At 74.7% G+C, this 55,795-nt stretch carries 40 protein-coding genes, 1 tRNA gene and 2 pseudogenes (1 of these 43 cut by a window edge); 18 read left to right on the forward strand and 25 right to left on the reverse strand.

Annotated features, from left to right (window positions below):
* The 3 genes from OMK64_RS00760 to OMK64_RS00770 form a co-directional block, all read left to right on the forward strand.
* Positions 1 to 272 carry the final stretch of an O-antigen ligase family protein gene (locus tag OMK64_RS00760; protein WP_272726042.1) on the forward strand. 1,093 nt of this gene lie to the left of the window's left edge, so the window shows 272 of its 1,365 coding nt (coding positions 1,094-1,365); its start codon lies off the left edge, out of view; it ends in the stop codon at positions 270 to 272.
* On the forward strand, positions 269 to 1,318 hold the full coding sequence (locus OMK64_RS00765; RefSeq protein WP_272726043.1) for a glycosyltransferase: 1,050 nt from the start codon (positions 269 to 271) through the stop codon (positions 1,316 to 1,318). The genes OMK64_RS00760 and OMK64_RS00765 overlap by 4 nt, the downstream gene beginning before the upstream one ends.
* A 166-nt stretch (positions 1,319 to 1,484) precedes the next feature.
* Positions 1,485 to 2,528 carry a glycosyltransferase family 4 protein gene (locus tag OMK64_RS00770; protein ID WP_272726044.1) on the forward strand — a complete coding sequence of 348 codons (1,044 nt, stop codon included), beginning with the start codon at positions 1,485 to 1,487 and terminating at the stop codon, positions 2,526 to 2,528.
* Positions 2,529 to 2,713: 185 nt separating this feature from the next.
* Here OMK64_RS00770 and OMK64_RS00775 read toward each other — a convergent pair whose 3' ends face one another.
* The 9 genes from OMK64_RS00775 to OMK64_RS00815 form a co-directional block, all read right to left on the reverse strand.
* Complete coding sequence (locus tag OMK64_RS00775) at positions 2,714 to 4,087, reverse strand: flippase (RefSeq protein ID WP_272726045.1); 1,374 nt, start codon at positions 4,085 to 4,087, stop codon at positions 2,714 to 2,716.
* On the reverse strand, positions 4,084 to 5,163 hold the full coding sequence (locus tag OMK64_RS00780) for a glycosyltransferase family 2 protein (protein WP_272726046.1): 1,080 nt from the start codon (positions 5,161 to 5,163) through the stop codon (positions 4,084 to 4,086). Before OMK64_RS00780 ends, OMK64_RS00775 begins: the two co-directional genes overlap by 4 nt.
* Positions 5,160 to 9,869: a PKD domain-containing protein gene (locus tag OMK64_RS00785; protein WP_272726047.1), complete on the reverse strand. Its 4,710-nt coding sequence runs from the start codon at positions 9,867 to 9,869 to the stop codon at positions 5,160 to 5,162. Before OMK64_RS00785 ends, OMK64_RS00780 begins: the two co-directional genes overlap by 4 nt.
* Positions 9,870 to 10,115: 246 nt before the next feature.
* Positions 10,116 to 13,646 (reverse strand): PKD domain-containing protein, encoded by a 3,531-nt coding sequence (locus OMK64_RS00790; protein ID WP_272726048.1) that lies wholly within the window; start codon positions 13,644 to 13,646, stop codon positions 10,116 to 10,118.
* A 210-nt stretch (positions 13,647 to 13,856) separates the two neighbouring features.
* Positions 13,857 to 14,543, reverse strand: coding sequence for a hypothetical protein (locus tag OMK64_RS00795; RefSeq protein WP_272726049.1), 687 nt, complete (start codon positions 14,541 to 14,543; stop codon positions 13,857 to 13,859).
* Complete coding sequence (locus OMK64_RS00800) at positions 14,540 to 15,340, reverse strand: CDP-alcohol phosphatidyltransferase family protein (RefSeq protein ID WP_272726050.1); 801 nt, start codon at positions 15,338 to 15,340, stop codon at positions 14,540 to 14,542. The genes OMK64_RS00795 and OMK64_RS00800 overlap by 4 nt, the downstream gene beginning before the upstream one ends.
* Positions 15,337 to 16,584, reverse strand: a complete 1,248-nt coding sequence (locus OMK64_RS00805) for a DUF1972 domain-containing protein (RefSeq protein ID WP_272726051.1) — start codon at positions 16,582 to 16,584, stop codon at positions 15,337 to 15,339. The genes OMK64_RS00800 and OMK64_RS00805 overlap by 4 nt, the downstream gene beginning before the upstream one ends.
* 165 nt (positions 16,585 to 16,749) lie before the next feature.
* Positions 16,750 to 18,282 carry a sugar transferase gene (locus tag OMK64_RS00810; protein WP_272726052.1) on the reverse strand — a complete coding sequence of 511 codons (1,533 nt, stop codon included), beginning with the start codon at positions 18,280 to 18,282 and terminating at the stop codon, positions 16,750 to 16,752.
* Positions 18,283 to 18,466: 184 nt separating this feature from the next.
* Entirely contained in the window at positions 18,467 to 19,588 is a 1,122-nt protein-coding gene (locus OMK64_RS00815; protein ID WP_272726053.1) for a glycosyltransferase family 4 protein, read from the reverse strand.
* Positions 19,589 to 19,702: 114 nt separating this feature from the next.
* Between OMK64_RS00815 and OMK64_RS00820 the strand changes: the two genes are divergently transcribed.
* The 4 genes from OMK64_RS00820 (at position 19,703) to OMK64_RS20970 (ending at position 26,552) form a co-directional block, all read left to right on the forward strand.
* Positions 19,703 to 20,632, forward strand: coding sequence for a glycosyltransferase family 2 protein (locus tag OMK64_RS00820; RefSeq protein WP_272726054.1), 930 nt, complete (start codon positions 19,703 to 19,705; stop codon positions 20,630 to 20,632).
* The gene (locus OMK64_RS00825) at positions 20,629 to 21,729 is read left to right on the forward strand and encodes a glycosyltransferase family 4 protein (RefSeq protein ID WP_272726055.1); all 1,101 of its coding nucleotides are present in this window, start codon (positions 20,629 to 20,631) and stop codon (positions 21,727 to 21,729) included. Before OMK64_RS00820 ends, OMK64_RS00825 begins: the two co-directional genes overlap by 4 nt.
* Before the next feature lie 585 nt (positions 21,730 to 22,314).
* Positions 22,315 to 23,937, forward strand: a complete 1,623-nt coding sequence (locus OMK64_RS00830) for a right-handed parallel beta-helix repeat-containing protein (protein WP_272726056.1) — start codon at positions 22,315 to 22,317, stop codon at positions 23,935 to 23,937.
* A 401-nt stretch (positions 23,938 to 24,338) separates the two neighbouring features.
* Complete coding sequence (locus OMK64_RS20970; RefSeq protein WP_272726057.1) at positions 24,339 to 26,552, forward strand: right-handed parallel beta-helix repeat-containing protein; 2,214 nt, start codon at positions 24,339 to 24,341, stop codon at positions 26,550 to 26,552.
* Positions 26,553 to 26,655: 103 nt separating this feature from the next.
* On the opposite strand, the gene pth is transcribed toward OMK64_RS20970, so the two are convergent.
* The 5 genes from pth to OMK64_RS00860 form a co-directional block, all read right to left on the reverse strand.
* Complete coding sequence (pth, locus tag OMK64_RS00840) at positions 26,656 to 27,276, reverse strand: aminoacyl-tRNA hydrolase (RefSeq protein WP_272726058.1); 621 nt, start codon at positions 27,274 to 27,276, stop codon at positions 26,656 to 26,658.
* A gap of 85 nt (positions 27,277 to 27,361) precedes the next feature.
* Entirely contained in the window at positions 27,362 to 27,991 is a 630-nt protein-coding gene (locus OMK64_RS00845; RefSeq protein ID WP_272726059.1) for a 50S ribosomal protein L25/general stress protein Ctc, read from the reverse strand.
* 423 nt (positions 27,992 to 28,414) lie between these two features.
* On the reverse strand, positions 28,415 to 29,398 hold the full coding sequence (locus tag OMK64_RS00850; RefSeq protein ID WP_272726060.1) for a ribose-phosphate diphosphokinase: 984 nt from the start codon (positions 29,396 to 29,398) through the stop codon (positions 28,415 to 28,417).
* Positions 29,395 to 31,050: a bifunctional UDP-N-acetylglucosamine diphosphorylase/glucosamine-1-phosphate N-acetyltransferase GlmU gene (gene glmU, locus OMK64_RS00855; protein ID WP_272726061.1), complete on the reverse strand. Its 1,656-nt coding sequence runs from the start codon at positions 31,048 to 31,050 to the stop codon at positions 29,395 to 29,397. The genes OMK64_RS00850 and glmU overlap by 4 nt, the downstream gene beginning before the upstream one ends.
* Positions 31,051 to 31,167: 117 nt before the next feature.
* A tRNA-Gln gene (locus tag OMK64_RS00860) sits at positions 31,168 to 31,239 on the reverse strand.
* A gap of 126 nt (positions 31,240 to 31,365) precedes the next feature.
* Between OMK64_RS00860 and OMK64_RS00865 the strand changes: the two genes are divergently transcribed.
* Genes OMK64_RS00865 through OMK64_RS00875 form a run of 3 tightly spaced genes read left to right on the forward strand, consistent with a single transcriptional unit; the run spans position 31,366 to position 33,851 of the window.
* A complete protein-coding gene (locus OMK64_RS00865) occupies positions 31,366 to 31,977 on the forward strand; it encodes a TetR/AcrR family transcriptional regulator (protein WP_272726062.1) in 612 nt (203 codons plus the stop codon).
* A gap of 53 nt (positions 31,978 to 32,030) precedes the next feature.
* Positions 32,031 to 32,555, forward strand: coding sequence for a MarR family winged helix-turn-helix transcriptional regulator (locus OMK64_RS00870; RefSeq protein WP_124344215.1), 525 nt, complete (start codon positions 32,031 to 32,033; stop codon positions 32,553 to 32,555).
* A 33-nt stretch (positions 32,556 to 32,588) separates the two neighbouring features.
* Positions 32,589 to 33,851: an MFS transporter gene (locus OMK64_RS00875; RefSeq protein ID WP_272726063.1), complete on the forward strand. Its 1,263-nt coding sequence runs from the start codon at positions 32,589 to 32,591 to the stop codon at positions 33,849 to 33,851.
* A gap of 30 nt (positions 33,852 to 33,881) precedes the next feature.
* On the opposite strand, the gene OMK64_RS00880 is transcribed toward OMK64_RS00875, so the two are convergent.
* Positions 33,882 to 34,526, reverse strand: coding sequence for a DUF6518 family protein (locus OMK64_RS00880; RefSeq protein ID WP_272726064.1), 645 nt, complete (start codon positions 34,524 to 34,526; stop codon positions 33,882 to 33,884).
* Positions 34,527 to 34,762: 236 nt separating this feature from the next.
* On the opposite strand from OMK64_RS00880, the gene aztD reads away from it, so the two are divergent.
* From aztD to OMK64_RS00920, 8 genes are all read left to right on the forward strand, one after another.
* The gene (gene aztD / locus OMK64_RS00885) at positions 34,763 to 36,037 is read left to right on the forward strand and encodes a zinc metallochaperone AztD (RefSeq protein WP_272726065.1); all 1,275 of its coding nucleotides are present in this window, start codon (positions 34,763 to 34,765) and stop codon (positions 36,035 to 36,037) included.
* A gap of 400 nt (positions 36,038 to 36,437) precedes the next feature.
* Positions 36,438 to 37,898, forward strand: coding sequence for a pyridoxal phosphate-dependent decarboxylase family protein (locus OMK64_RS00890; protein ID WP_272726066.1), 1,461 nt, complete (start codon positions 36,438 to 36,440; stop codon positions 37,896 to 37,898).
* Positions 37,895 to 39,238 (forward strand): lysine N(6)-hydroxylase/L-ornithine N(5)-oxygenase family protein, encoded by a 1,344-nt coding sequence (locus OMK64_RS00895; protein ID WP_272726067.1) that lies wholly within the window; start codon positions 37,895 to 37,897, stop codon positions 39,236 to 39,238. The genes OMK64_RS00890 and OMK64_RS00895 overlap by 4 nt, the downstream gene beginning before the upstream one ends.
* On the forward strand, positions 39,235 to 39,852 hold the full coding sequence (locus OMK64_RS00900) for a GNAT family N-acetyltransferase (protein ID WP_272726068.1): 618 nt from the start codon (positions 39,235 to 39,237) through the stop codon (positions 39,850 to 39,852). The genes OMK64_RS00895 and OMK64_RS00900 overlap by 4 nt, the downstream gene beginning before the upstream one ends.
* Positions 39,849 to 41,687: an IucA/IucC family protein gene (locus tag OMK64_RS00905; RefSeq protein WP_272726069.1), complete on the forward strand. Its 1,839-nt coding sequence runs from the start codon at positions 39,849 to 39,851 to the stop codon at positions 41,685 to 41,687. The genes OMK64_RS00900 and OMK64_RS00905 overlap by 4 nt, the downstream gene beginning before the upstream one ends.
* A 40-nt stretch (positions 41,688 to 41,727) precedes the next feature.
* Positions 41,728 to 43,962, forward strand: a complete 2,235-nt coding sequence (locus OMK64_RS00910; protein ID WP_272726070.1) for a penicillin acylase family protein — start codon at positions 41,728 to 41,730, stop codon at positions 43,960 to 43,962.
* A complete protein-coding gene (locus OMK64_RS00915) occupies positions 43,959 to 44,579 on the forward strand; it encodes a GNAT family N-acetyltransferase (protein ID WP_272726071.1) in 621 nt (206 codons plus the stop codon). Before OMK64_RS00910 ends, OMK64_RS00915 begins: the two co-directional genes overlap by 4 nt.
* A 95-nt stretch (positions 44,580 to 44,674) precedes the next feature.
* Positions 44,675 to 45,190, forward strand: coding sequence for a hypothetical protein (locus tag OMK64_RS00920; protein ID WP_272726072.1), 516 nt, complete (start codon positions 44,675 to 44,677; stop codon positions 45,188 to 45,190).
* 29 nt (positions 45,191 to 45,219) lie between these two features.
* Here the strand turns inward: OMK64_RS00920 and OMK64_RS00925 are convergent, their stop codons facing one another.
* The 10 genes and pseudogenes from OMK64_RS00925 to OMK64_RS00965 all read right to left on the reverse strand — a co-directional run.
* Positions 45,220 to 46,491, reverse strand: a complete 1,272-nt coding sequence (locus OMK64_RS00925; RefSeq protein WP_374694048.1) for an ABC-F family ATP-binding cassette domain-containing protein — start codon at positions 46,489 to 46,491, stop codon at positions 45,220 to 45,222.
* A gap of 48 nt (positions 46,492 to 46,539) precedes the next feature.
* A pseudogene (locus OMK64_RS21170) lies at positions 46,540 to 47,022 on the reverse strand (ATP-binding cassette domain-containing protein); the annotation flags it as partial.
* A gap of 85 nt (positions 47,023 to 47,107) precedes the next feature.
* Positions 47,108 to 48,052, reverse strand: a complete 945-nt coding sequence (locus tag OMK64_RS00930) for a 4-(cytidine 5'-diphospho)-2-C-methyl-D-erythritol kinase (protein WP_272726074.1) — start codon at positions 48,050 to 48,052, stop codon at positions 47,108 to 47,110.
* Positions 48,049 to 49,002, reverse strand: coding sequence for a 16S rRNA (adenine(1518)-N(6)/adenine(1519)-N(6))-dimethyltransferase RsmA (rsmA, locus tag OMK64_RS00935; protein WP_272726075.1), 954 nt, complete (start codon positions 49,000 to 49,002; stop codon positions 48,049 to 48,051). Before rsmA ends, OMK64_RS00930 begins: the two co-directional genes overlap by 4 nt.
* Before the next feature lie 104 nt (positions 49,003 to 49,106).
* Positions 49,107 to 50,396, reverse strand: a complete 1,290-nt coding sequence (locus OMK64_RS00940; protein ID WP_272726076.1) for a resuscitation-promoting factor — start codon at positions 50,394 to 50,396, stop codon at positions 49,107 to 49,109.
* A 325-nt stretch (positions 50,397 to 50,721) separates the two neighbouring features.
* Positions 50,722 to 51,912 (reverse strand): resuscitation-promoting factor, encoded by a 1,191-nt coding sequence (locus OMK64_RS00945; RefSeq protein ID WP_272726077.1) that lies wholly within the window; start codon positions 51,910 to 51,912, stop codon positions 50,722 to 50,724.
* Between the two features lie 181 nt (positions 51,913 to 52,093).
* Positions 52,094 to 53,044, reverse strand: a complete 951-nt coding sequence (locus OMK64_RS00950) for a TatD family hydrolase (protein ID WP_272726078.1) — start codon at positions 53,042 to 53,044, stop codon at positions 52,094 to 52,096.
* A gap of 1 nt (position 53,045) precedes the next feature.
* Complete coding sequence (gene metG, locus OMK64_RS00955) at positions 53,046 to 54,830, reverse strand: methionine--tRNA ligase (protein ID WP_272726079.1); 1,785 nt, start codon at positions 54,828 to 54,830, stop codon at positions 53,046 to 53,048.
* 57 nt (positions 54,831 to 54,887) lie between these two features.
* On the reverse strand, positions 54,888 to 55,274 hold the full coding sequence (locus OMK64_RS00960; RefSeq protein ID WP_272726080.1) for a hypothetical protein: 387 nt from the start codon (positions 55,272 to 55,274) through the stop codon (positions 54,888 to 54,890).
* Between the two features lie 139 nt (positions 55,275 to 55,413).
* Positions 55,414 to 55,795, reverse strand: a pseudogene (locus OMK64_RS00965) (hypothetical protein); the annotation flags it as partial.

Consider the following 55,795-nt stretch of genomic DNA (forward strand, 5'->3'; position numbering starts at 1 on the left):
GGCTCGCGCTCGGTGCGTGGATCCTCGGCCTGTCGGTATGGTCGATCGCGAGCGCCGCCGCACGCCGTGTCGCGTCCGGCCTCACGATCTACCTGACGTGCGTCATGCTCTGGAACTTCGCGTTCGGTCCCATCTACAGCTCGATGCCGATCATCGTGCTCGCGCTCGGCATGCTGCTGCTCCCCCGACCCGGCGTGGACGCCGGCGAGGCGACCCTCGACGACACCCGACCGGCCGCCGTGCCGGACCCCCTGCCGGAAGGGCGCGCATGACCGTCACGGTGCTCGAGTCGTTCCCGCGGCCGCGCCGCACGACCAACCCGTACCTCGCGCAGCTGCTCGACGAGCTGCCCGACGACGTGCACGCGCTCACGTTCGACTGGCGCACCGCGCTGCTGGGCCGTTACGACGTCTTCCACGTCCACTGGCCGGAGAAGCTCCTGCGGGGCACGTCCCGGCTCAAGACCGCGGCCCGGTTCGCGACGACGGCCGCCCTGCTCGCGCGGCTCGCGCTGACCCGCACGGCCGTCGTCCGGACCCTCCACAACGTCGAGCCGCACGAGTCGGGGAGCGCGCTCGAACGGTGGATCCTGCGTCTCGTCGACCGCCGGACGACCGTCTTCGTGCGCCTCAACGGCACGACCCCGCTGCCCGCCGACGCGCGGCCCGGGACGCCGCTCGTCACCGTCCCGCACCCGCACTACCGCGACTGGTACGCCGCGCACCCGCGCGGGGACGCGCGCCCCGGGCGTGTGCTCTTCTTCGGGCTCGTCCGGCCCTACAAGGGCGTCGAGGAGCTCATCGAGGCGTTCCGCGCGACCCCCGGCGACGACCTCGAGCTGCGCGTCGTCGGCAGCCCCGAGACCGAGGAGCTGCGCGCGACCGTCGAGACCCTCGCGGCCGCCGACCCGCGCGTCGGGCTGCGGCTCGCGTACGTCGACGACGACGTGCTGGCCGCCGAGGTGTCCGCCGCGTCGCTCGTCGTGCTCCCCTACCGCCGGCTGCACAACTCGGGGGCCGCGCTGCTCGCGCTCTCGCTCGACCGGCCCGTCCTGGTCCCGGCCGGGCCGACGTCCACCGAGCTGGCCGCCGAGGTCGGCGGCGCGTGGGTCACGACGTTCACCGGCTCCGTGACGCCCGACGACCTGCGCGCGGGCCTCGACCGTGCGACCGCGCTCGAGCTGGGCCGCGACCGCCCCGACCTGTCGGCGCGCGACTGGCCCGCCGTCGCCGCCGGGCACGCCGCCGTGTTCCGCGACGCCGTCGCGCGCGCCCACGGCCGCACCACGCGGCAGCTCGTGACTCAGGACGCGTCGTGAGCCCGCACGCGTCCGCTGCCGCCGCGGCGGCCCGACGCCCCGCTCGCGCACGCGCCGCCCGTCCGCCGCGCCCTGCCCTCGCACGCCGCGCACCCGCGCCGCGTCCCGCCACCGCTCGCGCCGTCGGCGCGCCGCGTCCCGTCGTGCCGCACCCCGAGGAGCCCCGATGACCGCGATCCCGGTCACCGCGACCCGCACCGCCGTCGAGGTGGTCTTCCGAGCCGAGCGGGACATCGCGTCGTGGGAGGCCCGGCACACGCGCGGCGAGGTGCCCGGCCGCTGGCCGTACGGGCTCGACCTGCTCGAGCGCACCGGAGCCACCGTCACGACCGCGAGCCTGCCCGAGCCGACGCGCGCCGACCGCGTGCGCGCGCTGCTGCGTTCCGCGGTGCCGCACCGCGGCCGGACCGACGTGGGCATCGCGTGGGACGAGAACCTCGCGCGCCGGATGCTCGTCCTGTCCCCGCACGCCCGCATGTTCGCGGGCACGATCTGGCTCACGGATGCCCTCGAGATCGACCCGTCGTCCGACCGCGTGCGCGGCGCGCTCGACGTGCTGCGGCGCATGGACGGCGTGTTCGTCAACAGCCGCGCCCAGGTCGAGCCGCTCCAGGCCGCGCTGGGCCGGTCGGGCCCGCCGGTGTCGTTCTTCACGTTCGGCGTCGACCACGAGTTCTTCTCCGCGCAGCCGCCCGCGCCCGCACCGCTCGTCGTGAGCGTCGGCGGCGACCGGGACCGGGACCCCACCACGCTCTTCGCCGCGCTGTCGCGCGTGCACGAGGCGCGGCCCGACGTCGAGATCGTCGTGCAGAACGCGTCCGACGTGCCCGCGCCCCCCGGCGTCACGAAGGTCCCGCGGCTCTCGCACACCGAGCTGCGGGACCTCTACGCGCGCGCGAGCGTCGTCGCGATCGCGACCCGCCCGAACCTGCACATGTCCGGGCTCACGGTCAGCCTCGAGTCGATGGCGACCGCACGTCCCGTCGTGCTCACCGCGACACCCGGCCACGAGGACTACCACCGCGACGGCGAGACCGCGCTGCTCGTCGAGCCGCAGGAGCCGACCGACCTGGCGGACCGGGTGCTGGGCCTGCTCGACGACCCGGACGCGGCGGTCGCGCTCGGTCAGCGCGCGCGGCAGGCGGTCGAGGACCGCTTCACGTCCGCGCACCTCGTCGACGGCATGGCGCGAGCGGTCGGGCTGGTCTGACTCGCGGTTCGGCTCCCACGACGCCCGGTCGGGTACCGTCGCTCGCATCCCGACAACAGGTGCCCCGGGGCGCCCGAGGCGTCAGCCGAACCGATGCGTGTAGAGGGCCGTAGGCGGGAGGGCGGCTCGCGAGTCCCACGACCGGGGACCCAGGCAGTCCGCATCGGACCCGGGCACCCCGAGCGTCAGCGACGGCGGCGGAGGCGGCGGGTGACGCCGCCGGTCAGCGAGCCCGCGTAGCCGCGCAGGATCGTCAGGTCGGTGCGGCGGACGCCGTAGAACGACAGCATCGACACGCCGAACAGCCGCTTGAGGAACCACTGGTTCAGGCCGGACGAGACGACGTAGCCGAGGAGCGTCGCCCATGCCGCGCCCATCGCCCCGTAGGTCGGGACGAGCACCACGAGCAGGCCGATGTTGAGCACGCAGGCGATCACGAGCGCGATGCTGCGCAGGCCCGGCCGCCCGCGCGCGGACAGGCCCGCACCGGCGATGGATCCGGGCGTGCTGATGACGACGGCCACGAGCAGCAGCCACGCGATGGGCACGGCGGGCGCGAACTCCTCGCCGAACAGCAGCGGGAGCCACCAGAGCATCGTGCCGCCGAGGACGAGCGCGACGACCGTGCAGATGAGCGTCGAGATGCGGGCGGCCGCGGCGAGGCGTGCGTCCTCGCTGCGGCTCGCGTCGGTCACGAACGTCACGTCGCGCACCGCCCGGTGGATCACCAACGGGAGCTCGCTCACGTTCACCGCGACGACGTACAGGCCGAGCTCGTAGGCGCTGCTCAGCGGGGTCATGATCGTCTGGTCGACGCGGGACAGCAGGATCCCGGAGATCGTGCCGATCCAGAGCCGCAGGCCGTACCCGGTGAGCGCGCGGGTCGACGCCAGGCCCTCGGTGTCGGGCTCGGCCGGCGGCAGCCGTCGGGGCAGCGTGAGGTACGCGAGCGCGCCCATGACGGGCATGACGGCGAGCACGACCGTCGCGGTGAACGGCGTGAGGTGGTCGGTGAGCCACAGCGGGACGAGCACGGCCAGCCGGAGGCCGGACGCGAGCACCTTCTCCCACGCGACCATCGCCCAGCGCTGCAGGCCGGACGCGATGCCGCGCAGGACGCCCAGCAGCAGCGTCGGCAGCACCGCGAGCGACGCGACCGCCATGAGCTTCTGGATCTCGAGGTCGCCGCCGGACAGCCACTCGCGCGCGGCGAACACCGCGCCCGTCGCGAGCAGGCCCGCGAGGACCACGATGAGCGCGCCGTTGCGCGCCGCGACCCGGACCAACCGCGGGTGCCGCGCGACCGCGTAGGACACGGCCTCCGGCACGCCGAAGGTCATGAGGGCGATCGCGAGCCCGAGCGGCGCCGTCGCGGCGGCGACCGCACCGCGCCCGTCGACGCCCAGCGACTGCGCGAGGATCGGGCCGCTCGCGAGCGCGACCACGGGCGGGAACAGGTTCCCGACCAGCGTGATCGTCATGCTGCGGGCGGTGCCGCCCTTCGCCTTCGTGCGGTCCTCCACCGCCGGCCCTCCGGTCCCCCCGGTCGTGCGGGTCACGACGCGCCCGGCACCTTCCCGGCGCGCACCGTGCGCCGCCCGTCGCGCGCGTACTCGACGTACACCGTGCCGTACGCACCCGCGATCATGCCCGTGCCGCGCGCGAACGTGCGACGGCCCTTCGCCTGGTGGACGGCCGAGCGCGTCGCGGTGCCGAGCGCCCAGCGGGCTGCGCCGCCGGCGGCCCGGACCGCGCCCTGACCCGTCACGCGCACCCGGACGAGCGCGCGGTCCAACGGGCCGTCGGCCAGCACGACGGACGTGCGGCCCCACGTGTTGCCGTTGCGGAACGCACGCGCGAGCACCCAGCGGCGCGTCACGCGGTCGGGCGGTACGACGTCGACCACGACGGCCTCGTCGCACCACACCATCCGCCCGCCGGCCTTCGCGAGCTGCCGCGTGAGGAGCTGGTCGGAGCCGCCGGACAGCCCGAACCGCTCGTCGAAGCGCAGACCGAGCTCGCGCACCCGGGCCATGTCCAGCAGCAGGTTGTTCGTGGCGGCCACGTCGGTCGTCGTGCCCGTCGGCAGGCGCCGGCGGTCGAAGAACCGGCCCGCGGTCACCCACGCGTCGGGCTGCTGCTCGAACTCGGACACCACGGGCCCGACGACGCCCTCCGGGCGGTCCACCAGGTACGTGTCGACGAGCAGGCGCAGCCACGTCGGGACGGGCCGCTCGTCGTCGTCGATGAACACCAGCAGGTCCGCGTCGGCCGACTCGTCGAACGCGCGGTTGCGGGCCGCGGCGATGCCGGGCTGCGGCTCGTGCGCGTACCGCACGACGGGTCCACCGTCGGCTGCCGAACGCGCCGCCTCGGCCTGCACGACGCCGCGCGCACCGCCCTCGGGGTCGTTGTCGACGACGAGCACCTCCGCCGGCGGGTCGAGCAGCGCGGCCTGGGCCACGAGCATCGGCAGCGCCGCCCGCAGGTCGTCGGGGCGCTTGTACGTCAGCACCCCGACGACCGTGCGCGGGTCGTCGTGACCGGCCGCGGCCGCGTCGTGCGCGGCCGCCGTCGTCGAGCCGTCCTCCATCGATCCCCCCGCCGGACGTCGCTCCCCCTGAGCGGCGATCATGGCACGACCGGGCGCGCCACCAGCTCGCTCCACCGAGCCGTGAGCGGCAGCGTCGTCGTGGTCGACGACGTGTACACCGACAGGCCGATCCCGCCCGCGGCCTGCAGCGCGGCCGTGGTGCTCGTGCCCGACAGGGTCCACGTGGTCGGCTCCGGCGAGCCCGAGGCCCACACCTTCGCGCGCAGCGTCGTCGTGCCCGTCCCGGTCACCTGGAAGCGGGCCTGCAGCGTCTGGCCGGCGGCGTAGGTGATGCCGGGGACGTTGACCTGGGCCACGGTGACCGTGGTGCCGGCGGAGATCCCGACGATCGACGCCCGCACGACACCCGTCGACAGCATCTTGAGGCGCAGGCGGTAGCCGTCCGTCGTGCCCGCGGTGCGACCCGCGAGCTCGAGGTCGGTGCCCGACCCGGTCGGCATGACGTCGAGGGCGACCTTCGCCGTGAGGTCCGTGCTGGTCGACGAGACCGGCAGGAAGGACGACAGGCGGAACCCGGCGCCGGTCACGCGCATCGCGCCCGTCCCGTTCGCGACCGAGAAGTTCGTCGCACCACCCTGGACCGTCCACGCGCCGCCGGTGTCGGCCGAGCCCCAGCCGCCCGTGACCGACCGCGCGAACGGGTCGAGCGCGAACGGGGTGTCCGCTGGCGGCGCGGCCACGGTGACCTCACGGGTCGTGGTGCCGGTGTCGCCGTCGTCGTCCGTCGTCGTGAGCGTGATCGTGTACGTGCCGTCGGCGGCGTACGTGTGGTTCGCCGTCGCGCCGGTCGCCGTCGCGCCGTCGCCGAACTGCCACGCGTACGACGTGATCTGGCCGTCCGCGTCGGTCGAGGCCGACGCGTCGACCGCCACCGCGAGGTGCGTCGGCGTCGCCGTGAAGGCCGCGACCGGGCCCTGGTTCGGGACGGGCGCCGCCACGGTGACCTCGCGGGTCGTCGTGCCGGTGTCGCCGCGGTCGTCCGTGACGGTCAGCGTGACCGTGTAGGTGCCGGCCGCCGCGTAGGTGTGCGACGCCGTCGCACCCGTGCCCGTCGCACCGTCGCCGAAGTCCCACGCGTGCGCGGTGAGGGTGCCGTCGGCGTCGGCCGACGCGGAGCCGTCGACCGCCACCGTGAGGTCCGTCGGCGTCGCGGTGAACGCCGCCACGGGTGCCTGGTTCGGCGCCACGACCGTGATCGTGCGGACCGTCTGCGCGCTGCCGCCGCGGTCGTCCGTGACGGTGAGCGTCACCTGGTAGTCGCCGCCCGCCGCGTAGGTGTGCGTCGGGGCGGGGCCGTCGCCCGTCGTGCCGTCGCCGAACGTCCACGCGTGCTGCGTGATCGTGCCGTCCGGGTCGGTGGACGTGCCGGCGTCGAACGCGACCGTCAGGTCCGTCGGCGTCGCGGTGAACGCGGCCGTCGGCAGCTGGTTCGGCGGGACGACCGTGACGTCGTGCGTGACCTGCGCGGTCGCGCCCTTGTCGTCCGTGACCGTCAGCGTGACCGGGTAGGTCCCGCCCGCCGCGTAGGTGTGCGACGGCGTCGCCCCTGTGGCGGTCGCGCCGTCCCCGAACGTCCACGCGTAGCCGGCGACCGTGCCGTCGGGGTCCGTCGAGCCGGACGCGTCGAACGCGACCGTCAGGTCGGTCGGCGTCGACGTGAACGCGCCGACCGGCAGCTGGTTCGGGAGCTGCCCCGTCTTGCCGAGCGCGTAGTGGTTGGCCACCGTCTGCGCGTCGAGCACCGAGGAGTAGACCGCGACCTCGTCGATCGTGCCCGCGAACCACGCCTGCGGGCCCCACGTCGTGTCGCCGAAGATCCGCCAGTAGCCGTTGTACGCCTGCGCGGCCGTCTGGGGGTTCGTGCCCTGCAACGCGCCGTCGACGTACAGCTTCATGCCGTCCGGGCCCTGGGTGGCGACGAGGTGGTGCCACTGGTTGTTGTTGTACGACGCGGTGGTCGTGATCGTGTTGGCCACGCCCGTCCACGTGCCGAAGGTGAGGCGCCCGTTCGTCTCCATGTAGACGTGCCGGTCGTAGCTGCCCGACACCCCGGTGTTCGTGTCGCCGAAGCCGATGAGCTTGCCGCCGTTCGTGGTCGACGTCCTGAACCACAGCTCCTGCGAGTAGACCGTCGGGTTCGAGACCTGCTGCGTGCTCGCGACGAGCGTGTTGCTCGAGCCGAGCGACCGGACCGCGGTGTTGCTCACGCCCGACAGCGCGCCCGACTGGCTGCGCAGGAGGGTGCCCCGGTAGACGCCCGGCGTCCCGTACGGGCCGGAGTCGGCCGCCGTGGTGCCCGACCCCTCCGCGAGCCGCCAGTACAGCTCGGGCCCGGCGTCGTAGACGGCCTTGCCGTACGCGTCGGCGGGTGCCGGCGGCTTGGCGACGGTGCGGCCCGAGAGCGTGTAGTGGCTCTCGACCTGCGCGACCGTGAGCGGCGCCGGGTAGACGGCGACGTCGTCGATGCTGCCCGCGAGGTAGCCGCTCGTCGGCTGGTTCGGCCACCCGCCGAGGTTGTCGCCGCCGATCCGCCAGTAGCCGGTGTAGGCCTGGCCGGTGGTCGTGTCGGCACGCTGCCCGACGCGGCGCCCGTCGACGTAGAGCTTCATGCCCTCGGTACCCATCGACGCCACGACGTGGTGCCACTGGCCGTCGTTGTACGCCGCGGAGCTCGTGACCGTCCGGGCCGAGCCCGGGTACACCCCGAACGTGATCTTGCCCGAGTTCTCCATGTAGACGTGCCGGTCGTAGCTGCCCGACGAGCCCGTCTGCAGGTTCGCGAAGCCGATGATCTTGCCGCCGCGCGTGGTGGTCGTCTTGATCCACGCCTCGACCGCGAACGAGTCGGGGCCCTGGATCGGCGTGGTCGTGGTGCCCGTCGAGCTCGCGGTGCCGTCGAACGTCGAGGCGGCGTTCGGGTCGTCGATGATCGCGCCGGCCGCGCCGCGCGTCACGGTGGACCCGAGCGCGAGGTCGGACCAGCCGACCCAGTCGAACGCCGTGGTCCCGCTGGGCTCACCGAGCCGCCACAGCGACGTCGCGCCGTCGGTGCGCACCTGCTGCGCGTACGCGCTCGTCGAGGAGTCGTCGGAGACGGTGACCTGGACCTGGTCCGTGATCGCGGAGTTGCCGAACGGGTCGACGGCCTTGATCCGGTAGGTGTACGTCGCCCCCGGCGTGAGGCCGGTGTCCATGAAGCCCATCTGCGGGCGCTTCCAGACCACCGACGGCGCGGTCACCGTGTGGATGACCTGACCGTTGCGCGACACGGTGTACGTGAGGTTCTCGTTGTCGCGGTCGTAGTTCGCCGGCCAGCTCAGGCGCACCGTGCCCGCCTGGAACGACGCGGCCGACAGCGGCCACGTGCCCGACGCGAGGCGGGGGCCCTGCTTGTTGGGCGCGGTGTCCGTGCGCGCGAACCGCGCGAGACCCTGCTGGCCCTTGTTGTTGACGATCGTGAACTCGCCGCCGTACAGCAGGTACTGGTCGTTGCCCGTGACCGTCCACGGCCCCTGGCCCTGGCCCGTGTACGAGCCCGAGTTGATGTCCGGGTACCAGTTGAGGAGCGTCGGCGTGGGCTTGCCGGCGTAGTTGTAGTAGCCGTACGGGTCGGCGGTCGCGACGCCCGTCACGGCCTTGCTGAACGCGAGCGCGCGGTAGAACGTCCACGGCTCGGTCTGCGGGAAGCCGCCGATGTTGCCGCAGTAGTGCGGGTGCCCCGCGACGTACACCGCGTCACCCGGGCCGGGCCACGCCGCGTACGTGTCGCCGTGGCAGTCCTCGACCCAGACCAGCTCGCCGGTGGCCCAGTCGCCGCGCGCGGTGCCCTCGAGGTTGCCGGTGCTGCCGAACACGTATCCGGTGACGTAGAAGCTGGTCGCGTCGCTCGTGAGGCTCGTGATCGACGCCTGCGTCGAGCCGTTGCGGATGAGCCCGTTGATCGCGAGCGGCAGCGTCGCGCCCGAGACGGCGTCGACGCGCGCCAGGCCGTAGCCCGGGTTCCCGCTGCCGTTGAACGTCGAGAAGCTGCCGCCGACGATGACCTGCGACTGGTCGGGCGAGACGACGAGCGCGCTCACCGAGCCGTCGTCCGCGCTGGGCGCCCACGGCAGGAGCGCGCCGTCGGCCGCGTTGAACGCCGCGACCTTGTTGCGGGGCGACCCGTTCGCGTTCGTGAACGAGCCGCCGACGTACACGGTGGTGTTCGTCGCGACGATCGTGCGCACCTGCGAGTCGACGCCCGGGTTGAAGGACGACACGAGCGCCCCCGTCGCCGCGTCGAACGCCGCGATCCGGTACCGCGGCTGCCCCGCGATGCTCGTGAAGTTGCCGCCCACGTACACGCGCGTCCCGTCCGGCGACACCGCGACCGTCCGCACCTGCGCGTTGGGGTTCGGCGCCCACGAGGCGTCGAGGACACCGGTCGTCAGGTCGTACGCGAGGAGGTTCGCGCGGGGCACCAGGTTGGTGCCGGCCGCCGAGCCTGCCGGGCGCGCGTTCGCGAAGTCACCACCGACGAAGACACGCGACCCGGCGATCCCCTGCTGCCAGACGACGCCGTCGATCTGCACGGTCGGCAGCGAGTCGGCGGCGACCGTGAGCGGGGTCCCCTCGAGCGGCACGGTGTCGGCGGCGGCCGGCGTCGCGAGCGTCAGGCCCGCGAACGACAGGGCGACGGCAGCGACGAGCGCGGAGGAACGGGCGACGAGTCCGCGGGAACGGGTCATGGGGCACCTCGGGGGCGACGGGGGCGCGCGGCAGGGCGAGCCACGCACGAGGATCGTATGCAGGCGAAACCGCACCGAAGGGTGAGGAACCGGGTGAACTGGACGCGCAACCGGGTGATTCGGACGAATCGTTTCGCCGGTCGGTGCCGCAGGCCGCCCACCTGCACGCGCAGGCAAGGCCTGACTCGCGGACGGCCCGGCCTGGGCGCACCGCGCGTGGGTGCACGCGACGCCGCGCGGGACGCGTCAGGCGGTGACCGGACGCGCGGTGAGCTGGCTCCAGCGGGCGGTCAGCGGCAGCGTCGTCGTGGTCGACGACGTGTACACCGACAGCCCGACCCCACCGGCCACCTGCAGCGCCGCCGTGGTGCTCGTGCCGGCGAGCGTCCACGCCGTCGGCTCGGGCGTCCCCGCCGGCCAGACCTTGAGCCGCAGGTTCGTCGTGCCCGTGCCCTCCACCTGGAAGCGCACCGACAGCGTCTGCCCGGCCGCGTAGGTGATGCCCGGCACGTTCACCTGCGCCACGGTCGCCGTCGTGCCCGCGGACACGCCGATGATGGACGCGCGCACCACGCCGGTGCTCAGCATCTTGAGCCGCGCCCGGTAGCCGTCGGTCGTGCCGACCGTGCGGCCCGCGACCTCGAGATCCGTGCCGCTGCCCGTCGGCGCCACGTCGAGCGCGACGTCCACCCGGACGTCGGAGCTCGCCGACGACACGGGCAGGAAGGACGACAGCCGGAAGCCGGCACCGGTGACGCGCATCGCGCCGACGCCCGACGCGACGGAGAAGTTCGCCGCGCCCCCCGCGACCGTCCAGGCGCCGCCCGTGTCGGCCGAGCCCCAGCCGCCCGCGACCGTCCGGGCGAACGCGTCCGCCGCGAACGGCGTGTCGGCCGGCGGGGTGGTGACCGTGACGTCCTTGGTCGTCTGCGCGGTCGCACCGTCGTCGTCCGTGACCGTGAGCGTCACCGTGTAGGTGCCGTCGGCGGCGTAGGTGTGCGACGCGGTCGCGCCTGTCGCCGTGCCGCCGTCGCCGAAGCTCCACGCGCGCTGCGCGATCGTGCCGTCCGGGTCGGACGAGCCGGCCGAGTCGACCTGCACCGTCAGACCCGCGGTCGTCGCGGTGAACGCCGGCACGGGCGGCTGGTTGGGCGGCGGCGGCGTGACGGTCACGTCGTGCGAGACCTGCGCGGTGAGGCCGTCGTCGTCCGTCACGGTGAGCGTCACGGTGTACGTGCCGCCCGCCGCGTAGGTGTGCGACGCGGTCGCGCCGGTCCCCGTGCCGCCGTCGCCGAAGCTCCAGGCGTACGAGGCGATCGTGCCGTCGGGGTCGGCCGACGCGGAGCCGTCGACGTTCACCGTCAGGCCGTTCGCCGTCGGGGTGAAGGCGGCCACCGGGGGCTGCTCCGGCGCCTCGCCCGTCACACCGAGCGTGTGGTGCGCCGCGATCGTCCCCGGCGCGAGGGCGAACGGGTACACCGCGACCTCGTCGATCGCGCCGTTGAAGTTGTTCGACGTCGGCGCGTTCGGCCAGCCGCTCAGGCTGTCGCCGCCGATCCGCCAGAAGCCGGTGAAGTTGCGGCCCGACGGGTTGTCCGTGCGCGACGCGACCAGCGCGCCGTCCACGTACAGCGCCATCCCGCGGCCGTCCATGGTGCCGACGACGTGGTGCCACTGCCCGTTGTTGATCGCCTGCGGCGAGCGGACGGTGCGGTTCTGCCCCGGGCTCGCGCCGAACTGCACACGGCCCGCGGAGTCGACGTAGAGCTGCCGGTCGCGCGTCCCGCTCGTCCCGGTGAGGCTCGTCGAGTTGCCGAACCCGACGACCCAACCGCCCTGGTTCGACGTCGTGCGGATCCACGCCTCGACGGACAGCTCGTTCATGTTCTGCTCGCGCTGCGGCGCGACGACGCGGCTGTTCGTCGTGCCCGCGAACGTGGTGGCCGTCGTCGAGTCGCCCGCGATCGCGCCGGTCGTGCCGCGGGTCAGCGCGGTGCCGGTCGTGGCGTCGTCCGTGCCCGCCGCGTCGAGCGCGTTCGTGCCGCCCGACTCGCCGAGGCGCCAGTAGTGCGACGCGCCGTCGGTCATGACGGTCTGCGCGTACGGACTCACGGGGCCCGTGCCGTCGGCGACCACCTGGACGGACGGGCTCGTCACCGTGTTGCCGAACGGGTCCGAGACCCGCACCGCGTACGTGTACGTCTGACCTGGTGTCAGCCCGGTGTCCGTGTACCCCTGCGTGGGGCGCTTCCAGATGACCGACTTCTTGACCTCGTTCGACACGGGCTGGCCGTTGCGCAGCACGCGGTAGGTGAGGTCCTCGTTGTCGAAGTCCGCGTTCGCGGTCCACGAGATGCGCACGGCACCCGTCCCGATGCCGCGGGCGGTGGGCGTGAAGTCCGCGCCCGAGAACCGCGGACCCTGGTCGTTCGGCGCGATGCTCAGGACGGCGAACCGCACGAGCCCCTGCTGGCGGCGGAAGTTCACGTTGAGGAACTCACCGCCGTAGACGATGTACCGGTCGTCGCCGGTGACGGCCCACGGGCCCTGGTTCTGGCCGGTGTACGTGCCCGTGTCCAGGTCGGGGTAGAAGTTGAGCATCTCGGGCGCGTTCGTGCCCTCGAAGTTGGTGTAGCCGAGGTGCTCGCGGCCGAGCTTGCGCATGGGCTCCTTGGTGTACGCGTCCGCGCGGTAGAACAGCCACTCGTCGTTCTGCGGCGTGCCGCCGCCGTTGCCGCAGTAGTGGTGGTGGCTCGCCGCGTAGACGACCGGCCCCTGCGCGTGCACGGCGTACGAGTCGCCGTGGCAGTCGGCGATCCAGCGGATCGACCCGGTCTCCCAGTCGGCCGCGAAGACGCCCTCGAGCGTGCCGCCCGAGCGGCCGAACGTGTAGCCGGTGCCGTACATGTTGTCGGCGTCGCCCGTCAGGCCGGTGATCGACCCCGCGGTGCCGCTGTTGCGGATCTGCGACGTCGCCGGGAACGGCAGCGGCGCACCCGTCACCGAGTCGACGCGGGCCAGCCCGTCGGGCGCCGCGGTGCTGCCGTTGAACGACGTGAAGTTGCCGCCGACGATCACGGTCGACCCGTCGGGCGACACGGTGAGCGCGCTCACCGAGCCGTCGTCCACCGTCGGGTTCCACGGCAGCAGCGCGCCGTTGGCCGCGCTGAACGCGGCGAGGCGGGTGCGCGACGAGCTGCCCGCCTGCGTGAAGATGCCGCCCGCGTACACGGTCGTGTTGGTCGCGGCGATCGCGCGGACCTGGCCGTTGGTGCCGGCGTTGAACGTCGTGATGAGTGCGCCGCTCGCCGCGTCGAACGCCGCGATCCGGTACCGCGTGGTCCCCGCGATGCTCGTGAAGTTGCCGCCGACGTAGATGCGCGACCCGTCGGGCGACCTCACGACCGCGCGCACCTGCGCGTTGGGGTTGGGGGCCCAGCCGCCGTCGAGCACGCCGGTCGTCACGTCGAACCGCAGGAGGTTGTTCCGCGTGACGGTGTTGACGCCTGCAGCGGCGCCGGCCGGACGCGCGTTCTGGAAGTCGCCGCCCGCGTAGACCTGGTTGCCGACCATCGCCTGCTGCCACACGACGCCGTTGATCTGCACCGTCGGGAGCGCGTCGGCGGCCACCGTCGGCGGAAGCTCGGGCGGCGGGGCGGTGTCGGCCTGCGCCGGCGCGGCGCCGACGACCAGCCCGACGGCGACGGTCGCCGCGGCGGTGAGAAGGCCCCATGCACGAGCGACCGGACGACGGTCGGTGACTGGACGCAGAGACATGGCGACACCCCGGGGCGCTCGGAGAGTGGGCGAACGCGCACGATCCTACGAGCGCGAAACCGCGCAAAACAGGACAGGACGGGTGAAAACCCCGGTCACGACGGGTGATACTCGGACACCCGTCCGGGCGACGCCGACGGCTCTGACCTGCACCGATGGAGGCCGACGGCCCGCGCCGACGGGCAGCTCGGGCGGTCGGGACGGGGAGGCTCAGGCGCTCGGGCCCGGCCCCTCGAACAGCACCGTGGTGACGGTCGGGTCGTAGCTCACGGTGACCTGGAGACGGTCACGCTGATCCGCGGGCACGTTGAAGACGTACACCCCCGTCGCCGTCGCGCCCGGCTGGACGCTCCCCGCGAACGGCTGACCGCCCGGCGCGCTGAGCGGCTCGGCGGGCGCGAGGTCCTGCCCCGCGTAGGCGTTGACGACGGCGCTCGTGAGCGGGACCGCCGCCGCCGTGCCGTTCGTCAGGCGGACCGTCACGCGCACCGCGGGACCCGCGACCTCACCTGGACCCTGCGCCTCGCCGGCGACGGACTCGACCTTCGTGAGCTCGGCCGTGACGCCGGTCGCGAACGTCGCGGGCTGGTCGAGCGCGACGGCCGGCTCGGTGACCGGCGTGTAGGGGGCGGCGGGATCGGGGTCGTCCGTGGCGCCGCCGCCCGGCTCGCCCGGGGCGGGCGCCGTCGGCGTCTCGACGGGCGTCTCCGAGGCGCTCGGGTCGTCGCCCGCGGACCGCGAGGACGACGGCGAGGCGGACGACGTCGGGCCGGCGTCCGCCGAGCCGGACTGCGCGACCGCGGCCCACACGACGCCGCCCAGCACGAGGACGACGAGCACGGCGACCGCGACGACCGCCCAGCGCGGGACCGGCCGGCGCGCGGGGACCTCGCTCACGCCTCACCGCCGCGGGCCTCGCCGACGGGACGGCGCAGCGTGCGCATCTCGGCGAACCACGACCGCAGCGCGAGCGCGAGGTACCCGGCGGTCGCGAGCGCGAGCAGCGCGTACACGACCCCGAAGCCGGTGGTCCAGCCGTACAGCAGGAACGACAGGCACAGCACGCCGTAGTCGGTCGGCGCGACGACGAGCGAGCGCAGCACCGACGGCCGGTCGCCGCCTGCGGTCGCGCGCATGGTCACGCCGGCCTGCCGGCGGAGCTGGTCGTTGAGGATCATCGCGAAGAACAGCACCGACCACACGGCCGAGTACGCGAGCGGGACGAGCAGCCAGGCGTCGGGCACGACGTCGGCGCGGTACAGCCCGATCAGCAGCGCGAGGTGCAGGCTCGACACCTTCACCGCGTCGATGATGTGGTCGAGCCACTCCCCCGCGATGCTGCCGCCGCCGCTCAGGCGCGCGACCTGGCCGTCGGCCGAGTCGAACGCGTACCCGACGAGCAGCAGCACGGACACGAGCACGCCCGTCCACCACGCGACGGGCGCGAGCGCGAGCAGGCCGATCGCGGCGAACGTCCACACCGCGCTGATCCCGGTGACCTGGTTGGGCGTGAGCCCGGCGCGGTAGGCCCACGCGGCGAGCACGCGCCCGGCGCGGCGGTTCACGAACCGGGAGTACGCGGGAGCGCCGCGCGCGCCCTTCTGGACCGAGCCGAGACGACCGAGCGTCTCGCCGAACGTCTCCGAGACCTGGGTGGTCACCGGCTCCTCCTGGTGCAGCGGCGTGGTCGTCATGCGGCACCGTCCGGGCTGGCCGGGACGGTGTCCGAGGGGACGCGCACGGGTGCGGGGTCAGGCGACGGTACCGCCGTCGCGTCGGACGCGGGACGCCGGCGACCGGACGGCCGGCGCCGTCCGCGGAATTCACCCGCGGCCAGCCGGCGGCACAGCCGCTCGTAGCCGTCGGCGACGTCGTCCCAGTCGTAGTCCTCGGCACGCCGTCGGGCGGCCGCGCCGCGCGCGAGGGCGCCTGCGGGGTCGGCCTCGGCGTCCTCGACGAGCCGCGCGACGTCGTCGGGGGTCGCGAACCAGCGGCCCGCGTCGCGCAGCACCTCGCGGTTGAACGAGACGTCGTAGGCGACCGTCGGGGCGCCCGCGCCGATCGCGCGCAGCAGCGACGGGTTCGTGCCGCCGACGCTGTGCCCGTGCAGGTACGTGAGCGCGTGCGCGTACAGCTGGTCGAGCAGGTCCTGGTCCCAGACGCCCCCGAGGAAGCGCACGCGGTCGTCCGCCGCGGCGTGCACGCGGCGCGTGTACTCGTCGGCGTAGGGCGCGGAGCCCACGACGACGAGCGGCCGCCGTGCGCCCGACCGGCGGTAGCCCTCGACGACGAGCTCGACGTGGTTCTCCGGCTCGAACCGTGCGACGACGAGGTGGTACCCGCGCGCCTCGAGCCCGACGTCGGCGAGCTTGTCGGTGCCGAGCCCGTCGAGCAGCGGCGCGCCGTACGCGATCTGCTCGGTCGGCGCCCCGAACTCGTGCGTGTAGTAGTCCGCGATGCCCGCGGCGTCGGCGATCAGCGCGTCGGACCAGCGCACGGCGAGCGCCTCGGCGGCCCGGTAGTAGCGGCGGCCCGCGCCGCCCCACTTGGCCCGGCGCCACTCGAGACCGTCGACGTGCGTGGCGACGGGGATGCGCGCCGCCCGCAGCGCCGGCAGGAAGACCGCGTTCGCCGCGTTGAAGACGACGGCCGCGTCGTGCCGGTGGGCGACCTGGTGGCCGACGGAGAGCGCGGTGTGGCTGAGCGTCTCGAGCGAGCGGCGGCGCAGCGCGGGCAGGTGGACGAGCCGCATGCCCCGGTAGGCGGGCACGCGGTCCGCGGGCTCGGGCGTCCGGCAGTAGACGAGCACGTCGTGCCCGCGCTCCGCGAGCCGGCCGCCGACCTCGTCGACCGCGGTCTCGAAGCCGCCGTAGCGCGCCGGGACGCCGCGCGTGCCGATGAGGGCGATGCGCAGCGGCCCGTCCTGCGAGCGCGTCATGGGGGTCCTTCCGTCGTCCCGCACGCGGGAGTGGGCCCGGTCCGTGGTGGGACGTCGAGCATCCCGCGCCGCGGGCGCGGCGGGTACCGCCGTCCGGGTCGTCCGTCTGTGTCCGTTCCGGCCGTGACCGGACCGGGAGGTCGCCGCGGTGCGGGCGGCGCTGCGTCAGTACGCGCCCGCGCCGGTCACCACGGCACGGAACGTCTTCCACAGGATCATGAGGTCCATCGTCACGGACCAGTTGTCCACGTAGCGCAGGTCGAGCCGGATCGACTCGTCCCACGGCAGGTCGGCGCGGCCGCTGACCTGCCACAGCCCCGTGATGCCCGGCTTGACGCGCAGCCGCTGGTGCACCGCGTCGTGGTAGCCCAGCACCTCCTCGCGCAGCGGCGGGCGCGGCCCGACGAGCGACATGTCGCCGCGGACCACGTTGTAGAACTGGGGCAGCTCGTCGAGCGAGAAGCGGCGCAGGACGCGCCCGACGGGCGTGATCCGCGGGTCGCGCGTCATCTTGAACATGAGCCCGTCGCGGTCGCTGCGCTCGAGCAGCTCGGCGCGGCGCCGGTCGGCGTCGCGGTACATGCTCCGCAGCTTCCAGATCGTGAACTCGCGGCCGTCGACGCCGACGCGCGTCTGCGTGTAGAAGGCACGGCCGGGCGACGTGAGCCGCACGGCGACGGCCCCGACGAGGATGACCGGCGCGACGAGCGTGAGCGCGACGAGCCCGAGCACCCGGTCCATGACGGCCTTCGCGACGAGCCGCCGGCGCGGGGGCTCGATCTCGAGCCGCAGCAGGGAGAGCCCGGCGGTCGGGTGCACGCTCACGCGCTCCTGCGCGACCTCGACGAGCCCGGGCGCGACGACGAGCTCGGCGCCCGCGCGGCGCAGCGCCCACGAGAGCCGGCGCAGCGCCTGGCCGCTCAGCGCGTTGCCTGCGACCACGACGACCGAGACGGCGTAGTCGGAGACGATCTGCGGGATGTCGGCGAGCGCCCCCAGCGTGGGCACGGGGATCTCGGTCTCGGGCTCGACGTCCGACAGGCACGTCCCGATGACGAGGTAGCCGTGGTACGGAGCGAGGCTGAGGTCGTCGATCACGTCCGCGACGGCCGCGGTGTCGCCGACCACCACGGTCCGCATCATGGCCTGCCCGCGGTTGCGGCGGGCGTGCAGGAAGCGGCGGTGCACGTAGCGGGCGGTGCACGCGGCGGCGGCCGCGACGGGCACGCCGACGAGGACGACCTCGCGCGGGACGGGCAGCGTCGTGAGGTACGCGATGGCCATGACGAGGGCCGCGAGCAGCACGGACGAGCGCAGCAGCACCTGGAACTCGCCGGGCCCGTCACCCATGTTGTGCCGCTCGTACCCGCGCATCGCCGCGACCGTGACGGGGAGCGCGACGGCGGCCACCGCGCCGAGCAGCGCGGCCGACGTCACCGCCGACCCACCGAGCGCGGCCGCCGCGGTGACGCCGGCGCCCGCCGCGATCGCGTCGATCGCGACCGTGGCGCGCTGGTAGGCGGTCGCGCTGCGGACCCACGGGAGCGCGCCGAGCGCGTCCTCCCCCGAGTTGTGCTCGGTCGCACGGCGCACGAACGGCTCGGGCGACGCCCACGAGCGGCGGGGGAACTTGGCGGGTCGACGCCGTTCGAGCCACGCCTCGGTCCGTTCGGACCCGTGCCCGGCTGTCAGCGTCATGAACACCCACCCCCCTCGTGCGAGAACTGTGGATGAACGTAATACGCGGTGTATGTCTGATTCATCCGCCTAGGCCGGTTTTCACCCGTGCGCCCGACTGTGCCCTGACTCACACCCGATCGGGTTCACCCGGTGCTGGGCGCGCCGGGCAGCGCTCTCCGTCCGCGGAGGGTGACGCTCCAGGTCAGCGCGGGCGGAGCAGCCAGGCGTCCGCGGCGAGCCGGCCGTCGACGTCCGGCAGGTCGGCCAGGACCGACGCGGCCGGGCGCCGCGCGTCGAGCAGGGTGACGACCGCGGCCGCCACCTCGGCCGGGGACGCGTCGGGCGCCAGGACCGCGTGCCCGTGGTCCGCGAGCCATGCGGCGAGCCCCGTCTCGGTGGTGGCGAGCACGGCGCAGCCGTGCGCGAGCCCCTCGACGACCGGCAGGCCGACCTGCTCGCGCCACGTGCGGGTCCGCTGCGACAGCAGCACCGCGACGGCGGCGCGCCGCTGGTGCGCGTGCACGTCGGCGCGCGGCGGGTCGACGACGACCGTCACCTCGGGCCGGTCGACCGCGAAGGCGCGGACCTCGCCGAGCAAGGGCCCCTTGCCGACGAGCGTGAGCCGCGCGGCGGGACGCGCCTCGACGACCGCCGGCCAGGCCGCGAGCAGCTCGCGCACGCCCTTGCGCTCCTCGAAGGCGCCCACGAACAGGACCAGGTCGGGGTCCTTGTCGGCGGGCTCGCCGGGTTCGCCGCACGCGCACGCCGTCGGCAGCGCGGGCAGCAGCACGTGCTCCGCGCGGCGCAGGGCCGGCACGCGCGCGGCGTACAGCTCCTCGGCGGCCGGGGTGCCGAACACGACGCGGTCGACACGCCCGGCGACGTGCGCGATCAGGCGGGCGTCGAGCAGGCGCCGCGCACGCCCGGCCGGACCGGGGCGCGCGGGCGGGCGGAAGGGGTCGTCGTTCGCGATCGCGTAGGCGACCACGCGCGCACGGGGCCGGCGGCGCACGAACCGCGCGACGTCCACGGCGGCGAGGGCGAGCGCGGACCGCCGCAGGCTCGACACCATGAGCGGCTCGTTGATCTCGAGCTCGCGGACGTCCGAGCGGGCGAGCACCCACGCCGCCCGGGCCGGGCCGGCCTCGACGAGGTCGAGCCCGTGCGCGAGCGCGTCGTCGAAGTCGTAGCGCCGGCGCCGGTAGACGATCGACGCGGGCGCGAGCTCGTGCGCGCGCTCCAGGTGGGCGGTCCGCAGCGTCTCGTACAGCCGGACGCGCGGCAGCGCGGTGCGGCCGGCGCGCGGCGCGCTCGCTGTCGTCACAGGGCTTCTCCTCGTCGTCCGGGTGCCCCCCGGTCGGTCGCGCGGCCGTCCGGCCTGCGGTCTCACCCGCTCCGGGCCGCCGTCGCGGGGTGTGCGACAAGATAGCGTTCGACCGTGCTCGGGATCGTCGTCGTGAGCTACGGCTCCGCCTCGCTGCTGCGCGCGAACCTCGCCGACGTCGACGTCACCGCCCTCCGCCGACCGGCGACCGTGGTGGTCGTCGACAACTACAAGGGGGCGCGCGAGCGCGCCGCCGTGCGCGCCGTCACCGCCGAGCAGGGCTGGGAGCTCGTCGAGAACTCCACGAACGCGGGGTTCGGTGCGGCGGTCGACACCGGCGTCGCACGCGCTGCGGCGCTCGGTGCGACGGCCGTCGTCGTCGTGAACCCCGACGCCCGCGTCGCGGTCGATGTGCTGGACGCGCTCGCGGACGCGGTCGCGGCGTCCCCGCGCACGCTCGTGTCGCCCCGCGTCGAGCGTCCGGACGGGCGGCCGTGGTTCACGGGCGGCGCGCTCGACGTCGCGGGCGGGCGGACGCGCAACGTCGAGGCGCCGCCGACGCCGCTGGCGACCGGGTGGCTGTCGGGCGCGTGCCTGGCCGCCGACGTCGGCGAGTGGGCGCGCGTCGGCGGCTTCGACGACGACTACTTCCTCTACTGGGAGGACGTCGACCTGTCGGTGCGCTGGACGGCGGCGGGCGGCACGCTGCAGGTGCGGCACGACCTCGTCGCGGTGCACGACGTGGGCGGGACGCAGGAGACGGCCGGGTCGGCCGCGAAGTCGCCGACGTACTACCGCTACAACTGCCGCAACCGGCTCGTGTTCGCGGCGAAGAACCTGCCGGCGCGGGACGTGCGCCGCTGGCTGTGGCGTACACCCGCCTACGCGTGGCAGGTGCTGCTGCGCGGCGGCCGGCGCCAGCTGCTGCGGCCCGTGCGCCCGGTCTGGGCGGTGGTCCGCGGCTCGGTCGAGGGCGTCGGCTGGGCGGTCCGCGCGCTCGTGCGCCCGGCGTCGCGGCCGGTCCGGACGGAGGTGGCCGCGTGACGCGGGTCGGCGTGGACGCGCACGTGCTCGACGGCAAGTTCCAGGGGTCGCGGACGTGGGTGCTGGAGACCCTGCGACGCGCGCCGCTGCTCGCGCCCGAGCTGACGTTCGTCGTCTACTCGGGCGACCCGGCGCGCACGGCGTCGCTGCTGGGCGACGTCCCGGTCGAGCACCGCGTGCTCCCGCCGGGCGGCCCCGTCGGGCGCAACCTGCGGTTCTGGCCGCGGGCCGTGCGGCAGGACCGGCTCGACGTGCTCGTCACGCAGTACTTCAGCCCGCCGCGGTACCCGGACCGCCAGCTCGTCGTCGTGCACGACGTGCTCTTCGAGACGCACCCCGAGTTCTTCGGGCGCGGCACCCGGTGGCGCAACAAGGTGCTCGTCGGGTGGTCGGCGCGGCGGGCCGGCACCGTCGCCACGGTGTCCGAGTACTCGCGGTCGCAGATCGCGCGCGTGTACGGGCGGCCGGCCGACGACATCCTGCTCGTCCACAACGGCGTCGAGGCCACCGTGCCGTCGGGCGGTGCGCTGCCCGCGCCGGTGCCGGACGGGACGCGGTTCGCGCTCATGGTCGGGCGCCTCGAGCCGCGCAAGAACCTCGCGCTCGCGCTCGACGCGTTCGCGCGCGTCGACGACCCTGACGCACGGCTCGTCGTGGTCGGGCGCGACGACTTCGAGGACGCGGACACGCTCGCGCGGCTCGCGGCCGAGCCCCGCGCCGTCCACCTGAGCGACGTGCCGCAGGACGCCCTGTGGGCGTTGTACCGGCACGCGACGGTGTTCCTCTTCCCGAGCCGCGGCGAGGGCTGGGGCATCCCGGTGCTCGAGGCGCTCGCCGCGGGCACCCCGGTGCTCGCGTCGGACGCGACGGCGATCCCCGAGGCCGGCGGTGCGGCGTGCACCTACGTCGACGTCGCCGCGCCCGACGCGGCGGCCTCGCTGGCCGCGCACCTCGCGGACGCGTTCGCGGGCCGGCTGGCGTTCGACGCCGACGCCGCGCGCCGCCACGTCGAGGCCTTCGGGTGGGACCGGTCCGCCGCCGAGCTGGTCGCCGCGCTGCGCCGCTCGGTCGCCGCGCAGGAGACCGCCCGGCGCTGAGCGTCGGGGTCCGGTGGGCGGGACGCGTGTCCGTCACCCGGACGCGTGATGTGGCGTTCACCCGTCCGGCCGTCCCGTCCGGCGCGCCGGACGCTTTTCACCCGCCCATGCGGCGCTAGCAGAAGCGTCCGCCGCGGGTGCGCCGGCTCCCCCGGGTGGCGGAGCGGGCAGGCCCGGCGGGCGGCCTCGCGAGGCGCGGCGGGACGTGCACGGCAGGTTCGACTGGGCCGTTCGGGGGACGACCTCGATAACGATTTCGTCCGGTTCGTGCCGTCCCGGGCGATACGCGACGCGCGTGTGACATAACTCACCCGGAGAACTTGTCACCCCGGGCAATCCGGACATTCTCCGGCGAAGGCACAGGTCAGGGAATGTCCGGAGTTACCGCACGGGCATCTCGGGACATAACGCGTGACATAAAGTTGGGACCCGCGGCCCAAGTCCGGCGGTTTTCCGCCGATAAGTTGATTGGCGTCGCGCACCGCGGGCCAGGCAGCCCGCAGGTTCTCCCAGGGCTCCGGCCCCGGCCACGACCCGACCCGGTCGAGGGCCCCAGCGACTCTCACACCCCGAGGAGTTCTTCGCATGTCTTCCGCACGCCTGCACGTCCCCGCACCGGTCCGCCGCGCCGCCCTCGCGACGCTCACCGGTGCGCTCACCGTGGGCCTCGTGAGCCTCGCGCTCCCGGCCTCGGCGACCACCGCCGACTACACCAGCAGCGCGCAGTCGCTCGCCGCCACCACCGCCACCCCCACGACCGTCGCCGTCGACGCGTTCGGGCGCACGGTGTCCGGCGGCTGGGGCACCGCGACCACGGGCGGCGCCTGGGCCGCGGCCGGCGGCGACGCCGCCGACTACACCGTCGCGAACGGGACGGCGAAGATGGCCGTGCGCAAGGCCGGCTGGCAGCTCACGTCGTCGCTGCCGAACGTGAAGTCGAGCGACACCGACCTGCGGGCGGTCGTGAGCCTCGACAAGGCGCCCGTCGGCGGCGCCGTCGACGCCGACGTCACCGGCCGGAGCGTCTCGGCGACCGCGGGCTACCGCCTGCGCGCGAAGGTCCTCGCCGACGGCAACGTCCGCGCCTCGCTCATCAGCGTCAACGGCTCGACCGTGACGACGCTCGCCTCGCAGACCCTCATGGGCCTCGGCACGACCGGCAAGCAGCTGCAGGTCCGCCTGGTCGTCACCGGCACCGCGCCCACCACCCTCCAGGCGAAGCTCTGGTCGACCACCGCCACCGAGCCCGCCGAGTGGCAGCTCACCGCGACCGACGCGACCGCCGCCCTGCAGGCGCCCGGCGGCATCGCGTTCAGCGGCTACACCGGCTCGACCGTGACCAACGCCCCCATCGCGGTGCGCGTGTCCGACGTGCGCGCGACCTCGACCGAGGCAGCCGTCCCGGCGCCCGTCGTGCCGGGCGTCGTCGGGACCTACGTGCCCGACGCCACGACCACCGGCGTCCCGAACGGCACCAAGCTCACCGTCCACAACGGCGACCTCACCATCAGCACCGCCAACACCGTGATCGACGGCCTCGACGTGCGGGGCTTCGTGAAGGTCACCGCGCCCAACGTCACGATCAAGAACTCGATCATCCGCGGCCGTGCGACGTCCGCGCAGACGGCCCTCGTCACGAGCGCGTCCTCGACCGCCTCCGTCACCGTCATCGACTCCGAGCTCTACAACTCGGCACCCGGTCCCTGGGTCGACGGCGTGCGCGGCTACAACTTCAAGCTCCAGCGCGTGAACCTGCACGACGTCATCGACATGGCGCACATCTACGGCGACAACGTCACCATCGAGGCGTCCTACCTGCACGACAACCTGCACTACGAGGTCGACCCCGCCCAGAACAACACCCCGAGCCACGACGACAGCATCCAGATCCAGAAGGGGAACAACATGCGGATCGTCGGCAACAACATCTCGGGCGCGTTCAACACCGGCATCCAGTTCACCCAGGACCAGGGCACCGTCTCCAACGTCACCATCGACAAGAACATGCTCGACGGCGGCGGCTGCACCGTGAACCTCGCCGAGAAGGGCAAGGGGCCCTTCCAGGGCATCACCGTCAAGGACAACAAGTTCGGGCGCACGACGAAGAACTACAACTGCGCGATCATCGCCCCGACCACCACGGTGGTGACCACCTCGAACAACTACTTCACCGACGGCGTGGTCGCGACCGTCCGCAAGGGCAGCTGACCAGCCCTTCCACCGCGCGACGGCAGCCGGGCCGACCGGCCCGCGCCGGCGCGGCCCACGGAGCCCGTCCCGGACACCCGGGGCGGGCTCCGTCCGTCGCGGCTCACGAACGGCGGGTGAAGACGTCCCACATGCCGAGATTCGTTGCCCCGCGGTCCCGACGCAGGTCACGAACAGGTCACGGCCTCCGGGACGCGTGTCCGAGAAGCCGTGATTCCGCCGAATGGGTGTTTCTCCTATAGTCGGCGTGCGCGGCGAGCCAGGGCCCCGTACGCGACGAAGTCGCAGGCCCGGGCTCCTCGCGGGCTCGGCAGGACCCTCCAGTCACGGGTGCTCCCACCCGTGACGGACCCTGTCGGATCGCCGCTCGACGACCTGGCCCCGACCCTCGGAGACCGCCCGTGCGAGGACGACACAGCGAGACGCAGCACCCGCCGACCCACCGCCGCGCAGCGCGACCACGCACCGTCGCGCCCTCGCGGCGGCTCGTCACCACGGTCGCCTCCGCTGCAGCGCTCGCCGTCGCCCTCGTCGTCGCGATCATCGCCCCCGCCGAGTCCGCGCCCATCGGCGTCTACCGTCCCGTCGCCCCGAACCGCGTCCTGTCCGGCACGACGCTCGCCCCCGGCGGCACCGTCACCGTCACGCTCCCCGCGGTCCCCGCGGGTGCCACGTCCGCGACCCTCCAGGTCACGGCCGCGCGCACGACCGCGGCGACCACGCGGGTGTCCGTCTGCCCGGGCACCGCCGTGACCGACGCCTGCACCGCCGCCCCGGCGCTCGTCGTCACCGCCGAGGAGCCCGCGTCCGCGACGGTCTCGGTCCCCGTGAGCGCCGCGCGGCCGACCGTCACGATCCAGGCGAGCGCCGACACGCGCGTGTTCGCCGACCTGCACGGCTTCGGGGTCGACGCCTCCCAGGGGTCCGTCGCCGAGGACTCGCTCTACGTGCCCGTCGACCCGCACCGCGTGCTCGAGACCACGGTCTCCGGCCGGGGCACGACCAGCGTCGCCGTGCCCGAGGCGCCGAAGGGCGCGACCGCCGTCGCGCTGCGCCTGACGTCGACCGCCAGCACCGAGACGTCCTACGTCGCGGTGTGCCCCGAGGGCCAGACCGCCGCGACGTGCGCCGCGACGTCGGTGCTCAACCCGATCCCGGAGCGCGCACGGCAGGCGTCGCTCGTCGTCCGGCTCGGCGCCGGCGGGACGCTGCAGCTCTTCAACCAGCAGGGCGACCACACCATCGCGGTCGACGTCGACGGCTGGTACGTCGCGCGGTCCGTCAGCAGCACCGGCGGCAACCTCCAGACGCTCGACGAGCCGGACACGCTCGGCGCGACGGTCGTGAGGTCGGGCGCGAGCACGTCGCTCCGGCTCGAGGACGTCCCCGCCAACGCGACCGCCGTCCAGGTCCGCCTGACCGCCAAGGGCGCGTGGCGCCCGACCACGGTGAGCGCGTGCCCGGGCACCGCGGCGTCCGACGAGTGCCGCGAGACGTCCTTCCTCGTCGCGTCGCCCGACGCGCCCGCACGCAACCAGGCGCTCGTCCCGCTCGGCGGCTCGGCGCGCGACACCATCACGCTCACGTCGACCGACGCGAGCGTGCGCATCACGCCCGAGGTCGTGGGGTACGTCGTCGGCCCCGGCGGCGTGACCGTGCCGCCTCCGACGCGGACGCCGACGCCCACCGCGACGGCCACACCGACGCCCACACCGACTCCGACAGCCACCGCGACCCCGACGGCCACGCCGACCGCCACGGCGACCCCCAAGCCGACCGCGAGCCCGACGCCGACCGCGACGCCCAAGCCGCAGACGACCGCGGCGCCCGGCTCGGTCAAGCCCGGCGCGTCGAACACCGGCGTCCCCGCCGGCACGCGCCTGACGGTGCACGAGGGCGACCTCACGGTGACCACGCCCGGCGCGGTCGTCGACTCGCTCGACATCCGCGGGTTCGTCAAGATCGCGGCGCCCAACGTGACGATCAAGAACTCGATCATCCGGGGCTACGCGACGACGATCCAGCGCGCGCTCGTCACGAACAACACGAGCGGGGCGAGCGTCCTCATCCAGGACAGCGAGCTCTACGCGCAGGCGCCCTCCGCGCACATCGACGGCGTGCGCGGCTCGAACATCACCGTGCGCCGCAGCAACATCCACCACGTGATCGACGTGTTCCACCTCACCGGCGGCAACGTGACGATCGAGTCGTCCTGGCTGCACGACAACCTGCACTACGAGAACGACCCGCTGCAGAACAACACCCCGAGCCACGACGACACGGTGCAGATCCAGGCCGGCTCCAACATCACGATCGTCGGCAACACCATCGAGGACGCGACCAACAGCGGCATCCAGTTCACGCAGGACCAGGGCGTCGTCTCGAACGTGACGATCTCGAAGAACTGGGCCGGCGGCGGCGGGTGCACGGTCAACTTCGCCGAGAAGGGCAAGGGCCCGTTCCAGGGCGTCGTCATCACGGACAACGTCTTCACCCGCGACCAGCGCGTCGCGAACTGCGCGATCATCGCGCCGTCGAGCACGACCAAGGTGCTGACCGTCGCCCGCAACACGTGGACCGACGGGAGCCCGGTGAGCGTCTCGCGCGGCGACTGACCGCCGCACGGACGACCGAGGCCGGCACCCGATCGACAGGGTGCCGGCCTCGGTCGCGTCCGAGTGGACGGTGCGCCGGCGGCGGTCGCCGACCGCCGCCCGGTCAGGCCTTGGTGTGGAAGCGCAGCTGCGCCTTCTCGAGGCCCTCGACGACGACCGCCTCCACGGCGTCCGCGGCCGCGTCGACCAGCCACGGCAGATCCTTGAGCTCAGGCTTCGCGAAGTCACGGAGCACGAAGTCGGCGGGGTCCATCCGGCCCGGCGGCCGGCCCACGCCCACGCGCACCCGCACGTACTCCTTCGACCCGAGCGCCTTCGAGGTGTCGCGCAGGCCGTTGTGCCCGCCCTCGCCGCCGCCGCGCTTGAGCCGCACGTCGGCGAACGGGATGTCGAGCTCGTCGTGCACCATGACGACCCGCTCGACGGGCACGTCGTAGTACTTCGCGAGCGCCGCGACCGGGCCGCCGGACACGTTCATGTACGTCGTCGGCTTCGCGAGGATCACGCGCGGACCCGGCACACCGCCCGGCAGGGTCCCGAGCCGCGCCTCGGCGACGGCCGCCTGCGGCCGCCGCGACAGCACCCCGCCGCCCTTGCCGCCGAACGACGCACCCGTGCGGCGCGCGAGCTCGTCGAGGACCATCTGGCCCACGTTGTGCCGGTTGCCCGCGTACTGCGGCCCGGGGTTGCCGAGACCCACGACGAGCCACGGTCCGTCGGTCATGAACGCTCCCTGCGTCGAGGTCGGACGAACGACGACGCCCGGCACCGCAGGAACGGTACCGGGCGTCGCGGGTGGTGCTGGAGGCTCAGGCCTCGGCCGGGGCGTCCGCGGCGGAGGCGGCCGACTGCTCGGCGGCGAGCTCGGCGGCGGCCTCGTCGGCGGCGAGGTCGTCGGCCGACACCTGCGGCAGGCTGACCGTGAGGACGATCGCCTCGGCGTCGGTGACGAGCGTCGCGCCCTGCGGGAGCGTGATGTCGCCGGCGTGGACGATCGCACCGGCCTCGAGGCCCTCGATGTCGACCTCGACGTTCTGCGGCAGGTGCGTCGCCTCGGCCTCGAGGGCCACGGCCTGCGTCTCGACGACGTGGATGGTGCCCGGCGCCGACTCGCCGACGACGTGCACGGGCACCTCGACGGCGACCTTCTCGCCCTTCTTCACGATGAGCAGGTCGACGTGCTCGATGACGTTGCGCACCGGCTCGATCTGGACGTCCTTGGCCAGCGCGAGGGTGGTCTTGCCGTCGAGCTCGATCTCGAAGAGCGCGTTCGCGTGCTTGACCGCGAGCATCGTCTCGTGGCCCGGGAGGGACACGTGGACCGGGTCCGAGCCGTGCCCGTACAGGACGGCGGGGATCTGGTGGGCGCGGCGCAGGCGGCGGGCGGCGCCCTTGCCGAACTCGGTGCGGGCGGTGGCGACGAGCTTGACCTCGGACACGGTGACTCCCAGGAGCAGGCGTCCGCGACCGGGCGCGGACGGGATGACGGTGATGGCGGTGCCACCGCCGGGGCGGGGGCACGTGGACTACGGCGTGGGTGGTGGCCTCGACGCGGGGCGCAGGACGGGCACGCGGAGGCGTGCGCCCAGTCGATCACGGAGCTGGTGCGGCCGTGCGACCCGGGCGGTGGACCTGCACCGCACCTGGGCCACGTCGTACGACCGTCCGACGTCCCTCGCCGAGGCAACCTGACGATCTTACCCGCTGGCGGCACCCATCCCCAACTCCCCCACGACCCGCCCACGGTCGGGCGACCGCCGGGTCACGGTCGCGGGCAGCACGGTCCGCGACGCCGCGGACCGCCGGGCACGGCGACGGCCCCGGACCCGCGTCGCGCGCAGGTCCGGGGCCGTCGGTGCAGGTCAGGCGTTGCCGTCGAAGAGCGACGTCACCGAGCCGTCGTCGAAGACCTCGCGGATCGCCCGCGCGATCAGCGGGGCGATCGACAGGACCGTGAGCTTCTCGAAGCGGTTCTCGTCCTCGATGGGGAGGGTGTCCGTGACGATCACCTCACGCGCGCCGCTCTCCTGCAGCCGCTCCGCCGCGGGCGGCGACAGGACGCCGTGGGTCGCGGCGACGATGACGTCCTTCGCCCCCGCCTCGAGCACCACGCGGACCGCGCCGGCGATCGTGCCGCCCGTGTCGATGAGGTCGTCGACGAGCACGCACGACCGGCCCTCGACCTCGCCGACGACGCGGTTGGCGACCGACTTGTTGGCGCTGCGGATGTCGCGCGTCTTGTGCACGAACGCGAGCGGTCCGCCGCCGAGCTTCGCGGCCCACTGCTCGGCGACGCGGATGCGGCCCGCGTCGGGCGAGACGACCGTCACGTTGGTCGTGTCGACACGCGTGCGGACGTAGTCGATCAGCGTCGGCATCGCCCACAGGTGGTCGACCGGGCCGTCGAAGAAGCCCTGGATCTGCGCGGTGTGCAGGTCGACGCTCATGAGGCGGTCCGCGCCGGCCGTCTTGAACAGGTCGGCCAGCAGGCGGGCCGAGATCGGCTCGCGGCCGCGGTGCTTCTTGTCCTGGCGGGCGTAGCCGTAGAACGGCGCGACGACGGTGATCGTCTTCGCGGACGCCCGCTTGAGCGCGTCGACCATGAGCAGCTGCTCCATGATCCACTGGTTGATCGGCCGCGCGTGCGACTGCAGGACGAACGCGTCGGAGCCGCGCACCGACTCGCCGAACCGCGTGTAGATCTCGCCGTTGGCGAAGTCGTACGCCGTGGTCGGCACGAGCTCGATGCCCAGGTGCTCGGCGACGTCCGTCGCGAGCTCCGTGTGCGCGCGCCCGGAGACGAGCACCAGCCGCTTCTCTCCGTCGTTCGAGACGATGCCGGTCATCGCGCCGACTCCTCCGTGGTCGAGCCGGCCGGGTCGGCGAGCGGCGTGGGCTGGTCGGGCAGGTGCGGGGGCGGCGTCTGCCGGGGTCCGCTCGCGGCCTGCGCGGCGCGCTCGCGCTCGGCACGCGCCTGCGGCGAGAGCTCGTCGGCGGCCCCGGCACCGGCGCGGGCGGCGGCCTGCGCGGCCGCGGTGCCGGCGCGCGCCCGCGCGACCCAGCCCTCGATGTTGCGCTGCGAGCCCGCGGAGACGCCGAGCGCACCCGCCGGGACGTCGCGCCGGATGACGCTGCCCGCACCCGTGTACGCGCCGTCGCCGATCGTGACCGGCGCGACGAACATGTTGTCCGCGCCCGTGCGGGCGTGCGAGCCGATCGTCGTGCGGTGCTTGTTGACGCCGTCGTAGTTGACGGTCACCGACGCGGCGCCGATGTTCGTGTGCTCGCCGATCGTCGCGTCGCCGACGTAGGACAGGTGCGGCACCTTGGAGCCCGTGCCGATCTGCGCGTTCTTCGTCTCGACGAACGTGCCGATCTTGCCGTCGGTGCCGAGCACCGTGCCGGGGCGCAGGTAGGCGAACGGACCGACGCTCGCGCCCTCGCCGATCACGGCGAGCTCGCCGTGCGTGCGGCTGACCGTCGCGCGCGGGCCGACCTCGACGCTCGTGAGCGTGGTGTCCGGGCCGACCGTCGCGCCCTCGCGGACGACCGTCGCGCCGTGCAGCTGCGTGCCGGGCAGGAGCGTGACGTCGCGCTCGAGCTCGACGTCCACGTCGACCCACGTCGTCGCCGGGTCGACGACCGTCACGCCCTCGCGCATCCAGTCCTCGAGGATCCGGCGGTTGAGCTCCGCACGCAGGCGCGCGAGCTGCACGCGGTCGTTGACGCCCTCGACGACCACCGGGTCGTCCGTGCGCAGCGCGCGCACGTGGCCGCCGTCCTGACGTGCGATGGCCAGCACGTCGGTCAGGTAGACCTCGCCCTGGGCGTTGTCGCGGCCGAGGCGTCCGAGCGCGCCGCGCAGCACGGCGGCGTCGAACACGTAGATGGACGAGTTGATCTCGGTGATCGCGCGCTGCTCGTCGTCGGCGTCCTTCTGCTCGACGATGCCGAGCACGTCGCCCGTACCGGGCTCGCGCAGGATGCGGCCGTAGCCCGTCGGGTCGTCCACCTCGGTCGTGAGGACCGTGACGGCGTTGCCGTCGGCGTGGTGCGCCGCGAGCAGCTCGCCGAGCGTGCCCGCGTCGAGCAGCGGGACGTCACCCGCGACCACGACGACCGCGCCGTCGAGCAGCACGCCCGCGGCCGAGCCCGGCTCGCCGACGCCGGGGCGGTCCGCACCTGCCGCCTGCGCCTGTGCAGCGGCGTCGAGCGCGGTCATCGCGACCTGGACGGCCCGACCGGTGCCGGGGATCTCGTCCTGGTCGGCGAGCAGCGCCTGGGGGTCGACCTCGGCGACGTGCGCCGCGACGGCCTCGCGGCCGTGCCGGACGACGACGACGACCCGACCCGGGTCGAGCGCGCGCGCCGTGGCGAGCGCGTGGCCGAGCATGCTCCGGCCGGCGAGGGTGTGCAGGACCTTGGGGGTTGCCGAGCGCATCCGCGTGCCCTCACCAGCGGCGAGGACGACGACGGCAGCCGGGCGGGGGAACGTCACCTGAGGGGGCTCCTCGCGGGTCTGCCCGGAGCACTCCGGGCGGCGGGACCGTGGGCACCTGCACTCTACCGCCGCGTCCGGGCCGTCCCGACGGCCCCTCCCGGACCGGCCGAGCGGCTCCGCCCCCAGGATTCGAACCTGGACCGCGAGGCTCCAAAGGCCTGCGTGCTGCCGTTACACCAGGGCGGACCGGCGTCGTGCCGTCGGGGCGACAGTCTGCCAGGCACCCGGGCACCGTCCGCGGCCGTCCCGGGGCGTGCGCACGGCATGATGTTCCCCGTGGCTGCGGAGACGAGGCGAGCACCCCGCTCGCGTATGACGGGGACCGAACGTCGTGCGCAGCTGCTCGACGTCTCCCGCCGGCTGTTCGCCGAGAAGGGTTTCGACGGGACCAGCATCGAGGAGATCGCGTCGCGCGCGGAGGTCTCGAAGCCGGTCGTGTACGAGCACTTCGGCGGCAAGGAGGGGATCTACGCGGTCGTCGTCGACCGGGAGATCCAGGCCCTGACCGGCGCGCTCACGGGCGCCCTGGAGGGCGGCGGCCACCCGAAGGTGCTGGTCGAGCGCACCGCGCTGGCCCTGCTCAGCTACATCGAGGCCTCCGAGGACGGGTTCCGGATCCTCGTGCGGGACTCCCCCGTGGCGCAGGCGACGGGCACGTTCTCGAGCCTGATCGGCGACGTCGCGACGCAGGTCGAGCACCTGCTGGCCGACCAGTTCCGGGGCCAGGGCCTCGACCCGCGGACCGCGCCGATCTACGCGCAGATGCTCGTCGGGATGGTCGCGCTGACGGGCCAGTGGTGGCTCGACGCGCGCCGCCCGCGCAAGGCCGAGGTCGCCGCGCACCTCGTGAACCTCGCGTGGAACGGCCTGTCGGGCCTCGAGCGGCGTCCGCAGCTCACCCGGAACACCGAGCCGGTCGCGTGACGACACGCCCGGGTCCCGGTCCGGTTGTGTCGACGTCGAGTAATCTCGCGCTCATGACGCCGGGGACGGCGCCCGACGACCCGGGGGCGCAGGACGAGGTCGACCGGATCGTGCTCGCGTGGGAGCGCGAGCGGCCGGACCTCGACGTGCGCCCGCTGACCGTCCTCTCGCGCGTGAGCCGGCTGGCCCGCCACCTCGACCTCGCCCGCCGCGGGGCGTTCGCGCGGCACGACCTGGAGACGTGGGAGTTCGACGTGCTGTCGGCGCTGCGCCGCGCGGGCGCTCCCTACCGCCTCTCCCCCGGCGCGCTGCTCACGCAGACGCTCGTGACGAGCGGCACGATGACGAACCGCATCGACCGGCTCGTCGAGCACGGGCTCGTCGAGCGGCAGCCGTCGCCGGACGACCGCCGCGGTGTGCTGGTGCAGCTCACGGAGGCCGGCCGGACGCGGGTCGACGCGGCGTTCGCGGACCTGCTGGACGTCGAGCGCGGCCTGCTGGGCGAGCTCGACGAGGCGGACCGGCAGCGGCTCGCGGACCTGCTGCGCGAGGTCGTGGCACCGTTCGACGCGTCGTGAGGGCATGACGGCGGCCCGACCGGCCCCGAGGGCATGACGGCGGCGGCTCGGCGGGCTGCCGCGGACGGCGCGCGGGGGCTCCTGCTCGCCGCGGTCCTGCTCTACGCGCTCAACCTGCGCGCACCGATCACCGCGCTCGCCCCCGTCGTCGACGACGTCCAGGCGGACCTGGGCCTGTCCGCGGCCGGCGTCGGCCTGCTCACCGGTGTGCCGGTCCTGTGCTTCGCACTCGCGACGCCGCTGGTCGCGGTGCTGCTCGCGCGGCAGGGCACGACGCGCGTCGTGACGGCGTCGCTCGTGACGGTGCTGGTCGGCACGGTCCTGCGGTCGGTCGACGGGTTCGGCACCGCTCTCGTCGGGACGGTGCTCATCGGGGCCGCGATCACCGCGGGCAACGTCGCGGTGCCGGTGGTGATCGGACGCGACTTCCCGTCGGCGGTCCCCCGCGCGACGGGTCTGTACACCGCGGCACTCAACGCGGGCAGCGTGCTCACGACGACCCTGACCGAGCCGCTCGCGTCGCTCGTCGGGTGGCGCTGGGCGCTCGCGTCGTGGGGCGGGCTGGCGGTCCTGGGGCTCGGGGTGTGGCGGCGGGCGTACGGGCGTCGGGCGGACCCGCAGGTCCGGGCCGCGGGTGCTGCGGGCGACGACGACGTGGGCGCGGCCACCGGGACGGGCGCCGACGCGTCGACCGAGGCGGTCGGTGCCGGTCGCGCGGTGCCCGACGCGCTGCGGCGTCCCGTGACCTGGCTGCTCGCGGTCTCGTTCGCGGGCCAGGCGTTCGGGTACTACGCCGTGAGCGCGTGGCTGCCGACCGTGCTGCACGACGGGACGGGCATGGACCCGACCGCGTCGGGTGGCGCCGCAGCGCTGTTCCAGCTGTTCGGGATGGTCGGCGGCGTGGCGGTGCCGCTCGCGCTGTCGCGGCGCGTGCCGATGCGGGTCGTGTCGCTCGCGATCGCGCTCGGCTGGGTCACGCTGCCGATCGGGCTCGTGCTCGCGCCGGGTGCGTGGGGCGTCTGGTGCACGCTCGCGGGCGTCGCGCAGGGCGGCAACTTCGCGGTGATCTTCACCGTCGTGGCGCAGACGGCGGGGTCGCAGCGCGCGGCGCGGCGGATGTCGGCGGCCGTGCAGAGCTTCGGGTACGCGTGCGGCGCGGCGGGGCCGAGCGTGCTCGGCGCGGTGCACGCGGCGTCGGGCGGGTGGCAGGCGCCGCTCCTGGTGGTGCTCGGTTCGATCCTCACGATGGCCGTGGCGGCGCAGCTCGCGCTGCGCTCGGTGCGTCGGACGGCCTGAGCGGCACGCAGGGCCCGGAGCCGGCGCCCGTCAGCCGACGACGCGCAGCAGCGGCTCGAGCGCGAGCATCCCCGCGACACCGGCGGGCACGGTCACGGCGAGCCACCGGAGCGTCGCGCGTAGGGGCCCCGGTCGACGTCCGACCGTGACGAGCAGCGCGACGGCGACGGTCCCGAAGACGAGGGCGTCACCGACGTAGTGGAGCCGGATGCCGTACGAGACGACGGCCTCGGTCGCCCAGACCGCGACGAGCAGCGCCTCGCCGAGCCCGCGCAGGCGTCCCTTCGCCGTGCGCCAGAGGTGGCCGGCGAGCCCGAACACGGGCCCGCCGACGACTCCCGTCACGATCCACTCGGCGATCGACGTGAGCGAGAGACCGAAGCCCCGCAGGTCCGCGGTCACGTAGTAGCCGACGACCTGCAGGACGCAGGCGAGCAGGCCCGCGACGACCGCGACGGGCCGGGTCCGCGCACGCGAGCCGACGAGGAACGGCACGACGAGCCATGGCGACACGGCGTTCGCGAGCCCGGCGAACGGCGCGGGCAGGACGGTCTGGAGGAACGACGTGGCGACGCCCCAGGCGAGCCCGAGCACCGCGGCGAGCCCGAGGACGGCGAGGGTCGAGGTGCTGGGGCGCGCGGGGGCGACGTCCGGGAGGTCGACGGTGCTGGTCACGCCCCGACGCTAGGTCCGCGCGGCGGCTCGTCGCGTCGGCCCGCGGGCGGGGAGCACCGCGGGCCCGTCGGCCCGTGGTCGGACGCCCCGACCGCCTCGCCTGCACCCGGGGGCCGACTTGCGTAAGGCGTTAATGAGAACGATAGTCATCGTCTGCTACGGTCCTCGCGTGACGCAGCCGCGTCCCACCACGACCAGGAAGGAGCCGGTGCCGCCGCGCGGCACCTGACGACCTCATGACCCAGACCCACGCCCGCCCGCGCCTCCGCGGCGCGACCCGCGCGGCCGCCGCCGCACTCCCCCTCGTGATGCTCGCGGCGTGCGCCGGCACCGCCGAGGACGCGGCCCCCGCGTCGACCGCGACCGAGAACACCCCGTCGAGCGGCGCCGCCGAGGCCTCGACCTACCAGCCACGCCTGGTCGTCACGTACGACGGCGGCCTGCTCGTGCTCGACGCGGACACGCTCGAGACCGTCGAGCGGATCGAGAAGGACGGCTTCCTGCGCGTCAACCCCGCGGGCGACGGACGGCACGTCATGGTGTCGACCGACGCGGGCTTCCAGGTGCTCGACGCGGGCACCTGGGCCGAGGAGCACGGCGACCACGCCCACTACTGGACCGCCGACCCGGCGCTGACCGACGTCACCTACCCCGCGGAGAAGCCGGGGCACGTCGTCGTGCACGACGACCGTGTCGCGCTGTTCGACGACGGCACGGGCGAGGTCACGGTGCTCGACGTGCACGACGTCGCGGGCGGCGAGGACGCGGTGACCCGCACGTACACCACCCCGTCGCCGCACCACGGCGTCGCGGTGCTGCGCGGCGACGACGCGCTCGTCGTGTCCGACGGTACCGAGGAGCAGCGCAGCGGCGTCCGGCTGCTCGACGCCGACGACACCGAGATCGCCGCGACCGACGCGTGCCCCGGCGTGCACGGCGAGGCGGTGGCCGCGGACGAGGTGGTCGTCGTCGGCTGCCAGGACGGCCTCGTCGTCGTCAACGAGGACACGATCACCAAGGTCGCGAGCCCCGACGCGTACGGGCGCATCGGCAACCAGGCGGGCAGCGAGGAGTCGCCGGTCGTGCTCGGCGACTACAAGTCCGACCCCGACGCCGAGCTCGAGCGGCCCACGCGCGTGTCGCTCGTCGACACCCGCACCGCGTCGCTGCGCCTGGTCGACCTGCCCGCGTCGTACACCTTCCGCTCGCTCGGCCGCGGCCACGACGGCGAGGCCCTGGTCCTCGGCACCGACGGGTCGCTGCACGTCATCGACCCCGAGGCCGGGACGCTCACGCGCTCGATCCCGCTGATCGACGCGTGGACCGAGCCCGACGAGTGGCAGGACCCGCGCCCGACCCTGCACGTCCTCGACCGGACCGCCTACGTCACGGACCCGGCGACGAACCGCGTGCTCGCGGTCGACGTCGCGACCGGCGAGGTGTGGCGGTCGGCCGAGCTCGACGTCACGCCGAACGAGCTGACGTCGGCGGCAGGGCGGCACGCACACTGACCCGCACCCGGCTCTCCCGGAGCCCGCGCGGTGGGGTGACCCGCGCGGGCTCCGGTGAGCCGGGCCGGAGACCGGCACCACCAGCGGCCGCCTCGCGCGCAGACGGGCCCCGTGGACCGGCCGGCGCCCGGTCGCGGTCGGACGGGCCGCTCGACGGGCCGTGCAGGGGGCGCCGACGCCGGCGATCCTCGGCCACTTCGACGCGACGATGGCGATCCTGCAGCGCGGCGGGGCGTCAGCGCCACCGATCCGGACGTCCGTCCGTGTCGCCGGGATCGTCCACGCGTCGGAGCGCGGCTTGACGTCGCCGGGATCGTCGTTAGGTTAGGCAATCCTTCGTCGAGTAAGGACGTCCTCACTCGCCGAACGCCCAACTTCGTCGACCCCAGGGGGGCCTCGCGTGCGCGAGCTGCTGTCGTCCCGCACCGCCGACCACTACGCCGACACGGTGCACACCACCGTCGACCGGATCGCCGCACGCCTGCGGACCACCACCCAGCCGTACTCCGGTGCCACCCCCGCACAGCTGCGGGCGCTCGTCGACGCCGTCGACCTCGACGGGCCGGCGATCGGCACGCCCGCGGCGCTGCGCGAGGTCGACGACCTCGTCCTCGAGCACGCGGTGTGGTTCCACCTGCCGACCTACGCGGCCCACCTGAACTGCCCCGTCGTGCTGCCCGCGGTCGCGACCGAGGCCGTGCTCGCCGCGGTGAACCCGTCGGTCGACACGTTCGACCAGTCCGGGATCGGGACGTTCGTCGAGCGCAGCGTCGTCGACTGGACGGCACGCCGCATCGGGTTCGTCGCCGGGGACGGGATCTTCACGTCGGGCGGCACGCAGTCGAACCTCCAGGGGCTGCTGCTGGCCCGCGAGCACGCACTCGCCGGCGTCGACGACCGCGGCGCGATGCTGCCGCGGCTGCGCGTCGTCGCCAGCTCGTCGAGCCACTTCAGCGTCCAGAAGGCCGCGCTCCTGCTGGGCCTCGCGCCCGACGCCGTCGTCGCCGCACCCGTCGACCCCCTCGGGCGGCTGCGGCCCGAGGGCGTCGCCGCCACGCTCGCCGCGATCCGCGCCGCGGGCGACGTGCCCATGGCGGTCGTCGCGACCGCGGGCACGACCGACCGCGGCTGCGTCGACCCGCTGGACCCGGTCGCGCGCGTCTGCGAGGCCGGCGGCACGTGGTTGCACGTCGACGCCGCCTACGGGTGCGGGCTGCTCGTCTCCCCCACCCGGCGGCACCTGCTCGACGGCATCGAGCGGGCCCGGTCCGTCACCGTCGACTTCCACAAGAGCTTCTTCCAGCCCGTGTCGTCGAGCGCGCTGCTCGTGCGCGACCCCGCCGACCTCGCACCGGTCGCGTGGCATGCCGACTACCTCAACCCCGAGGACAGCGACGAGCCGAACCAGGTGGACAAGTCGCTCCAGACGACGCGTCGGTTCGACGCGCTCAAGCTCTGGACGACGCTGCGCGCGCTCGGCGCCGACCGGCTCGGCGCGATGTTCGACGAGGTGCTCGACCTCGCCGCGGCCGCGCACCGGTGGGTCGACGAGGACGACGACCTCGTGCTCGTCGGGCGCTCGCAGCTGTCGACCGTGCTGTTCCGCTACCAGCCCGTCGGGGTGCCGGACGCGCAGGCCGACACGCTCGTCCCGCAGATCCGCTCCGCCCTGTTCGGCTCCGGTCGGGCGCTCGTCGCCAAGACCGTCGTCGACGGGCGGCCCTGCCTCAAGCTCACGCTGCTCAACCCGGACACCACGCTCGACGACGTGGCGGGCGTGCTCGAACTCGTGCGAGCCGCGGGTGCCGCGCTCGTCGAGGGCGACGACCTGGTCGCGGACGCCGCGGCGGTGGCCCGGTGAGCGCCGCCGCGCCGGGCCGCACGCACGACCTCGTCGGCATCGGGATCGGCCCGTTCAACCTCGGCCTCGCGGCGCTCGCCGACCCGCTCGGGCTCGACGCGGTCTTCCTCGACGGCCGCGACGGCTTCGCGTGGCACCACGGGATGATGCTCGAGGGCGCGACGATCCAGGTGCCGTTCCTCGCCGACCTCGTGACGATGGCCGACCCGACGTCGCGCTTCTCGTTCCTCGCGTGGCTCAAGGCCACCGGGCGGCTGTACCCGTTCTACATCCGCGAGTCGTTCTACCCGCTGCGCGCCGAGTACGACGCGTACTGCCGCTGGGTCGCGGACCAGCTCGGCACGCTGCGCTGGGGTCGGACGGTCGTGCGGGTCGAGGCCGACGGCGACGACTACCTGGTGCGCGCGCGACGGGCCGACGGCGGCGTCGAGACGTACCGGACGCGGCACGTCGTGCTCGGTGTCGGTACCCAGCCCGTGGTCCCGCCCGCGCTGCGGGATGTCGGCGGGCCCGTCGTGCACAGCGCCGACTACCTGCCGGCGCGGGCGTCGTTGCAGGCGGCACGCAGCGTGACCGTCGTCGGCAGCGGGCAGTCGGCGGCCGAGATCTACCGCGACCTGCTCGAGGACGTCGACCGGTGCGGCTACCGGCTCGACTGGGTCACGCGCTCGCCGCGGTTCTTCCCGATGGAGTACACGAAGCTCACGCTCGAGATGACGTCGCCCGAGTACACCGACCACTTCCACGGGCTCCCGACGGACGTCCGCGACCGGGTCGGGCGCGAGCAGCGTGCGCTGTCGAAGGGCATCAGCGCGGCGCTGGTGGACGACATCTACGACACGCTCTACCGCAAGAGCGCGGCCGGACCGGTCCCGACGACGCTGCTCACGGACACTGAGGTCGTCGGCGCGCGGTGGGACGGCGAGCGGTACACGCTGCGGCTGCGGCACGCGCAGCTCGACGCCGTGCACGAGCGCACGACCGACGCCCTGGTCCTGGCGACCGGCTACGCCGCGCGGGTTCCCGCGTTCCTCGACCCCGTCCTCGACCGCCTGGACCTCGACGCGCGCGGGCGGTTCGCGGTCGCGCGCGACTACTCCGTCGACGGCGGGCGCGGGCGCGTCTTCGTCCAGAACGGCGAGGAGCACACGCACGGCGTCACCGCGCCCGACCTCGGGTTCGGCGCGTGGCGGTCGTCGGCGATCCTCGAGGCCGTGGTCGGGCGCGAGGTGTACCCCCGCGAGCGCCGCATCGCGTTCCAGGAGTTCGGCGTGCCCGCCGACGCGCAGCCGGTCGCGGCCGACGACGACGCCGACGCGCTGGTCGGCGGCGCGCGATGAGCGCGCCCGGCACCCCGGTGGCTGTCGCGGCGGACGCGTCGGTCGGCTCGGACGTGACGCCGGCCGGGTCGTCGCCGGTCGTCACGCTCGAGCCGCTCGACGTCGGCGCGCACGTCGCGCGCCTGCACGCGTGGCTCACCCACCCGCGGTCCGCCGCGTGGGAGATGGGCCACCTCGGGGTCGACGAGGTGCGCGCCTACTTCGACGACGTCGCCGCCGACCCCCACCAGCAGGCGTGGCTCGGCCGTGTCGACGGGGAGCCGACGTTCCTCGTCGAGACGTACGACCCCGCGCACGTGCTGCTCACCGAGGTGCACGACGCGGAGCCCGGCGACGTGGGCATGCACCTGCTCGTCGCGCCGCCGACCGGCGCCCCCGTGCACGGCCTCACCTCGGCCGTCATGCGCGAGGTCGTGCGGTTCGTGCTCGACGGCCTGGGCGCGACGCGCGTCGTCGTCGAGCCCGACGTCACCAACACCCGCATCGCCGCGAAGAACGCCGCCGCCGGGTTCCGCGTGCTGCGGGAGGTCGACCTCCCCGGCAAGCGCGCGCTGCTGTGCGTCTGCACGCGCGCGGACCTCGCCGCGAGCCCCCTGGGAAGGACCCTGCGATGACCGCCACGACCGAGCGCCCCGGCGCGGGCGCCCCGCCCGTCGCGCGGACCGCCGCGCACCTGCGTCCCGAGACGATGGCCGTCGCGCAGCGGCACCTCGTCGCGAAGGCGTTGTCGGAGCTCGCGCACGAACGGCTGCTCGCGCCGGTCCGCGACGAGGACCCGGCCGACCTGGCGACGGACGACGAGCGCGACCCGCACGGCTACCGCGTCGTCCTCGACCACGGCCGCGTCGTCTACCGGTTCCGCGCGCGCCGCCTGTCGCTCGAGCACTGGGCGCTCGACGAGGCGAGCCTGACCCGAGACGTCGACGGCGAGCCCGCGCCCCTCGACGCGATGGCGCTCGTGCTCGAGCTGCAGCCGCTGCTGCGCATCCCCGACCACCTGCTCGCGGTCTACCTGGAGGAGATCGCGTCGACGCTCGCGAGCGGCGCGTTCAAGGCGCACCACGGCGGCCCGTCGGCCGCGGACCTCGTCGGCGCGCCGCTGTGGGAGGTCGAGGCGGCGATGACCGAGGGGCACCCGTCGTTCGTCGCGAACAACGGCCGCATCGGCTTCGGCGTCTCGGACCACGCGGCCTACGCGCCCGAGGCGGGCCGGCCGGTGCGGCTGGTGTGGCTCGCGGTGCGGCGCGACGTCAGCCACCTCGCGCTCGGCGCCGGGCTCGACGAGGACGCGTTCTACCTCGCCGAGCTGGGCGGCGCGACGATCGCCCGGTTCCACGCGCAGCTCCGCGACCTGGGGCTCGACCCGGCCGGCTACCGCTGGTTGCCCGTGCACCCGTGGCAGTGGGAGCACCGGCTCGCGGTCACGTTCGCGCCCGACGTCGCGCGCCGCGACCTCGTCCTGCTCGGCACGGGCGACGACGACTACCTGCCGCAGCAGTCGATCCGCACGCTGCTCAACGTGTCCGACCCGTCGCGCCACTACGTCAAGGTCGCGCTCGCCATCCAGAACATGGGCTTCCTGCGGGGGCTGTCGCCCGCGTACATGGCGGCGACGCCCGGGATCAACGACTGGGTCGCGGACCTCGTCGCGGGCGACCGCGTGCTGGGTGCGCTCGGGTTCCGCGTCCTGCGCGAGCGCGTCTCGATCGGGTACACGGGCGACGCGTACCACCGCACGCCGCAGCCGAACGCGCACCGCAAGATGGTCGCCGCGCTGTGGCGCGAGAGCCCTGTCCCGCTCGTCCCGACCGGGCACGCGCTCGCCACGATGGCGTCGCTGCTGCACCGCGACGCCGACGGCGCGTCCTACGTCGGGGCGCTCGTCGCCGCGTCCGCGCTCGACGGCACGACGTGGGTCCGGCGCTACCTCGACGTCTACCTCACGCCGCTCGTGCACTGCCTGCTCGCGCACGACCTCGCGTTCATGCCGCACGGCGAGAACGTGATCCTCGACCTCGACGCGCACGTGCCCGTCGGCGCGTTCCTCAAGGACATCGGCGAGGAGGTCGTGGTCCTCACCGACCGCCCGCTGCCCGACGAGGTCGCACGCGTGCGGCACCCCGTCGACGCCGACGAGGCCGCGCTCGCCATCTTCACCGACGTGTTCGACGGCTTCCTGCGGCACCTCGCCGCGATCCTCGACACCGACGAGCTGCTCGACGAGCGCGCGTTCTGGGGCCTCGTCGCCGAGACGATCGACGCGCACGCCGCCCGGCACCCCGACCTGCACCGACGCGTCGACCTGCGCGCCCGGCGCTTCGCGCACTCGTGCCTCAACCGGCTGCAGCTGCGCAACACCGCGCAGATGGTCGACCTCACCGACCCGTCGGGCTCGCTCATCTACGCGGGCACGCTCGCCAACCCGGTCGCGCGGCGGCGCGACGCATGACGGCGTGCGTGCCCGGGCCGACCGGCAGCAGGGTGGGCGCATGACCGTCGAGGTGTTCCGCGACGCGTGCGGCGTGCCGCACGTCCGGGCCGGCGACGACCTCGGCCTCGCGTACGGCCAGGGTCTCGTGACGGCCGTCGACCGGGCGTGGCAGGTCGAGGTCGACCTGTGGCGCGCGCAGGGGCGGCTCGCCGAACGGATCGGACCCGCGGGGGTCGACTGGGACGTGCTCGCGCGACGCCTGCGCATCGCCGACACCGCGCGGCGGGTCCACGACGCGCTGCCCGCCGACGACCGCGCGTGGGTGGCCGCCTACGTGCGCGGGATCGACGACGGCCTGCGCGAGCGACCGGTCGCGGAGGTCGACGCCCTCGACGCGCGTCTCGGCGGCAGCACCCCGCGCGAGCCGTGGCCCGCATGGGGACCGGTCGGCGTGCTGCTCGTCGCGCACGCGCTGTTCTCGACGTTCCCCCGGTTGCTGTGGAACGACCACGTCGCGCGAGCGCTCGGCGACGACGCGGTCGCCCTGTTCGACGCCGCGGGCGGTGCGGGCGACCCCGGCTCGGGCGGCAGCAACGCGTGGGCGCTGCACGGCTCGCGCACCGCGAGCGGCCTGCCGCTCGTGGCCGGCGATCCGCACCGGTTGCTCGAGCTCCCGGGCGTCTACCAGCAGGTCCGGCTCGCGTGCCCGGGCGTCGACGTCGTCGGGCTCGCGTTCCCCGGGGTGCCCGGCGCCCCGCACGTCGCGCACACCGGCGACGTCGCGTGGGGCGTGACGAATGCGATGGCGCACCACGTCGAGGTGTTCCGCGAGCGCCTGCGTCGGGAGGGCGACACCTGGCAGGCGCTCGGCCCCGACGGCTGGGAGCCCGCGACGGTGCACGAGGAGACGATCCGCGTGCGCGGCGGCGCCGACGTCCCGGTGCTGGTCGGCGAGACCGCGCGCGGCCCGGTGCTGTGGCGGGACGGTGCGGACGACGATCCGGCGCGCGAGGTCGCCCCCGGCCCAGGGCCTGCGTCGTCCGGCCGACGCAGTCCAGCGACCGCCGACGACGCGGTCGAGCACGACGCCTGGTCCGTGCGCTTCCCGGTGCGCGCGACCGCCGACGCGGGCGTCGGGTGCCTGCGTCGACTGCTGCACGTGCGCACCGCGGGCGAGGTCGCCGACGTGCTGCGGGACTGGGTCGACCCCGTGAACCGCGTGCTCGTGGCCGACCGCCGCGGCGCGGTGCTGCGCGTCGTCGCCGGACGCGTCCCGGAGCGCGACGCGGGTCTCCGGCACCGCCCGCACGACGCATGGTCCGACGCCGGCCGCGCGCCGCACTGGGTGTCCCCCGTCGACCCGGAGCCGGTCACGGACGTCGCCGTCGACGCCAACGAGCGACCCGCGCGCCCGGACCACGACCTGGGTGCCCTCTACGCACCGGCGCAGCGCGCACGTCGCATCCGGACGCTGCTCGACGCGACCCGCGACGAGCCCGCGACCGCGGTGAGCACCGCACGCGTGCACGGCGACGTGCGGCACGACGGCGCCGCGCGCCTCCTCGCGCACCTGCCGCGCACCGACGCGGCCCTGTCGGTGGCCGCGCGCACCCTGCGCGACCGGCTCTTGACGTGGGACCGCGAGATGGCGGCCGACAGCCGTGACGCGGCGGCGTTCGCGCGCTGGCGCGCGGCGCTCGTCCGCCGGGTCGCCGCGCACCCGTCGCTGGCCGCCCTGCACGACGACCCGGGCGCGGGGCCCGTGCTCGCGCCGTGGTTCGTCGTGCCCGCGCGGGTCGCCGACGCGCTACCCGCGCTGCTCGACGCGGACCGCGCGGACCCGGACCGGCTGCGTCTCGACGGACCGGCCCTGGTCCGTGCCGCGCTCGAGGACGTGGCCGCCGAGACCCACGCGACGTGGACGGACGGCGCGTCCGGCGACGACGCGACCGTGTGGGCGGACCTGCACCGCCTGCACCCCCTGCACGTGCTCGACGAGGTCCCGGGCTGCGCCTCGCCCTTCCCGGTGGACGTGGGCGTCGGCGGCGACACCGACTGCGTGCGCTCGACGTCGTCGACGCCGGGCGTCACGCACCGCTCGTGGCGCGGCTCGGTCGCGCGCTACGTCTGGGACCTGGCGGACCGCGAGCGCAGCCGCTGGAACGTGCCGTTCGGCGCGAGCGGCGTGCCCGGCGACCCGCACGCCCTCGACCAGCTCGACGCGTGGCTCGACGCGCGCACGACCGAGGTCGTCACCGACTGGGACCGTCTCCACCGGGAGGACCTGCCATGACCACCGTCCCGACGACGGGTGCACGCCTGCGCTCGGGCTCCCGCGGCACGGTCGTCGACGAGCGCGACGTGCCCGGCCTGGGCGTCGTCACGACGACCGTCCTCGACCCCGACGGCGACCTCGACACCGTGCACGCGTGGGTCACGAAGCCGCACACCGGCTTCTGGGGCCTCGGCGCGCTGACCCGCACGGAGCTGCGCGACACCTACGCGTTCGTCGACGGTCTGCCGAGCCACCACGCGTTCCTGCTGCGCCGCGACGGCCTGCCCGTCGCGCTGGTGCAGACGTACGAGCCGGAGCACGACCCGGTCGGCGAGGTGTACGACGTGCAGCCCGGCGACATCGGCCTGCACCTCCTGATCGGCGCGCGCGGCCGCCCCACCCCGCGCTTCTCGACCCTGCTCCTGGGCGCGCTGCTCGACGCGCTGTTCGACCCGCCCGCCGTCGCCCGCATCGTCGTCGAGCCCGACGCGCGCAACGACCGCGCGGTCGCGCGCGCCGTGCGTCAGGGGTTCACGCTCGGGCCCGTCGTCGACCTGCCGACCAAGCGCGCACAGCTCGCGTTCCTCACCCGCGAGTGCTGGACGGAGGTGCGCCCCACGACCCCCGGAGCGTGAGGGCGCCCCGGCCGCCCGAGGATCATCCTTGTCGCGCGCGGCCGAGGGGCGGACGCTGGACGGGTCGGGCGCACGAGGATCGGGGGGACCTCGCCATGGCCGGGACGTCGAGCGAGCCGGAGCAGCAGCCGCACCTCGGGGCGGTCACGTGGGCGCCGTTGCACGACCGCGCGAGCGCGCTGCGCTCGGTGCGCTGGTGGAGCCTGGCCGGTGGTGCGGGGTTCGTCGTCGCGGCGTCGGTCGCGGTCGTCGTCGCCGGGACGTCGGCGGACCGCGCGCTCGCGATGTACGGCATCGGCGCCGCGGTGGCGGTGGGCGCGCTGCTCGTCGGGGTCGGGGTCGGCCTGCTCACGGCGGAGGCCGTCCGCTCCGACGCCTTCGCGGTCGCACCCGCGCCGCACACCTCACCGGACCCGGACAAGCCGCAGTCGGCCGTGGGCGGGTCGCTGCCCGCGGGGGCGACGCTCGAGCAGCTCGGCACGTTCCTGGGGACGGTGCGTCAGGTGCTGGCGGGGCTGTCACCGGGCCGCATCTGCACGATGCTGGGCACGATCCTGCTCGTCGTCGGCGCGGCGACCGCGGTGGCGGCGTCGAACCTCCTCGCCGGCTGAGCGCCCGACGACGTCGCCCCAGGGCGGGTCTAGCCCGCGGTCTCCGCGGCCTCGAGCCATGCGGCCTCGAGCTCGCCCTTCTCGGCGGCGAGCGTGCGCAGCTCGGCGTCGAGCGCGAGCACGGCCTGGTGGTCGGTCGCCTGCGCGGCCATCTTGGCGTGCAGGTCCTTCTCGAGGTCGGCGATCCGCGACAGGCGGCGCTCGATGCGCGCGATCTCCTTGCGGGCGGCGCGCACCTCGGCCTGGGTGGGTCCCGCGGCCGCGACGGCGTCCCCCGGCACTGGGCTGTCGGCGGCGGGCGAGGTCGCCGCGGGCGGCTGGGCCTCGCCGGCCGCGTGGCGCAGCTCGAGGTACTGCTCGACGCCTCCGGGCAGGTCGCGGAGCTTCGCGTCGCCGAGCAGCGCGACCTGCCGGTCGCACACGCGCTCGAGCAGGTACCGGTCGTGCGAGACGACGACGAGCGTGCCCGGCCAGCCGTCGAGCAGGTCCTCCAGGGCCGCGAGCGTGTCGGTGTCGAGGTCGTTGGTCGGCTCGTCGAGCAGCAGCACGTTGGGCTCGCCGACGAGCAGCCGCAGCAGCTGCAGGCGCCGCCGCTCACCACCGGACAGGTCGCGCACCGGGGTACGCGCACGGTCGCGCGGGAAGCCGAGCCGCTCGACGAGCTGCGACGCGGTGAGCTCCTTGCCGCCGACGACGACCGACCGCTTCTCGCGCTCGACGACCTCGACGACGCGCAGGTCCGCGAGGTCGTCGAGGTCCTCGACGTCCTGCCGCAGCTCCGCGACGGCGACGGTCTTGCCGCGCTTGACCCGGCCCGACGTGGGCGCGAGCCGTCCGGCGAGGAGCCGCAGCAGCGTCGTCTTGCCGGCGCCGTTGACGCCGACGACGCCGATCCGGTCGCCCGGGCCGAGCCGCCAGGTCACGTCGTCGAGCAGCACCTTGTCGCCGAACGCGAGGGTCACGTCCTCGACGTCGAGCACGTCCTTGCCGAGCCGGGCCGTCGCCATCCGGGCGAGCTCCATGCGGTCGCGCGGCGGCGGCTCGTCGGCGATGAGCGCGTTCGCGGCGTCGATGCGGAACCGGGGCTTCGACGTGCGGGCCGGTGCGCCCCGGCGCAACCACGCGAGCTCCTTGCGCAGCAGGTTCTGCCGCTTCTCCTCGGTGGTCGCCGCGGTCCGGGCACGCTCGGCGCGCGCGAGGACATAGGCCGCGTACCCGCCGTCGTACTGGTCGACGCCCCCGTCGTGCACCTCCCAGGTGCGCGTGCAGACGGCGTCGAGGAACCAGCGGTCGTGCGTCACGACGACGAGCGCGCCGGAGCCGCGCGCGTACCGCTCGACGAGGTGCGCCGCGAGCCACGCGACCCCCTCGACGTCGAGGTGGTTCGTCGGCTCGTCGAGCACGAGGACCTCGTCGTCGCGGACGAGCAGCGCCGCGAGCGCGACCCGACGACGCTGCCCGCCGGACAGGGACGCCACGTCGGCGTCGAGGCCGACGTCGGACAGCAGGCCCGCGTGCACCGCGCGGATGCGGGCGTCGGACGCCCACTCGTGCGCGTCGGCGGACCCGTGCACCGCGTCGAGCACCGTGCCGGGCGGCAGGTCGTCGCGCTGGTCGAGGACGGCGACCCGGGCACCGCCCGCGCGCGTGACCCGTCCGGCGTCGGGCTCCTGGAGGCCTGCGAGGACGCGCAGCAGGGTCGACTTGCCGGCGCCGTTGGGGCCGACGACGCCGATGCGCTGGCCGTCGTCCAGGCCGAGGCTCACCTCGTCGAGGAGCGTGCGCGTGCCGAGCGTGAGGGTGACGCGGTCCGCGCCGAGCAGGTGAGCCATCGAGGCGACAGGCTACCCGTCGCTCCCGGCCGCTCGACGACGGCCCTGGTCAGGCCCTGTGCGGGCCCGGTGCCGACGACGCCGGTCAGTCCGTCGCCGACACCACCCGCGCGCCGGCAACCGGACCGGCGGCCGTGAGGACACGGTCCGCGACGCCCGACGCCGTGAACGCGGCCGCGAGGACGAGCGCGTGCTGCCGGCTGCGCGCGAGCGCGGCGACCGTCGGGCCGGACCCGCTGACGATGACGCCGAGCGCGCCCGCGTCCTCGGCGACGGCCAGCGGCTCGGCGAGCCCGGGGTCGAGCTCGAGGGCCGCCATCTGCAGGTCGTTGTGCAGCGCGGCACCGAGCGCGCGGGCGTCACCGGCGCGCAGCGCCTGCATGAGCGGCACGTCGGCCTCGGGGTCCGGCTCGTCGAGGTCGTCGTGCCCGTGCAGCTCGTCGAACGCGCGGTACACCGCGGGGGTCGACAGGCCACGGTGCTGCACCGCGAACGCCCAGTGGAACTCGCCGCGCGTGAGGGCCGGCGTCAGCAGGTGCCCGCGACCGGACCCGACGGCGGTGTGGCCGGTCAAGGAGAACGGCACGTCGGACCCGAGGCTCGCGGCGAGGTCCAGCAGGTCGTCACGGCTCAGGCCGGTCCGCCACAGCGCGTCGCACGCCACGAGCGCGGCCGCGGCGTCGGCGGACCCGCCCGCCATGCCGCCCGCGACGGGCACGTCCTTGACGACGTGCAGGTGCACGCCGGTGTCGATCCCGACGCGCTCGGCGAGCAGCCGCGCGGCCTGGAGCGCCAGGTTGCCGTCATCGGTCGGCACGATCTCCGCCTGCGGGCCGCTCACGCTGAGCTCGAAGCCCTCGGACGGCGTCGCGACGACCTCCTCGAAGACGCCGACCGCCTGGAACACCGTCGACAGGGGGTGGTAGCCGTCCTCGTCGCGCGGACCGACGCGCAGCGACAGGTTGATCTTCCCGGGCGCGCGGACCCTGACCTCGTGCTCGGGCAGCGGGGCCACGGGGGTCAGCGTCACGGCTCCACTGTGCCAGGTCGCCCAGGGGCTGCGCCCGCGGGGGACGCCAGCCGCTCGGCGATGCGCGCGAACGCCTCGATGTCGAGCCGCTCGCCCCGGGCCTGCGGGTCCACGCCCGCGGCGACCAGCGCGGCCTGTGCGGCGTCGGCCGACCCCGCGAGCGTCGCGAGGGCCGGGCGCAGCATCTTGCGCCGCTGGGCGAACGCCGCGTCGACGACGGCGAACACGTCCTCGCGGGTCGCGGTCGTCGTCGGCGGCTCGCGCCGGTCGAGCCGGACCAGCGCGGAGTCGACGTTCGGCACGGGCCAGAACACGCTGCGGCCGACGGTCGCGGTGCGACGCGCGTGCGTGTACCAGGCGGCCTTCGCCGACGGCACGCCGTACGTGCGGCTGCCCGGGGGGGCGGCGAGGCGGTCGGCGACCTCCGCCTGCACCATGACGAGCGCGCGCTCGAGGGAGTCGAACCGCTCGAGGAACGTGAGCAGCACGGGCACGGACACGTTGTACGGGAGGTTGGCGACGAGGGCGACCGGCGGCGTGCCGGGGAGCTCGCGCACCTCGAGCGCGTCGCGCAGCACGACCGTGAGGCGGTCGCGGCCGTCCGCGTCGCGCAGCACCACGACGGGTGAGCCGTCCACGTCGTCGGCCTGCTCCGCCGTGAGCCCCGGGACGTGCTCCGCGACCGTGCTCGGCAGCAGCCGGGCCAGGACCGGGTCGATCTCGACGGCGACGACGTCCGCGTCCGCCTCGAGCAGCCCGAGCGTCAGCGACCCCAGCCCGGGTCCCACCTCGACGACACGCTCCCCCGGTCCGACGTCGGCCTGTCGCACGATCTTGCGGACCGTGCCCGCGTCGAGCACGAAGTTCTGCCCGAGGGTCTTGGTGGGCCGGACCCCGGCCCGCTCGGCGAGCGCCCGGATCTCCGCAGGCCCGAGCAGCGAGGTCGACATGGCGAAGAGCCTAGGCGCTCGGGCGGGGACGCCGACGCCCGCCGACCCCGGTCGGGGTGGCGGGCGCCGGGCACGCGCTGCGTCAGGAGCGCGTCAGGAGTGCGTCAGGAGAAGAGGTACTTGCCGCAGTGGGGCCACTGGCCCGCACCCGAGCGGTTGTACAGCATCTTCGCGCGCGCGGTCTGCTCGTCGGGGCTGGCCTGGGACGGGAGACCGGCACCGCCGACTGCCTGCCAGGTCGCCACCGAGAACTGGTAGAGGCCGTGGTACTTGCCGGTCGACGACACGGCCGTCGGGTTGCCGCCCGACTCGCACTTCGCGAGCGCGGCCCAGTTGAGCGAGTCGGCGCTGCCGCCCGCGGTGATCGGGCCGGCGGCGGCCGTCGAGCCGGACGACGTCGCCTTGGGCGCCGGCGCCGGACGAGCCTTGGTGCCCGTCTTCACGAGCTCGTCGACCGGGGCCTGCGTGACCTGGTCGGACACCGTCTCGCGGGCCGTCTCGACGCCGTCCACGGTGGTGACGCGCTCGACGAGCGTGCGCACGCCGGGGACGCCCGCGACGGCGACCTTGCGCTGGCCGGTGTAGAGGTTCGCGTCCTCCTGCGTGCTCGACGCGAACGGCACCTCGTGCGTCGAGGAGACCTCCTGCACGACGACGCGGTTCACGACGACCTGCACGCGCCCCTCGGGCGTCTGCCGGACGGACACGCGGTCGAGCGGGTTCAGCGTGATGCCGAGCTCGCCGAGCACCTGCGCGACGCGCGCGTCGCCGTCGGGCGTCTGGAGCGTCCGGCCGTCGACGAGGACGTCGGCCGAGCCGTGCAGCGTGAGGTCGAGCGCGAGCTCGGGGCGACCGCCGGCGGCGGACCGCGACGCGACGAGCGCGACGTCGTCCGCACGGGACGCGAGGGTGTCGAGCGCCTCGTCGGCGGTGATCGCGGTCGTCCAGACGGACTTCTCGCTGCCGTCGAGGGAGACGGTCACCTGGCGCGCGTGCCGCACGACGACGTCCGCACCCTCGGCGAGCGCGCCGCTCGGGGTCACGACGTCGCGCTCGCCGAGCTGGACGCCGTGCTCGGCGAGCAGGCCGTCGACCGAGCCGGCGAACGTCGTGACGCGCACGACCTCGCCGTCGACGTCGAGCGTCACGGACTTGTTGGCGTGGGCGTAGCCGGCCGTCGCGCCACCCACGAGGATGACGGTGGCGGCGGCGACGAGCGGGACCAGGCGACGACCGGACCGGAGGCCCTTCGTCTCGGCGCCCTGACCGTCGGTGGCGGCGGTCGGGGTGTCGTCCCCCGGGGTCTCGGGGGACTCGGCGCGGGTGCGCGCGAAGGGACTGCGGATTCGGGTCGTGAAGGTCACGGGGCTCCAGCCGTCGTCGTGCCCGGGCACGGGGTCCAGGTCGCGCCCCGCAGGGCACCCGGTGGGCACGCGGCGCGAGGCGCACACGCGGGAGGTCGGCCCTCGGGCCGTCCCCCACCGGTCCCGGATCCCCGATCCGGCCGTCGTGACGGCTGTTGTCCGAGCCGTCGCACGGTCCCGCGCACCGCTTCCCGGCCACCGTGCGTCACATGCACACAGGGGCCGGAACGGGCAGGACCGACACGCGACCGTAACGGAACCGTGACAGATCTCCAACCCCGCGCCGGGGTGCGACGGGGGTGAAAGAGGTCGCACCGGGGCGTCCCTGCAGGTCAGGGACGTGCACCCGCGGGCGTCAGTACCAGCCCTTGGCCTGGCTGTGCGCCCACGCGCCGCACGGCGTGCCGTACCGGCCGCCGATGTAGTTGAGACCCCAGGTGATCTGCGTCGCGGGGTTCGTCTGCCAGTCCGCGCCCACCGTCGCCATCTTCGAGCCCGGCAGCGCCTGCGGGATGCCGTACGCACCCGACGACTTGTTCTCCGCGGTGACGCGCCAGCCGCTCTCCTTGTTCCAGAGCGCCAGCAGGCAGGCGAACTGGTCGTCGCCCCAGCCGCGCGCCGCGGCCATCTCCTTGCCCATCGCCTGCGCCGTGCCCGGCTCGACGGCGACCGTCGACGGGTCGGGCAGCTCCGCGGTGCCGACACGCACGACCTGCGTCACGGGCGGCGTGGTGACGACCGACGTGATCGGCGTCCGGCCGACCACGACACCCCCGACCACCTGGAGCTCGTAGGTCGTGGTGCGCACGCCCGCGCGGCCCTTGGTCTTCACGACCTTGTTGCCCTTGACCAGCGTCGGGTCCTCGACCTCATGCGTCTCGAACGGCATCGCCTCGGTGAGGGTCTCCCCGCCCGTGCCCGCCCGCGTGACCATCACCACGAGACCGTCGACCGCCGTCGCGTCGAGCGGCACCGAGAGCTTGTCGCCCTCGTTCAGCACGAGACCGACGTCCTTGAGCGCGTCCCGGACGACCGCGGCGCTGCTCAGGCCGTCGATGACCTGCCCGTCGACGACCAGGTGGATGGTCTTGAGGGTCGACACCCGGAGCACGTCGCCGCGCTCGAGCGCCGAGCCGCGGGACGCCGACAGCCGCACCTCGCCCTCGCGCAGTCCGAGCCCGTCGACGGCCTCGCCGACGGTCAGCGCCGTGCTCCAGACCGTGCGCTCCTCGCCGTCGACCTCGACCTGCAGCTCGCGGCCGTGCCGCACGACGATCTGCCCGCCGCGCGCGACCGGGTCGCCGAGCGACGGCGCGACGAGGTCCCGCTCGCCGACCTCGACGTCGCTGCTCTCGAGCACGTCCGCGACCGTCCGGCCGAACGCCTGCACCTCGACGGCCCGGCCGTCGACGTCGAGCGTGACCTCCTTGTGGAGCACCGCGAACGCACTCGTCACACCGACGACGAGCGCCAGGACCACGGCCCGCGCGACGGCGGGCAGCGCGCGCGACCGCGCGGCGGTCACGGGCGGGTGGTCAGGGCGCACGCGGTGAGTCCTTCGGGCCGGGAGGGGACGGCCTGGGCGGCCCTCGCGGACCGCCCTGGGGCGACCGTCGTGGACGCCTGTCCGACCGTAACCGATCCGTGACCCGGCCGACCACCTGCGGCCGGACGTCGGACACCGGTCGAGCGACCGCCCGCGGGGACGTGACCGGCTCGTCGCGACGTCACCAGGGACCGTAGACCCGCTCCGCCGTCGCGGACACGCCCGCGCACACGTCCTCGAGCGACCGCTCCGTCACCTCGGCCACCGTGCGGACCGTCCCGGGCAGCAGGTAGGGCGCGTTCGGCCGGCCGCGGAACGGGTGGACCGTCAGGTACGGAGCGTCCGTCTCGACCATGAGCAGCTCGGGCGGCACCTCGCGCAGCGCCGCGCGCAGGTCGTCGTTCGGCCCGAACGACACCGGCCCCGCGAACGACAGGAACCATCCGTGCGACACCGCGAGGCGCGCCAGCTCGGCGTCACCCGAGAAGCAGTGGAACACCGTCCGCTCGGGCGCGCCGTCGGCCAGCAGCACCTCGACGACCTCGGCGTGCGCGTCCCGGTCGTGGATCTGCAGCGCGAGCCCGAGCTCCTTGGCGAGCGCGACGTGCGCCCGGAACGCCTCGCGCTGCACCTCACGACCCCGCGGGCCGGCCCGGAAGAAGTCCAGCCCGGTCTCCCCGATCGCCCGCACGCGCGGGGTCGCACGCGCGACCGCCGCGACCCGGGCGAGCGCCTCGTCGAGACGGACGTCCTCGTGCACGAACCGCGGCTCGGGAGGGAGCCCGTCGGGCGCCACCTCACGGACGCCCGCGTGCAGCACCGCCTCGTTGGGGTGGATCGCGACGGCCCCCAGCAACGCCGGGTGCGCCTGCACGAGATCCGCCGTCAGCACCACCGACTCGTAGTCGCAGCCGACCTGCACCATCCGGTCCACGCCGACCGCCGTCGCCCGGGCCAGGTGGTCGTCGAGCGCCGGTGCGGGTGCGTCCGGCACCGCGACGCCGTCGTCCGACCGCTGCCAGCCGTCGGCCACCCACCCCAGCACCGACTCGAGGTGCGTGTGGTTGTCGACGACCGGCAGCGGCAGCGGCTCCGGGGGCGGCGGCCAGCCGCGGTCGCGCGTGCGCGCCACGTCAGGCCTGCTCGGCGCGCGCGATCTCCTCCTCGACGATCGCGTCGTCGAGCTTCGTGAAGACCGGCACCGGCTTGGCGACCGACGTGCCCGCGACCAGCGGCACCGAGGCCCACCGCGGGGTCGCCGCGTAGTCGCCCGTGATGATCGGGTACGACCGCGACGCGTCGTCCAGGTCCTCGACCTCGTCGATGCGCGGCATCGGCGCGAAGGTGCCCGTCCCGCCGAGCGTCTCGTGCACCTTCTGGGCCGCGAACGGCAGGAACGGCGCGAGCATCGTGTTCGCGTCCGCGACGGCCTGCGCGGCCGTGTGCAGGACGGTGCCGAGCCGCTCGCGGTCGGTCTTGAGCTTCCACGGCTCGGTCTCCGACAGGTAGCGGTTCGCCTCCTGCACGACGCGCATCGCCTCGCCGATCGCTGCCCGGTTGCGGTGCTCGCCGAGCAGCTTGCCGACCGTGTCGAACCCGGCCGCCGTCGTCGCGCGCAGCGCCTCGTCCACCGGCAGCAGCGCGCCCGGCTCGGGGATCGCGCCGAAGTTCGTGTGGATCATGTTCGCGGTCCGGTTGACCAGGTTGCCCCAGCCCGCGACGAGCTCGTCGTTGGTCCGGCGCTTGAAGTCGGCCCACGTGAAGTCGGCGTCCTGCGTCTCGGGTCCGGCGACGGACAGGTAGTAGCGCAGCGCGTCGGGCTGGTACCGCGACAGCATGTCGCGCACCAGGATCACGCGCCCGCGCGACGTGCTGAACTGCTCGCCCGCGACGTTGAGGTACTCGCTCGACACGACCTCGGTCGGCAGCTGGAGGTTGCCGTAGACGCCGGGCTCGCCGCCCCGCGACCCGCGCCCGTCGTAGCCCATGAGCTCGGCGGGCCAGATCTGCGAGTGGAACGTGATGTTGTCCTTGCCCATGAAGTAATACGACAGGGCCTCGGGGTCGTTCCACCAGCCGCGCCACGCCTCCGGGTCGCCCGACCGGCGCGCCCACTCGATCGACGCCGACAGGTACCCGATGACCGCGTCGAACCAGACGTACAGGCGCTTGTTCGGGTTCTCCTCCCAGCCCGGCAGCGGCACGGGGATGCCCCAGTCGATGTCCCGCGTCATCGCGCGCGGACGCATGTCGTCGATCAGGTTGAGGCTGAAGTTCAGGACGTTCGGGCGCCACCCCTGCCGCGTGCTCAGCCACTGCTCGAGCGCCTGGGCGAACGCGGGCAGGTCGAGGAAGAAGTGCGTCGACTCGACGAACTTCGGGGTCTCGCCGTTGATGCGGCTCTTCGGGTTGATGAGGTCGATCGCGTCGAGCTGGTTGCCGCAGTTGTCGCACTGGTCGCCGCGCGCGCCGTCGTAGCCGCAGATCGGGCACGTGCCCTCGATGTAGCGGTCCGGAAGCGTGCGGCCCGTGCTCGGGCTGATCGCGCCCATGGTCTGCTGCTCGACCATGTACCCGTTCTTGTGGACCGTACGGAACATCTCCTGCACGACCGCGTAGTGGTTGCGCGTCGTCGTCCGCGTGAACAGGTCGTACGACAGCCCGAGCGCCGTGAGGTCCTCGACGATCACCCGGTTGTAGCGGTCCGCGAGCGCCTGAGGGCTCACGCCCTCCTTCTCCGCCTGCACGAGGATCGGCGTCCCGTGCTCGTCCGTGCCCGACACCATGAGCACGTCGTGGCCCGCCATCCGCATGTAGCGGGAGAAGACGTCCGACGGGACGCCGAAGCCGGCGACGTGACCGATGTGGCGGGGGCCGTTCGCGTAGGGCCACGCGACGGCCGACAGGATGCGGGACATGCGGCCGATCCTAGGTGAGCACGTCGCGCCCGGTCGCGGGTGTTCCGGCGCGCGGCGTCAGGACGGGAGCCAGCCCGTCGGGGGCGGGAACGGCCAGATCGCGACGTAGCCGACCGCGAGCGCCCCGACGACGGCGAGGGCCGTCAGCACGGTCCGGACTACCGGCGCCGGGCGCCGGGCACGCACGACGGCCGCGAGCACGGCAAGCACGACGACGACCGCGCCGGCCGCGAGCGCCGCCACGAGCACGTGCGCGTCGGGCATGCACGAGACCGGCGGCGGGAGCATCGCCGGGCACACGTCGGACGGGCTCGGGAGCAGCACGCGGCGCAGCGAGTCGCGCGCCACCCAGGCGATCCCGAGCAGGGACGCGAGGGCCACCACGCCGCCGACGCGCAGCGGGCGCCGGACCCGGACGGGAGCGGTGGTCGTCGGCGTCGTCACGCGCCCACCCCAGCACGACCGACGCCTCCGGCGGAAGGGCGGTCACCGGCGCGGCCGCGCGACGCGACGCGCCGTCGGCGTCGTCCGGACCGCCCGACGGCGCGTCCGCCCGCGGACCGAGGGTGGGCGAGGCGATCCGTCAGTCGTCGTACAGGCGGTCACGGGCCTCGGCGTCCTCGACCGGCACGAACGTCGCGCGGTCGCCCGACACGTCCCAGCCGCGGTCGGCGGGGGTCGACGGAGGGATGCGGATCGGCTGGGTGTCACCGGGCCGGTACGCGGGCTCGTGCACCGGCGCCGCCGCCCGGTCGGGAGCGGTACCGGGCACCGTCGCGCCGCCGGGGACGGGCTGCCACGGGGTCACCGGGGCGGGCACGGGCGACGGGACAGGTCCCTGCACGGGCCAGGCCGCGGGGGCGGGCGCACCGGTCGGCGAGGGCCAGCCGGCGGGTGTCGTCACGCCCGGCTGCGCGGTCCAGCCCGCGGGTGTCGTCACGCCCGGCTGCGGGGTCCAGCCCCCG

The sequence above is a fragment of the Cellulomonas fimi genome, assembly GCF_028527925.1.
GTDB lineage: Bacteria > Actinomycetota > Actinomycetes > Actinomycetales > Cellulomonadaceae > Cellulomonas > Cellulomonas fimi_C.

Coding starts and splice junctions, on each gene's coding strand:
- OMK64_RS00765 (WP_272726043.1), top strand. CDS start 269: ATGACCGTCACGGTGCTCGAGTCGTTCCCGCGGCCGCGCCGCACGACC.
- OMK64_RS00770 (WP_272726044.1), top strand. CDS start 1,485: ATGACCGCGATCCCGGTCACCGCGACCCGCACCGCCGTCGAGGTGGTC.
- OMK64_RS00780 (WP_272726046.1), bottom strand. CDS start 5,163: ATGATCGCCGCTCAGGGGGAGCGACGTCCGGCGGGGGGATCGATGGAG.
- OMK64_RS00785 (WP_272726047.1), bottom strand. CDS start 9,869: ATGACCCGTTCCCGCGGACTCGTCGCCCGTTCCTCCGCGCTCGTCGCT.
- OMK64_RS00790 (WP_272726048.1), bottom strand. CDS start 13,646: ATGTCTCTGCGTCCAGTCACCGACCGTCGTCCGGTCGCTCGTGCATGG.
- OMK64_RS00800 (WP_272726050.1), bottom strand. CDS start 15,340: ATGACGACCACGCCGCTGCACCAGGAGGAGCCGGTGACCACCCAGGTC.
- OMK64_RS00805 (WP_272726051.1), bottom strand. CDS start 16,584: ATGACGCGCTCGCAGGACGGGCCGCTGCGCATCGCCCTCATCGGCACG.
- OMK64_RS00810 (WP_272726052.1), bottom strand. CDS start 18,282: ATGACGCTGACAGCCGGGCACGGGTCCGAACGGACCGAGGCGTGGCTC.
- OMK64_RS00830 (WP_272726056.1), top strand. CDS start 22,315: ATGTCTTCCGCACGCCTGCACGTCCCCGCACCGGTCCGCCGCGCCGCC.
- pth (WP_272726058.1), bottom strand. CDS start 27,276: ATGACCGACGGACCGTGGCTCGTCGTGGGTCTCGGCAACCCCGGGCCG.
- OMK64_RS00850 (WP_272726060.1), bottom strand. CDS start 29,398: ATGACCGGCATCGTCTCGAACGACGGAGAGAAGCGGCTGGTGCTCGTC.
- OMK64_RS00865 (WP_272726062.1), top strand. CDS start 31,366: ATGACGGGGACCGAACGTCGTGCGCAGCTGCTCGACGTCTCCCGCCGG.
- OMK64_RS00870 (WP_124344215.1), top strand. CDS start 32,031: ATGACGCCGGGGACGGCGCCCGACGACCCGGGGGCGCAGGACGAGGTC.
- OMK64_RS00875 (WP_272726063.1), top strand. CDS start 32,589: ATGACGGCGGCGGCTCGGCGGGCTGCCGCGGACGGCGCGCGGGGGCTC.
- aztD (WP_272726065.1), top strand. CDS start 34,763: ATGACCCAGACCCACGCCCGCCCGCGCCTCCGCGGCGCGACCCGCGCG.
- OMK64_RS00900 (WP_272726068.1), top strand. CDS start 39,235: ATGAGCGCGCCCGGCACCCCGGTGGCTGTCGCGGCGGACGCGTCGGTC.
- OMK64_RS00905 (WP_272726069.1), top strand. CDS start 39,849: ATGACCGCCACGACCGAGCGCCCCGGCGCGGGCGCCCCGCCCGTCGCG.
- OMK64_RS00910 (WP_272726070.1), top strand. CDS start 41,728: ATGACCGTCGAGGTGTTCCGCGACGCGTGCGGCGTGCCGCACGTCCGG.
- OMK64_RS00915 (WP_272726071.1), top strand. CDS start 43,959: ATGACCACCGTCCCGACGACGGGTGCACGCCTGCGCTCGGGCTCCCGC.
- OMK64_RS00920 (WP_272726072.1), top strand. CDS start 44,675: ATGGCCGGGACGTCGAGCGAGCCGGAGCAGCAGCCGCACCTCGGGGCG.
- rsmA (WP_272726075.1), bottom strand. CDS start 49,002: ATGTCGACCTCGCTGCTCGGGCCTGCGGAGATCCGGGCGCTCGCCGAG.
- metG (WP_272726079.1), bottom strand. CDS start 54,830: ATGTCCCGCATCCTGTCGGCCGTCGCGTGGCCCTACGCGAACGGCCCC.